Source organism: Cognatishimia coralii (assembly GCF_037478305.1).
GTDB classification, from domain to species: Bacteria; Pseudomonadota; Alphaproteobacteria; order Rhodobacterales; family Rhodobacteraceae; genus Cognatishimia; species Cognatishimia coralii.
In genome coordinates, this window is record NZ_JBBGAZ010000004.1 from 55,705 (window position 1) to 110,996 (window position 55,292).

At 57.6% G+C, this 55,292-nt stretch carries 58 protein-coding genes (2 of these 58 only partly in view); 35 read left to right on the plus strand and 23 right to left on the minus strand.

The genetic code is table 11. The features are described from left to right. From dacB to queF, 5 genes are all read left to right on the plus strand, one after another. Positions 1–663, plus strand: the 3' end of a protein-coding gene (gene dacB, locus WG622_RS09085) for a D-alanyl-D-alanine carboxypeptidase/D-alanyl-D-alanine endopeptidase (RefSeq protein WP_339403483.1). It extends 789 nt beyond the left edge of the window; the window shows 663 of its 1,452 coding nt (coding positions 790–1,452); its start codon lies off the left edge, out of view; its stop codon occupies positions 661–663. A 142-nt stretch (positions 664–805) separates the two neighbouring features. Next, entirely contained in the window at positions 806–1,498 is a 693-nt protein-coding gene (gene queC, locus WG622_RS09090; protein ID WP_339403315.1) for a 7-cyano-7-deazaguanine synthase QueC, read from the plus strand. Continuing rightward, positions 1,498–1,854: a 6-carboxytetrahydropterin synthase QueD gene (queD, locus tag WG622_RS09095; RefSeq protein ID WP_339403316.1), complete on the plus strand. Its 357-nt coding sequence runs from the start codon at positions 1,498–1,500 to the stop codon at positions 1,852–1,854. The genes queC and queD overlap by 1 nt, the downstream gene beginning before the upstream one ends. Beyond that, positions 1,854–2,567, plus strand: coding sequence for a 7-carboxy-7-deazaguanine synthase QueE (gene queE / locus WG622_RS09100; protein WP_339403317.1), 714 nt, complete (start codon positions 1,854–1,856; stop codon positions 2,565–2,567). Before queD ends, queE begins: the two co-directional genes overlap by 1 nt. A gap of 11 nt (positions 2,568–2,578) precedes the next feature. Further along, complete coding sequence (gene queF, locus WG622_RS09105; protein ID WP_209357241.1) at positions 2,579–3,046, plus strand: preQ(1) synthase; 468 nt, start codon at positions 2,579–2,581, stop codon at positions 3,044–3,046. 59 nt (positions 3,047–3,105) lie between these two features. Here the strand turns inward: queF and WG622_RS09110 are convergent, their stop codons facing one another. Next, positions 3,106–3,543, minus strand: a complete 438-nt coding sequence (locus WG622_RS09110; protein WP_339403318.1) for a tellurite resistance TerB family protein — start codon at positions 3,541–3,543, stop codon at positions 3,106–3,108. Between the two features lie 219 nt (positions 3,544–3,762). Between WG622_RS09110 and WG622_RS09115 the strand changes: the two genes are divergently transcribed. Further along, a complete protein-coding gene (locus WG622_RS09115; RefSeq protein ID WP_339403319.1) occupies positions 3,763–5,406 on the plus strand; it encodes a lysine--tRNA ligase in 1,644 nt (547 codons plus the stop codon). Between the two features lie 25 nt (positions 5,407–5,431). On the opposite strand, the gene WG622_RS09120 is transcribed toward WG622_RS09115, so the two are convergent. Beyond that, a complete protein-coding gene (locus WG622_RS09120; protein ID WP_339403320.1) occupies positions 5,432–5,887 on the minus strand; it encodes a DUF6428 family protein in 456 nt (151 codons plus the stop codon). 73 nt (positions 5,888–5,960) lie between these two features. On the opposite strand from WG622_RS09120, the gene WG622_RS09125 reads away from it, so the two are divergent. From WG622_RS09125 to WG622_RS09135, 3 genes are all read left to right on the plus strand, one after another. Further along, entirely contained in the window at positions 5,961–6,275 is a 315-nt protein-coding gene (locus WG622_RS09125) for an ArsR/SmtB family transcription factor (RefSeq protein ID WP_339403321.1), read from the plus strand. A gap of 49 nt (positions 6,276–6,324) precedes the next feature. Beyond that, positions 6,325–6,720 (plus strand): DUF4864 domain-containing protein, encoded by a 396-nt coding sequence (locus WG622_RS09130; RefSeq protein ID WP_339403322.1) that lies wholly within the window; start codon positions 6,325–6,327, stop codon positions 6,718–6,720. Positions 6,721–6,822: 102 nt separating this feature from the next. Further along, complete coding sequence (locus WG622_RS09135; RefSeq protein WP_339403323.1) at positions 6,823–9,105, plus strand: glycosyl hydrolase family 28-related protein; 2,283 nt, start codon at positions 6,823–6,825, stop codon at positions 9,103–9,105. A 4-nt stretch (positions 9,106–9,109) separates the two neighbouring features. Here the strand turns inward: WG622_RS09135 and WG622_RS09140 are convergent, their stop codons facing one another. The 4 genes from WG622_RS09140 to WG622_RS09155 form a co-directional block, all read right to left on the minus strand. After that, positions 9,110–9,253: a hypothetical protein gene (locus tag WG622_RS09140; protein WP_209357234.1), complete on the minus strand. Its 144-nt coding sequence runs from the start codon at positions 9,251–9,253 to the stop codon at positions 9,110–9,112. An 84-nt stretch (positions 9,254–9,337) separates the two neighbouring features. Then, positions 9,338–10,339, minus strand: coding sequence for a type I glyceraldehyde-3-phosphate dehydrogenase (gene gap, locus WG622_RS09145; protein WP_339403324.1), 1,002 nt, complete (start codon positions 10,337–10,339; stop codon positions 9,338–9,340). A gap of 331 nt (positions 10,340–10,670) precedes the next feature. Continuing rightward, positions 10,671–13,175 carry an ATP-binding protein gene (locus tag WG622_RS09150; RefSeq protein ID WP_339403325.1) on the minus strand — a complete coding sequence of 835 codons (2,505 nt, stop codon included), beginning with the start codon at positions 13,173–13,175 and terminating at the stop codon, positions 10,671–10,673. Between the two features lie 36 nt (positions 13,176–13,211). Continuing rightward, positions 13,212–13,721, minus strand: coding sequence for a putative pterin-binding protein (locus tag WG622_RS09155; protein ID WP_339403326.1), 510 nt, complete (start codon positions 13,719–13,721; stop codon positions 13,212–13,214). A gap of 248 nt (positions 13,722–13,969) precedes the next feature. On the opposite strand from WG622_RS09155, the gene WG622_RS09160 reads away from it, so the two are divergent. The 3 genes from WG622_RS09160 (at position 13,970) to rpsD (ending at position 16,536) form a co-directional block, all read left to right on the plus strand. Further along, positions 13,970–14,578: a response regulator transcription factor gene (locus WG622_RS09160; RefSeq protein ID WP_339403327.1), complete on the plus strand. Its 609-nt coding sequence runs from the start codon at positions 13,970–13,972 to the stop codon at positions 14,576–14,578. Positions 14,579–14,701: 123 nt separating this feature from the next. Then, the gene (locus WG622_RS09165; RefSeq protein WP_339403329.1) at positions 14,702–15,763 is read left to right on the plus strand and encodes a Hint domain-containing protein; all 1,062 of its coding nucleotides are present in this window, start codon (positions 14,702–14,704) and stop codon (positions 15,761–15,763) included. 152 nt (positions 15,764–15,915) lie between these two features. Continuing rightward, the gene (gene rpsD / locus WG622_RS09170; protein WP_209357228.1) at positions 15,916–16,536 is read left to right on the plus strand and encodes a 30S ribosomal protein S4; all 621 of its coding nucleotides are present in this window, start codon (positions 15,916–15,918) and stop codon (positions 16,534–16,536) included. A 74-nt stretch (positions 16,537–16,610) separates the two neighbouring features. Here the strand turns inward: rpsD and nhaA are convergent, their stop codons facing one another. Continuing rightward, positions 16,611–17,795, minus strand: coding sequence for a Na+/H+ antiporter NhaA (gene nhaA, locus WG622_RS09175; RefSeq protein WP_339403330.1), 1,185 nt, complete (start codon positions 17,793–17,795; stop codon positions 16,611–16,613). Positions 17,796–18,093: 298 nt separating this feature from the next. On the opposite strand from nhaA, the gene hisC reads away from it, so the two are divergent. The 3 genes from hisC to WG622_RS09190 are packed head-to-tail and all read left to right on the plus strand — an operon-like array spanning position 18,094 to position 20,851. Further along, entirely contained in the window at positions 18,094–19,179 is a 1,086-nt protein-coding gene (hisC, locus tag WG622_RS09180) for a histidinol-phosphate transaminase (RefSeq protein WP_339403331.1), read from the plus strand. Continuing rightward, complete coding sequence (locus WG622_RS09185) at positions 19,176–20,093, plus strand: prephenate/arogenate dehydrogenase family protein (RefSeq protein WP_339403332.1); 918 nt, start codon at positions 19,176–19,178, stop codon at positions 20,091–20,093. The genes hisC and WG622_RS09185 overlap by 4 nt, the downstream gene beginning before the upstream one ends. Further along, positions 20,093–20,851 (plus strand): extensin-like domain-containing protein, encoded by a 759-nt coding sequence (locus tag WG622_RS09190; protein ID WP_339403333.1) that lies wholly within the window; start codon positions 20,093–20,095, stop codon positions 20,849–20,851. Before WG622_RS09185 ends, WG622_RS09190 begins: the two co-directional genes overlap by 1 nt. A gap of 175 nt (positions 20,852–21,026) precedes the next feature. Here the strand turns inward: WG622_RS09190 and WG622_RS09195 are convergent, their stop codons facing one another. Continuing rightward, positions 21,027–22,013, minus strand: a complete 987-nt coding sequence (locus WG622_RS09195) for a DUF2125 domain-containing protein (RefSeq protein WP_339403334.1) — start codon at positions 22,011–22,013, stop codon at positions 21,027–21,029. Between the two features lie 73 nt (positions 22,014–22,086). Here WG622_RS09195 and WG622_RS09200 point away from each other — a divergent pair, with 73 nt between their 5' ends. The 3 genes from WG622_RS09200 to WG622_RS09210 all read left to right on the plus strand — a co-directional run bounded on the left by WG622_RS09200 (position 22,087) and on the right by WG622_RS09210 (position 26,598). Beyond that, on the plus strand, positions 22,087–22,614 hold the full coding sequence (locus WG622_RS09200; RefSeq protein ID WP_339403335.1) for a gamma-glutamylcyclotransferase: 528 nt from the start codon (positions 22,087–22,089) through the stop codon (positions 22,612–22,614). Between the two features lie 87 nt (positions 22,615–22,701). Further along, on the plus strand, positions 22,702–23,901 hold the full coding sequence (locus WG622_RS09205) for a biopolymer transporter ExbB (protein WP_339403336.1): 1,200 nt from the start codon (positions 22,702–22,704) through the stop codon (positions 23,899–23,901). Between the two features lie 3 nt (positions 23,902–23,904). Next, positions 23,905–26,598: a peptidoglycan -binding protein gene (locus WG622_RS09210; RefSeq protein WP_339403337.1), complete on the plus strand. Its 2,694-nt coding sequence runs from the start codon at positions 23,905–23,907 to the stop codon at positions 26,596–26,598. Here WG622_RS09210 and WG622_RS09215 read toward each other — a convergent pair whose 3' ends face one another. The 3 genes from WG622_RS09215 to gloB form a co-directional block, all read right to left on the minus strand. Then, positions 26,599–27,069 (minus strand): DM13 domain-containing protein, encoded by a 471-nt coding sequence (locus tag WG622_RS09215; RefSeq protein ID WP_209357219.1) that lies wholly within the window; start codon positions 27,067–27,069, stop codon positions 26,599–26,601. 144 nt (positions 27,070–27,213) lie between these two features. After that, positions 27,214–29,547 (minus strand): ATP-dependent Clp protease ATP-binding subunit ClpA, encoded by a 2,334-nt coding sequence (gene clpA / locus WG622_RS09220; protein ID WP_209357218.1) that lies wholly within the window; start codon positions 29,545–29,547, stop codon positions 27,214–27,216. A 304-nt stretch (positions 29,548–29,851) separates the two neighbouring features. Then, complete coding sequence (gene gloB, locus WG622_RS09225) at positions 29,852–30,628, minus strand: hydroxyacylglutathione hydrolase (RefSeq protein WP_339403338.1); 777 nt, start codon at positions 30,626–30,628, stop codon at positions 29,852–29,854. A gap of 99 nt (positions 30,629–30,727) precedes the next feature. On the opposite strand from gloB, the gene WG622_RS09230 reads away from it, so the two are divergent. The 7 genes from WG622_RS09230 (at position 30,728) to WG622_RS09260 (ending at position 37,108) form a co-directional block, all read left to right on the plus strand. After that, positions 30,728–31,480, plus strand: a complete 753-nt coding sequence (locus WG622_RS09230) for a methyltransferase domain-containing protein (RefSeq protein ID WP_339403484.1) — start codon at positions 30,728–30,730, stop codon at positions 31,478–31,480. Between the two features lie 292 nt (positions 31,481–31,772). Then, the gene (locus WG622_RS09235; protein WP_339403339.1) at positions 31,773–32,333 is read left to right on the plus strand and encodes a F0F1 ATP synthase subunit delta; all 561 of its coding nucleotides are present in this window, start codon (positions 31,773–31,775) and stop codon (positions 32,331–32,333) included. Further along, the gene (gene atpA, locus WG622_RS09240) at positions 32,333–33,871 is read left to right on the plus strand and encodes a F0F1 ATP synthase subunit alpha (protein WP_209357215.1); all 1,539 of its coding nucleotides are present in this window, start codon (positions 32,333–32,335) and stop codon (positions 33,869–33,871) included. The genes WG622_RS09235 and atpA overlap by 1 nt, the downstream gene beginning before the upstream one ends. A gap of 12 nt (positions 33,872–33,883) precedes the next feature. After that, positions 33,884–34,759 carry a F0F1 ATP synthase subunit gamma gene (locus tag WG622_RS09245; protein WP_339403340.1) on the plus strand — a complete coding sequence of 292 codons (876 nt, stop codon included), beginning with the start codon at positions 33,884–33,886 and terminating at the stop codon, positions 34,757–34,759. A 16-nt stretch (positions 34,760–34,775) separates the two neighbouring features. After that, the gene (atpD, locus tag WG622_RS09250; protein WP_339403341.1) at positions 34,776–36,200 is read left to right on the plus strand and encodes a F0F1 ATP synthase subunit beta; all 1,425 of its coding nucleotides are present in this window, start codon (positions 34,776–34,778) and stop codon (positions 36,198–36,200) included. 55 nt (positions 36,201–36,255) lie between these two features. Further along, positions 36,256–36,654 (plus strand): F0F1 ATP synthase subunit epsilon, encoded by a 399-nt coding sequence (locus WG622_RS09255; protein WP_209357212.1) that lies wholly within the window; start codon positions 36,256–36,258, stop codon positions 36,652–36,654. Between the two features lie 106 nt (positions 36,655–36,760). Beyond that, positions 36,761–37,108 (plus strand): H-type lectin domain-containing protein, encoded by a 348-nt coding sequence (locus WG622_RS09260; protein WP_209357211.1) that lies wholly within the window; start codon positions 36,761–36,763, stop codon positions 37,106–37,108. Positions 37,109–37,194: 86 nt separating this feature from the next. On the opposite strand, the gene WG622_RS09265 is transcribed toward WG622_RS09260, so the two are convergent. Continuing rightward, complete coding sequence (locus tag WG622_RS09265; protein WP_209357210.1) at positions 37,195–38,202, minus strand: ribose-phosphate pyrophosphokinase; 1,008 nt, start codon at positions 38,200–38,202, stop codon at positions 37,195–37,197. Positions 38,203–38,304: 102 nt separating this feature from the next. Here WG622_RS09265 and WG622_RS09270 point away from each other — a divergent pair, with 102 nt between their 5' ends. Both WG622_RS09270 and WG622_RS09275 read left to right on the plus strand, forming a co-directional pair. Then, positions 38,305–38,904, plus strand: coding sequence for a 2-hydroxychromene-2-carboxylate isomerase (locus WG622_RS09270; RefSeq protein ID WP_209357209.1), 600 nt, complete (start codon positions 38,305–38,307; stop codon positions 38,902–38,904). Between the two features lie 12 nt (positions 38,905–38,916). Next, positions 38,917–39,699 (plus strand): alpha/beta fold hydrolase, encoded by a 783-nt coding sequence (locus WG622_RS09275; RefSeq protein ID WP_339403342.1) that lies wholly within the window; start codon positions 38,917–38,919, stop codon positions 39,697–39,699. 56 nt (positions 39,700–39,755) lie between these two features. On the opposite strand, the gene WG622_RS09280 is transcribed toward WG622_RS09275, so the two are convergent. Then, the gene (locus WG622_RS09280; RefSeq protein WP_339403343.1) at positions 39,756–40,187 is read right to left on the minus strand and encodes a DUF1489 family protein; all 432 of its coding nucleotides are present in this window, start codon (positions 40,185–40,187) and stop codon (positions 39,756–39,758) included. Between the two features lie 224 nt (positions 40,188–40,411). Between WG622_RS09280 and WG622_RS09285 the strand changes: the two genes are divergently transcribed. The 4 genes from WG622_RS09285 to WG622_RS09300 all read left to right on the plus strand — a co-directional run bounded on the left by WG622_RS09285 (position 40,412) and on the right by WG622_RS09300 (position 45,545). Further along, a complete protein-coding gene (locus tag WG622_RS09285; protein WP_339403344.1) occupies positions 40,412–42,694 on the plus strand; it encodes an adenosylcobalamin-dependent ribonucleoside-diphosphate reductase in 2,283 nt (760 codons plus the stop codon). Between the two features lie 9 nt (positions 42,695–42,703). Next, the gene (locus WG622_RS09290) at positions 42,704–43,621 is read left to right on the plus strand and encodes a formylglycine-generating enzyme family protein (RefSeq protein ID WP_339403345.1); all 918 of its coding nucleotides are present in this window, start codon (positions 42,704–42,706) and stop codon (positions 43,619–43,621) included. Between the two features lie 67 nt (positions 43,622–43,688). Next, positions 43,689–44,381 carry an alpha/beta hydrolase gene (locus WG622_RS09295; protein WP_339403346.1) on the plus strand — a complete coding sequence of 231 codons (693 nt, stop codon included), beginning with the start codon at positions 43,689–43,691 and terminating at the stop codon, positions 44,379–44,381. 15 nt (positions 44,382–44,396) lie between these two features. Continuing rightward, positions 44,397–45,545, plus strand: coding sequence for an alpha-D-ribose 1-methylphosphonate 5-triphosphate diphosphatase (locus tag WG622_RS09300; RefSeq protein WP_339403347.1), 1,149 nt, complete (start codon positions 44,397–44,399; stop codon positions 45,543–45,545). A gap of 9 nt (positions 45,546–45,554) precedes the next feature. Here WG622_RS09300 and WG622_RS09305 read toward each other — a convergent pair whose 3' ends face one another. From WG622_RS09305 to WG622_RS09320, 4 genes are read right to left on the minus strand one after another with little or no spacing between them, the layout of a single operon-like run. Next, entirely contained in the window at positions 45,555–46,628 is a 1,074-nt protein-coding gene (locus WG622_RS09305) for a 5-(carboxyamino)imidazole ribonucleotide synthase (protein ID WP_339403348.1), read from the minus strand. Beyond that, the gene (locus WG622_RS09310) at positions 46,625–47,380 is read right to left on the minus strand and encodes an NAD(P)-binding domain-containing protein (protein WP_339403349.1); all 756 of its coding nucleotides are present in this window, start codon (positions 47,378–47,380) and stop codon (positions 46,625–46,627) included. Before WG622_RS09310 ends, WG622_RS09305 begins: the two co-directional genes overlap by 4 nt. Further along, positions 47,377–47,862, minus strand: coding sequence for a 5-(carboxyamino)imidazole ribonucleotide mutase (purE, locus tag WG622_RS09315; protein WP_339403350.1), 486 nt, complete (start codon positions 47,860–47,862; stop codon positions 47,377–47,379). Before purE ends, WG622_RS09310 begins: the two co-directional genes overlap by 4 nt. 49 nt (positions 47,863–47,911) lie before the next feature. After that, positions 47,912–48,136 (minus strand): YdcH family protein, encoded by a 225-nt coding sequence (locus WG622_RS09320; protein ID WP_209357193.1) that lies wholly within the window; start codon positions 48,134–48,136, stop codon positions 47,912–47,914. A 157-nt stretch (positions 48,137–48,293) separates the two neighbouring features. Here WG622_RS09320 and WG622_RS09325 point away from each other — a divergent pair, with 157 nt between their 5' ends. Beyond that, positions 48,294–48,707: an Hsp20 family protein gene (locus WG622_RS09325; protein ID WP_209357192.1), complete on the plus strand. Its 414-nt coding sequence runs from the start codon at positions 48,294–48,296 to the stop codon at positions 48,705–48,707. A 5-nt stretch (positions 48,708–48,712) separates the two neighbouring features. Further along, complete coding sequence (locus WG622_RS09330) at positions 48,713–48,940, plus strand: DUF1150 family protein (RefSeq protein ID WP_339403351.1); 228 nt, start codon at positions 48,713–48,715, stop codon at positions 48,938–48,940. 99 nt (positions 48,941–49,039) lie between these two features. Here the strand turns inward: WG622_RS09330 and WG622_RS09335 are convergent, their stop codons facing one another. Both WG622_RS09335 and trxB read right to left on the minus strand, forming a co-directional pair. Then, positions 49,040–51,112 (minus strand): bifunctional sulfate adenylyltransferase/adenylylsulfate kinase, encoded by a 2,073-nt coding sequence (locus WG622_RS09335; protein ID WP_339403352.1) that lies wholly within the window; start codon positions 51,110–51,112, stop codon positions 49,040–49,042. 146 nt (positions 51,113–51,258) lie between these two features. Then, positions 51,259–52,200 carry a thioredoxin-disulfide reductase gene (gene trxB, locus WG622_RS09340; RefSeq protein WP_339403353.1) on the minus strand — a complete coding sequence of 314 codons (942 nt, stop codon included), beginning with the start codon at positions 52,198–52,200 and terminating at the stop codon, positions 51,259–51,261. 192 nt (positions 52,201–52,392) lie between these two features. Here trxB and WG622_RS09345 point away from each other — a divergent pair, with 192 nt between their 5' ends. After that, positions 52,393–52,893 (plus strand): Lrp/AsnC family transcriptional regulator, encoded by a 501-nt coding sequence (locus WG622_RS09345; RefSeq protein WP_209357188.1) that lies wholly within the window; start codon positions 52,393–52,395, stop codon positions 52,891–52,893. On the opposite strand, the gene WG622_RS09350 is transcribed toward WG622_RS09345, so the two are convergent. Beyond that, positions 52,877–53,455 carry a TetR/AcrR family transcriptional regulator gene (locus WG622_RS09350; protein WP_339403354.1) on the minus strand — a complete coding sequence of 193 codons (579 nt, stop codon included), beginning with the start codon at positions 53,453–53,455 and terminating at the stop codon, positions 52,877–52,879. The two genes, WG622_RS09345 and WG622_RS09350, sit on opposite strands and share 17 nt — an antisense overlap. A 107-nt stretch (positions 53,456–53,562) precedes the next feature. Between WG622_RS09350 and WG622_RS09355 the strand changes: the two genes are divergently transcribed. Continuing rightward, a complete protein-coding gene (locus tag WG622_RS09355; protein ID WP_339403355.1) occupies positions 53,563–54,144 on the plus strand; it encodes an NAD(P)H-dependent oxidoreductase in 582 nt (193 codons plus the stop codon). 86 nt (positions 54,145–54,230) lie between these two features. Here the strand turns inward: WG622_RS09355 and WG622_RS09360 are convergent, their stop codons facing one another. The 3 genes from WG622_RS09360 to WG622_RS09370 form a co-directional block, all read right to left on the minus strand. After that, positions 54,231–54,356, minus strand: coding sequence for a hypothetical protein (locus WG622_RS09360; RefSeq protein WP_339403356.1), 126 nt, complete (start codon positions 54,354–54,356; stop codon positions 54,231–54,233). A 136-nt stretch (positions 54,357–54,492) separates the two neighbouring features. Next, on the minus strand, positions 54,493–55,245 hold the full coding sequence (gene pgeF / locus WG622_RS09365; protein WP_339403357.1) for a peptidoglycan editing factor PgeF: 753 nt from the start codon (positions 55,243–55,245) through the stop codon (positions 54,493–54,495). After that, positions 55,242–55,292: the 3' portion of a class I SAM-dependent methyltransferase gene (locus WG622_RS09370; RefSeq protein WP_339403358.1), read on the minus strand. 1,002 nt of this gene lie beyond the right edge of the window; only the last 51 of its 1,053 coding nucleotides appear in the window; its start codon lies off the right edge, out of view; it ends in the stop codon at positions 55,242–55,244. Before WG622_RS09370 ends, pgeF begins: the two co-directional genes overlap by 4 nt.

A 55,292-nucleotide genomic window follows, 5' to 3' on the forward strand; every position in this document is an offset into this window, starting at 1 on the left:
TTTCGGTGGTTGGCCGCTCAGCATGGGCTTTATTTGCCAGCGGCCAAGAAGACCTCTTCGCGTCCCAAAGGGACGGTGCTTGCGCAACATCAGAGTGCACCTCTGTCGGTGATGCTGCAACGGATGCTGAAGTTTTCGACCAATTTGACGGCTGAGACGATTGGTCTGACGGCGACGGCAAAACGCGGGGTCTTTGCCGCGAACCTGCGTGCCTCGGGGCGCGAGATGGAGAAATGGGCGCGTAAGTCTCTGGGCATCAAGAGTGCGAAATTTGTGGATCACTCTGGACTTGGGGATGCGTCGCGGATGCTCGCGGGGGAAACCGCTTTGGGGCTGGCGCGGGCGGCGAGTTCAGATCGGCTGCGGCCTTTGCTCAAGGAGATCATTCTGAAAGACGCCAAAGGCAAGCCTGACAAAGCCCACCCGATCAAAGTGCATGCAAAAACTGGCACGCTGAACTTTGTAAGCGGTCTGGCGGGATATATGCAGGCGTCAGATGGCCGCGTTATGGCTTTTGCGGTGTTTTCTGCCAACGAGGGCGTAAGGCGCAAGCTGTCACGCGCGCAGCGTGAGCGGCCCGAGGGGGCGCGGGGCTGGAACCGCCGAGCGCGGCAGCTCCAACAGGTGATGATCGAGCGTTGGGGGCGGATTTATTCCGGTTAAGGGATTGTTCGGTTTTTTCAGCAAAACTCTTAAGCGAAATTGATCCTTTGCAAGGGGCGCGGGCTTTGGTAAACCCCGCCCGTTCGGGATGGTCCCGGATACCGGTCGCAGCCTACCCGGTTTGCTAAAACAAGGATCAGTCATGAAGACACTTGTTATCTGCTCTGGCGGATTGGATTCAGTCACGCTCGCCTACAAAGTCGCGAAAGAACGCGAACTCGTGGGGCTCTTGTCGTTTGACTATGGCCAACGTCACAAGAAAGAAACCGACTATGCCGCCCGCGCCGGTGAAGCGCTTGGCGTGCCGCATGATTTGATTGATATGCGCGCGATTGGCGGTTTTTTGTCGGGCTCGGCGCTGACCGATGATGTGGATGTGCCCGACGGGCACTACGCCGAAGAGAATATGAAGGTCACTGTGGTCCCGAACCGCAATGCGATCATGCTGGCTGTGGCCTTTGGCGTGGCGGCGGCAAAGGGCGCGGATGCTGTCGCGACCGCTGTGCATGGTGGCGACCACTTTATTTATCCGGATTGCCGGCCGGGCTTTATTGATGCGTTCCAAACCATGCAGAACGCGGCGCTTGAGGGCTATGCGGATGTGACGCTTTACACGCCGTTTGTGAACATCTCGAAGGCCGATATCGTCACTGAGGGTGTCAAGGCTGGCGCGCCGTTTGCGGATACTTGGTCGTGCTACAAAGGCGGAGAACAACATTGCGGGCGCTGCGGTACCTGCGTTGAACGTCGCGAGGCCTTTCATTTGGCAGGGGTCGAGGATCCAACGGTCTATGCCGACCCGGACTATTGGAAATCTGTTGTGGAGGCTCACTGATGTACCGCATTGGCAAAGAGTTTCATTTCTCGGCCTCGCATAATCTGCGGGACCTGCCAGAGGGGCACCCCTGCACACGCGTTCACGGGCACAACTATGTTGTGACGCTGGAGCTGGCGTCTGAGGAATTGGACGCGACCGGCTTCATTGTGGATTTCAAAGAGTTGAATGCGCTGCGGGATTGGATCGATGACACTCTTGATCACCGGCATCTGAATGACGTGTTTGATCATCCGAATGTCACGACCGAGTGGCTCAGCAAGGTGATCTATGACTGGTGCAAAGAGCGTTGGCATCAGACCAGCGCGGTCAAGATCCAGGAAACGCCAAAGCTCTGGGCCGAGTATCGCCCGTAATGCTGCGGATCTCCGAGATCTTTGGCCCCACCATTCAAGGTGAAGGCGCGGTGATCGGCCAGCCGACGGTCTTTGTGCGCGCTGGTGGCTGTGATTATCGCTGCGCGTGGTGCGATACGCTGCATGCGGTGGATACGGAATACCGCCACACTTGGGCAAAGATGACGTCCGAAGAGGTCATGGCCGAGATTGAGCGATTGTCGGGGGGCGTGCCTCTGACGGTGAGCCTGTCGGGGGGCAATCCGGCGATCCAGCAATTCGGGGAGCTCATTGAGATGGGCAAGACCAAGGGCTATCGCTTTGCCTGCGAAACGCAGGGATCGGTGGCGAAGGATTGGTTTGCTGAATTAGATCCTCTTATCCTGTCGCCCAAGCCGCCGTCGTCGAAACATGTGGTGGATTGGGATCAATTTGACGCTTGTATTGCGGCAGCAGGCGATGCGCCGCGTGTGCTGAAAATGGTGATCTTTGATGATCGCGATTATGATTGGGCACGGGATGTGGCGCGGCGTTATCCCGATATGCCGCTCTATATTCAGCCCGGCAATCACACGCCACCGCCACCCGATGATGACGACGCAGAGGTCGATATCGACGGTATCATGACCCGCTATGAGTGGCTGATAGACAAGGCCCTCGCCGACCACTGGTACACACCTACAATCCTGCCGCAGCTGCATGTCCTCATTTGGGGCAACAAGCGCGGCGTATGACGGAGACGCAGATGTCTGATAAATCCATCTATGAAAACCTGACGCAACTGGGCAGCAAGACCGAGCTGCCCCAAACCCCCGAAGAAGCGGTAATGGAGCGGGTGCCGAACCCTCAGAAGGGCACGGATTACGCGGTGCGCTTTACGGCGCCTGAGTTCACGTCGCTCTGCCCGCTGACGGCAGCGCCGGATTTTGCGCATATCGTGATTGACTATGTGCCGGGGGATTGGCTGGTTGAGAGCAAGTCTCTGAAGCTCTTCCTCGGGTCGTTCCGTAACCATGGTGCGTTTCACGAAGATTGCTCTGTTACCATCGGCAAACGCATCGAAGAACTGCTGGAACCCAAATGGCTGCGTGTCGGGGCCTATTGGTACCCACGCGGTGGCATTCCGATTGATGTCTTCTATCAAACCGGCCCCGAGCTGCCGGGTGTCTGGATCCCAGACCAAGGCGTGCCGACCTATCGCGGACGCGGCTAGGTCTTTCTCTTGCTCTAAATATCCCGGGGGAATTGGCGCAGCCAAGGGGGCAAAGCCCCTTAGCTCACATGCGCGAGCGTCATGTGGCGCGCGCGGGAGCCGCGCTCGATGGCTGCTGCGTGCAGGCGGTCGATTTGCAGCTCATAGCGCATTTCTTCCAGTAGACGCAGTTCGCCCTCATAGATATGGCCGTCCGACGCCGCGACGTCGCAGGCCAGCGCATAAGCGGTTTCGTTGAGCCCGTCAGGCAGGTTGTCGCGGATCAGCCCAAAGAGCGCGGCGATACCGTCCTCTTGTTCAAAGAGATCATAGACCGTCTGGCTGACCGTGGTGATGCGGTCGATGTCGTAATCGGCGAAGATCGGCAGGTTGTTCACCGCGTTCTGAATGTTGATGAGTTCAGCCGTGCGGATCGTCGCATCCGAGGCAGAGACCGCCACCATCATGGCGACAAGGCTGTCTTGTGGGGTCAATGGATGTGGGGTCTCTTCGGTCATGGTCCGGCCTTTGGATGTCTTTGTTACATTTGAGAATAGGGAGCGGGTTAGCCAAGAGCAAGATGGGAAAGCCCTCGATTTCGACCGTCGGATTTTGAGTATTTTTGGCAAGATGAATGCGAGCGGGCCGTGTTTTCGTTGACCTTCGCGGCGCTAAGACCTAGGAAGCCGCGTCGCCCTTTTCTGAGTCTTGGGCGCTTTAGATTTTCGGAGAAACACATGTCTGATCTGCGCGATGCTGCGATGAGTTCAAAAGCCTGGCCCTTTGAAGAAGCGCGCCGCTTGCTCAAACGCTATCAAAAGGGCGCGCCGGAGAAGGGATATGTGTTGTTTCAGACGGGTTATGGTCCCTCGGGTCTGCCGCATATTGGCACTTTTGGCGAGGTGGCGCGCACGACGATGGTGCGTCGTGCGTTTGAGCAGATTTCTGACATTCCGACCAAGCTGATCTGTTTTTCTGATGATATGGATGGGTTCCGCAAGGTGCCGAGCAATTTGCCAAACCAAGAGGGTCTGGCGGAGGATCTGCATTTGCCTCTGACCCAAGTGCGCGATCCATTTGGCACGCATGAAGGCTTTGCTCAGCACAACAATGCGCGGCTTTGTGCGTTTTTGGACAGCTTTGGGTTTGAGTATGAGTTCGCGAGCGCGACGGATTACTACAAGAGCGGTAAGTTTGACGAGATGCTGCTGACGGCGCTGGCGCGGTTTGACAAGATCCAAGAGATCATGCTGCCCACCTTGGGGGCGGAGCGTCAAGCGACCTATTCGTGTTTCCTGCCCGTCAGCCCAAAGACCGGTCACGTCCTGCAGGTGCCGACGCTTGAGCGCAATGTCGAGAAGGGCACCATTGTCTATCAGGAACCTGATGGCGAGAAGGTCGAGATCCCTGTGACCGGCGGCAACGTCAAGATGCAGTGGAAGCCTGATTGGGCGATGCGCTGGGCGGCTTTGGAAGTCGACTACGAGATGTCGGGTAAAGACCTGATCGACTCGGTCACGCAGTCGTCCAAGATTTGTCGCGCGCTGGGCGTACGGCCGCCGGAATCCCTAAGCTATGAGCTGTTCAATGACGAGCAGGGACAGAAGATTTCGAAGTCCAAGGGCAATGGTCTTTCGATGGAAGAATGGCTGACCTATGCGGCGCCTGAGTCCTTGCAGTACTTCATGTATCAAAAGCCAAAGACGGCAAAGCGGCTCTATTTTGATGTGATCCCGAAGGCTGTGGATGAGTATCATCAGCAGTTGCGGGCCTATCCGGGGCAGGATTTGAAGGGGCAGCTCAATAACCCTGTGTATCACATCCATGGAGCGGATGTGCCGGCGTCCGATATGATCGTGCCTTTTGCGATGCTGTTGAACATTGCGTCGGTGTCCTCGGCTGAGGACAAAGAGACGCTTTGGGGGTTCATCAACAAATATGCGCCGGATGCGACGCCTGAGACCCATCCGAATATGGATGATGCGGCGGGCTTTGCGGTGCGCTACTTCAATGATTTCGTGAAGCCGACCAAGACCTATCGCGCGCCGACCGATAAAGAGCGGGCAGCGCTTGAGGCCTTGGCCGATGCGCTCCGGTCTGAAGAGGCTGCGCTGGCGGCGATTGCCGCTAAGAACGAGAAAATGGGGCGGGATGATCCTCTGCCAGAGGTCGATTTTGGCGATGATGAGTTCCTGCAGTCCGTGGTTTTTGCCATCGGCAAGCTGCATGATTTCGAGCCGCTGCGGGATTGGTTCACCGCGATCTATGAAGTCCTACTGGGCGCGAGCCAGGGGCCACGCTTTGGTGGGTTCATCGCGCTTTATGGCGTTGAAGAGACGATTGCTTTGATCGACAGCGCCTTGAAGGGCGAGTTGGTTTAGAGGGGCTTTTGGCCCCTCTTTTTCCTTAACAGCAGCGGGCGCTTGCGCCGCAACAGCCGGCCGTTGTTCCACTGAAGGCAGCGGCTTTGCATTGCGCGCCATCCTCAGCCAGGCGCATTTCGACGTGGCCTTCGGCCCAGATCGGTTGGGTCGGGATGTAGCGGCGTAACCCGTTGTTGCCGGGCGCGTATTCAAAGGACAATTCGCCCTCGGCCAGGTCTGGAATGGCTTTGAGGCTATGTTCCAGAATCTTGGCGCTTTTGCCTGCGGACAGATGCGACCGGCCTGCGCCGTCGAGCAGTTGGATCTGCACCTCGGTCCAGTCCGAGGTGCGGCCGCCGCAGTCTATGCTCTTGATATCAAGCGATTTCAGCTCGGTGATGTGATAGCCCGCGCCGATGGGGCCCTCAGAGGTGGTAAAGACCAAAGGGGCCTCGGCGGGTTGGTCGTGTAAGGCGTCGAGGAAGTCATTCAGGGTCATGGCTCTCTTCCATTTCAATGATTCTTGAAATATATAAGGTGAAAGCGATCTATATTTCAAGAGGTGTTGAAATATGAAAGAGGAACAGGTGATCGAGGCCTTTGGGGCTTTGTCCAATCAGACCCGTTTGCAGGTCTTGCGCAAGCTCGTGGAGGCGGGGCCTGAGGGTATGTTGGCGGGCGATGTGGCGGAGGCTTTGGGGGCGAGCCCGTCGCGGATGTCGTTTCATTTGTCGACTTTGCAGGCAGCGGGGATCGTGACGTCGGAACGCCAAAGCCGTCAGATGATCTATCGTGTGAACTTTCAGGCCATCGGCGAGGTGATGCGGTTTTTGCTGCAGGATTGCTGCAAGGGGAATGCGACGGTGCAGAGCTGTTGCGGGCCTTAGGCTGGTCGTGACCTCATAACGCGCTAGGTTTGAGGCAGGAGGATACGTCATGCGGATAGTCTATGCTTTGCTGTTGAGCCTTTGGGCCAGCGTTTCTGTGGCGCAGGAGCGCGATATTCAGGCGGTGATCACGCAACAGATCGAAGCCTTTCAGGTGGATGATTTTGCGCAGGCTTTCACCTATGCCAGCCCGAATATTCAGGGCTTTTTCGGCACGTCCGAGCGCTTTGGTCAGATGGTCATGAGTGGCTATCCGATGGTACATCGGCCCGATGCGGTGCGCTATCTGGAGCTGCGCGAGATTGCCGGGAACCTGTGGCAGCGGGTGATGATCACGGATCCTGCGGGCGTCATCCATATGCTTGATTATCAAATGAAAATGATTGACGGCATGTGGCGCATTAACGGCGTTCAGATCCTGCCAGCGCCGGGCGATACCGCCTAGGGTGCAACATCTGCGCGCGCTGGTTTGAGCGCGCTTTAACCTTGAGCGACGAGCTTTCCAGTCAACGGGCCGCGGCCCACTGGCTTTGGGAAAGGGACGTCGATGAACAAGGCAATCACCGAGGGTTTGCAATTGATGCCGCCGCCATTTGCGGATGGGCTAGGAGTATGGTCGAGCGGCGATGGGACGCCGGGATCGGACACCTATGACGGCGCAGCCAATGCTGCTTTTGTGCCTGCAGATGCGGATTTTGCGGGCTGTCTAGAGATGCAAAAGACCTCTGGTACGCAGCAGTTGAGATACATGGGGCAGACTCCGTTGCAGGCGGGGTGTTACCTGCAGATCAAGGCGCGGGTGAAGGCGATTTCGGGGAACTTGCCGACTGTGCGGATGGCCGCTTGGGCCGGGGCTTCGGGTGGAACGCATGTGACGGGGCTGACGGAGTTTGGGGCCTCGGTGACGCTGACGAACTATGGCGAAGTTGTCGAGGTTACGGCCATTGTCGGTGCGGGGCAGCGCGGTGGTGTGGATATGGTTTGGGGTACGGCGCCCACCTATGCGCATGTGGGGCTGGATCTGACGGGGCCGAGTGGGGGTGTTGTTCGGATTGATGACCTTGAGGTCGTCGACATCACCTCGGCCTTTCTGCGCGACATGATGTCGATGGTGGATGTGCGCGATTTCGGGGCGATTGGTGATGGGATCACGGATGACACAGCGGCTTTTCAGGCGGCCAATGCGGCCGCCGATGGGCGCACTGTGTTGGTGCCTGCGGGGACCTATTTGCTGAGCGGCGGCATGACTTTCACCGAGAAGGTGCAGTTTGAGGGCAGGGTGACCATGCCGCAGGCGGCGATCTTTTCGCTAACCAAGAATTTTGATCTGCCGAATTACATCGAAGCCTTTGGCAACGAACAACTGGCCTTTGAGAAGGCGTTTCAGGCTCTGTTTAACAATTCCGATCACGAGTCGCTCGATCTGGGCGGCCGCCGGATCACAATTTCCGAGCCGATCGATTTGCAGGCGATCGTCCCCAATATCACGAGCTTTGCGCAGCGGCGGCATATTTTGAATGGGCAGTTTCAGGTCACGGGCGATACGGCCTGGGAGAGCGATGTGGTGACCTCGTATGCGACCTATTCGGCGAGCAATTCGAGGACCCTGACAGCCGTTGGGAATATCGCCAATATCGAACCCGGTGCGCGGGTGACAGGCAATGGGGTGGGTCGTGAGATCTATGTCCAAAGCGTCAATCTGGCGACGCAGGAGATCACCTTGTCAAAGCCCTTGTATGATGCGGAGGGCACGCAGGTCTTTACCTTTACGCGGCACAAATATGTGTTGGATTTCTCGGGCTTTACCAAGCTGACGCGCTTTGTGATGACCAATATCGAGATCATCTGTTCGGCGGTTGGGAGCGGGGTTTTGTTGCCGCCATCGGGCCTCATCTTTCATATGAAGGATTGCTGGATCAATCGGCCTCGGGACAAGGGGATCACCAGCCACGGCACGGGCTGTCAGGGCATGCTCATCGACCGCTGCAATTTTATCAGCGATGAGGGTCAGAGCTTGGCGCAGGACCGGATAGGGATCGTTGTGAATGCCAACGCCAATGACGTGAAGCTGCGCAACAATCGCGCGACGCAGTTTCGGCATTTCGCGGTGCTGGGTGGGTCGAATTCTACCATTATCGGCAATCACTTCTTTCATGGGGATACCGCGACGGCGGGACTGCGGACGGCAGGGATCCTGATCACGACGAGCTATTGTTCGACCACGATCACGGGGAATTACGTGGACAATTGCTCGATTGAGTGGAGCAACGAGCATTCGGCCACGCCGGATTTCACGACGGGCTTTTCCTTTGCGGCGATGAATATTACGGACAATGTGTTCCTGTGCGACAATGTGGCTCCGTGGTTTGGGTTTATCTCGATCAAACCCTTCGGGACGGGGCATTTCATTGGCGGGTTGTCTGTGACGGGCAATAAGTTCCGCGCGTTGGAAAGCAATATCGATCAGGTGGATGTGGTCGACACGACGTTTGCGCCGCTGGACATGACGCGGGGCAAGGATGTGATTTTTGAGGGCAATACGTTCCACCGGATCAATGTGCCGAGCTATAACCCTCTGGTGCTGGAGCATGATCAGAACACGGCGGCGAGCACCTGGGTTGTGGAAACGGGTGGGCAATTGCCTTTCGGGGGCCGTGCGCGCGTCTGTTCCTCTGTGGTTGCGACCTCGCGCTTGCGCACGGGCGCGAATGTGACGCGTTGGGCGACGCCCTATGTGGATCTGGAGCAGGGCAGCAGCGGCGATCAGTTGCATCTGAACTGGGAAGAGCCGCTCTATGGGGATGTGACGGTGAAAGTCTCGATGACGTAAGGCGTCAGCGCCAGAAGGCGACCCATTCGATCAGTTGGGTGAACTCTCGGGCGAGAAACAGCGTTGTTGCGCCACCAAGCCAGATTTGATCGGCGATCAGCAAAAGAGTTATGATCACGCCCAGCACCAGTGCAATCGTATTGGTCATGAAACGAAAACGCCCTCAGGTTTGCCTGCATCTTGTCTATGCAATAGCGAACCCGAGGGCGCAAGTTTTCTAATCGGGGTGGCCTTAGCCCAGCTGACCCATTTTCGCAGCCACATCTGCCATACGTGCAGAGAAGCCCCATTCGTTGTCGTACCACGCCAGAACGCGCACGGTGCGGCCGCCGACGACTTTGGTCTGGTCAGGCGCGTAGATCGAGCTTTCGGTGGTGTGGTTGAAGTCGATGGAAACCTTTGGTTCTGGATCATATGCCAGAACGCCTTTCATCGCGCCTTCGGCGGCTTCGCGGACGACTTCGTTCACGTCATCGACGGTGACGTCTTTGGAGGCGACGAAGGTCAGGTCGACGGCAGAGACGTTTGGCGTTGGAACGCGCATTGCGGTGCCGTCCAGTTTGCCTTTCAGATCCGGCAGCACTTCGCCCAGAGCTTTCGCTGCGCCGGTGGAGGTTGGGATCATCGCCATCGCTGCGGAACGTGCGCGGTAGAGGTCAGAGTGGCGACGGTCGAGCGTTGGCTGGTCGCCGGTGTAGCTGTGGATCGTGGTCATCAGGCCGTTTTCGATGCCGATGCCTTGGTGCAGAGCCTTCGCCAGCGGCGCAAGACAGTTGGTTGTGCAAGAGCCGTTGGAGATGACGTTGTCGTTCGCCTCAAGCAGATTGTCGTTCACGCCGAAGACGATGGTTTTCTGAACGTTCTTGGCAGGTGCCGAAATCAGGACTTTCTTTGCGCCGCGCTCGCGGTGTTTTACTGCTTTGTTGCCGTCGTTGAATTTGCCGGTGCATTCCAGAACAACGTCAACGCCGGTCCAGTCCAACTCGTCCATGTCGTAGGTCGAGAACATACGGATCGGGCCCTGACCGACGTCCATGGTGCCGTTCTGGACCACAACGTCATTTGCAAAGCGTCCGTGGACCGAGTCATAGCGGATCAAATGCGCCGCGGTTTCGATGGGGCCGGTTGCGTTGATCTTGACCACTTGCACGTCGTCGCGCGCAGCTTCTGCGATGTGCATCAATGTGCAGCGCCCGATACGGCCAAATCCGTTGATACCTACGGTGACGGTCATGCCTAGTCCTCTCGAAATTTTAGCAGCTTGGGGCCGGATATAAGCCCAGCATGCCATAGGGGAAAGTTAAATAGCGTTGAAATTCTGGATGTTAGCGATAAATATCGGTTGCCCTTGGCTGGTGGCGCTAACGTTAACCCTAACGGTTCCGCTAACCTGCGCGGACTTAGGTGCCTGCATCGCAATGGGGTGAAACGATTCCATTTTTCTCGGCCTACTGTTTGACGTGAGGCGTGGATATCAAACAGAGGGCATGACGCGAGTGGAGCGAGCGGATATAAGGTTGCCCTTTGGGAGTAGTGGGCTGTCCGAAGGGTCGCGGTTCTTGGAACTAGGCGCCCTTGAGAAAAGATAAGTAAGCCGCGTGGGTGTCGTCCCACAGTGTCTGGGTCGCCTGGATCCAAAGCTGCAGGTCCTGCGGGTCTCCGAGTTCCATGGCTTCGGCGCGGATCAGGTGTTTGCGCAGTTTCGCCATGCCCATGACGCCGGTGGATCCGGTGAGCCTGTGGATTTCTTCGAGATCAAGGTCTTCGGCAGAGGAGCAGCTCGACAAACGGCTTAGAAGTGCCTGCATGTCCCGTTCGAGTTCTTTCAGGTTCGCCTCGGCCTGAATATGGCCCAATCCTCGCGTCACGCTTTCAGCGACCTCTTCGTCCAAAAGGGCCGCGCTGGTCGAGGACACGATGTGGCTCGAGGTCTTGAGGAACATATCCCCCATGACTTTCAAAATCATCGCCTCAAGCGCACTTTCAGAGGTGGGCTTTGTGAGGATATGGTGGATGCCTGCGGCTTTCACGCGCCCTAGGTCTTCGTCTCGGGAATAGGCGGTGAGGGCGACAATCGGGGCCGCGCTGGATAGACCATTGTCGGCCCGGATCTTTTGCGCGGTTTCGATGCCATCCATTCCAGGCATGCTGATGTCCATCAGGATCAAGTCATAGGCGGTTTGCGCGGCCATTTGCGCTCCGACAGTGCCATCCTCGGCAAGGTCGACAAAATGTCCGGCGTCAAAAAGCATTTGTTGTGTGATCATCCGGTTGATCGCGTTGTCTTCGACCAAAAGGATTGACAGAGACTTGTCCTTTTCTTCTGCGCAGACAGTGCCTTCGATCTCTCCTGTCTCGGTCGGCAGGGGCAGCCGCACCCAGAACAGGCTACCTTCGCCCAACACGCTTTCCGCTCCAACATCTCCGCCCATCGCCTCGACAATACGTTTCACAATGCCAAGACCCAAGCCGCTGCCTTCGCGGCGGCGGGCATAGGTGCTGTCGGCGGTGAAGAAATCCTCGAAGATGTTCTCAAGCTGGCGGGATTCGATCCCGGCGCCTGTGTCCATGATGCGAAATTCAACGATTGGGCCGTCGCCGATTAGTTCGACTTCGACGATCACAGAGCCTTCGTCGGTGAATTTGATGGCATTTCCGACAAGGTTCAGCAAAATCTGTCGGATCTTCTGTGCGTCGCCCAGAACCGAGGGTGGCAGATCTTCGGCGATATCGGCCAAAAGTGTGAGGTCACTTTGCGTGGCGCGTGCTTGCTGGCTGTCGATCACGTCTCGGATCAATTGCCTAAGGTCGACCTGAGCCATGCGCAGATCGTCTTGGCCAGCATCCATGCGCGAGACGTCGAGAACGTTGTTCACATGGTGCAGCAGCAATTTGGCAGAGGTTTCAATCGCAGCCACAAGGCGCAATTGCTTTTCACTGCGCATGGACTTTTTCAAAAGCTCCGATGCGCCGAGGATGCCGTTTAGCGGCGTGCGGTTTTCATGGCTCATGACCGCAAGTAGGTCGGATTTCGCCTTTTCGTTGGCTTTCGCTTCGTCATGCGCTTCGCGCAGCGCGCGTTGCGAGTCTACGCGACGCGTAATGTCGCGGACATGGGCCACATAGAGCGCTGTGTCCATGTCGGTCTTGACCTGCGTGAGGGACACGGCAACGGGGAAACGGGTGCCATCCGCGCGCGTAGCCTGTGTTTCGACACGCTCCTTGTGCAAAAAGCCTGAATCGCGGGGGTCAGAGAAGTCTTTTGCAGGCGAGGTGGCTTGCAAAAGGTCGTGCAGATCAAGGCCCTCTTCGGCAGTTTCGGGAATGCCAAACATGGCATGGCCCGGTGCATTCATTTCCTGAACCTTGCCATTGTGAGAGCAAACGATGACCGCATCGGTGTTGCTTTTGAGGATCGCTTCGATGCGGGCTTTGGTGCGAGACACTTCCTGCAACGCACGTCGTCGCGCAGAATCCTGCCGGTAAAATCCAGCGGCCATCAATAACAGCAGCAGGAAAAGTAACCCGGTTTGTGCGGAGTTCCAGAAGATCAGCCGGCGGGCGTCCATCTCGCGCGCGTCTGCCTGCGCCCAGTTGATCTGAAACCCCATGAGAGCAACTTTGCGAACGTCTGGACCGACCGCCTGAGTTCGCCGTGCCAATTTGGGAAGGTCCTTACGCAGTCCGTCATCGCCATTCGCAAAATACCTAACTGTGTCGCCGAGATAGGCTTCTATATTTTCAAGGGGTGTCAAAAACCGGGGGTCGTCTCGGTGGCTGGCAAAGGATTTGCTTTCGACGAGTACGGTGACCCGGCTATGAAAAATGTCATAGAGAAGGCGGATTTGGGCGGTGTCGAGCGGGGCGCCAAAATCTGACCGGAGGCTCGCGTTGAGGTGATGATATTCCGCTTCGAGCTGACCAAGTGCCCAAGGTGCCTGATCCAGACGCGGCCCGGTCAGGGTCGAAATACGGTTGGTCATATTATGGGCAAAAAGGCCGACCTGGAACAGGCACACAATCGCAGCCGCAGCCAACAAGAGTGCTTTTGCGAAGCGACTTTTGAACATGTCCCAGCTTTCCGGCCTATTTACGCCGCTGGTAGGTTATCCGCCGCTGTTGGAAACAGCAATTCGATTCAATTGCCAGATGCTGCGTGAATAAATTGTTTCGCTTTGGAAGTCTGACGAAGAGTCGAATGGATAGACGATCCAAAGCGGCCCCTTGTCGCGCAGCGGCATCGGGTTTCCGTTGCGCAGGTAGGCGATCATGGCCCGACCGGGTGCGGCGTCCGTAATTGGGATTTCAATTGTGTAGTCATTCACGGCACTCGCACTAAGCGTGTCTCCCTCAAAGCCGACAAGGTCCGCGATGACGCTGAGTTCGACTCCCTCGAAAGATTGGGCACCATCAGTCCAAATTGTTGATGTCACGAAAGAATGCGACGGTAGGGCTTGCAGCATCTCGAGATCAAACTGCGCGGTCTCAGCAACGTTTTTGCTCGAGATTTCTCCTGAAATTTCCAAGATAACTTCACCTTTGGGTTGCGAGATTTCCGCGACGGAAGCTGCTGCTGAACAAACGATCAGAAGGGCGATTGCGAAGAGATTTTTCAATTGTTTGGTGCTCCGGAATAAATGGGCTCTACGATATTGAAGTCTCGGGCGATAAACGATTTTTGTCCATATTTTATGTGGGAAATTAAACACAAAATTAAAGCGAGGTAGAAACTTATACTTCTCAAGTTGCTGTGCAATCGTTTAATTCTGAATGCGGGAGCGAGACCGTGTCAAAAATCTGGTTCTCTGCTAGCGTTTAAGCGGTGATCTATGCTCGACACGGTCAGGGGAAAGAGAAAACGCGTATGCGAATACTAATTGCCGATGACCATGATTTGGTCCGGGATACGATTAGTGAGTACCTTGTGAAAGAAGGTGCCACTGAAGTGAAAAGTGCCAGTTCATTGGACGAAGCCTTGACGATCTGCGAAGAAGATAAGGCCTTCGACCTCTTGGTGTTGGATTACAATATGCCGGGGATGGAGGGCCTTTCAGGCCTGTCCAAGGCCATCGAAAATAATCAGGGCACTCCGGTTGCGATCCTATCAGGAAATGCACCGCACTCTGTGGCGCAAGAGGCGATCGATCGCGGGGCGATCGGGTTTCTGCCCAAGACCATGACCGCTCAAAGCCTGGTGCATGCCGTGCGCTTTATGATGGCGGGCGAGACGTTTTTTCCGGTGTCGCATTTTGCGGACCAGAAAAAGGACAATCCGGTTTCCAAACAGCTGAGCAAGCGTGAGGTCGAGGTTCTGAATGGGTTGTGCAAGGGGCAATCCAACAAGGAAATCGCGTCTGAACTCGGTTTGCAGGAAGTGACCATCAAGCTGCATGTGCGCACGTTGTGCCGCAAGTTGGATGCGAAAAACCGCACCCATGCGGCGATGATCGCCAAGGAAGCGGGCCTCTACTGATCCGTCGCCTAAAGTTGTTGAGCTGACCTATACACCCATAGGCTGTTGAATCCGCGACGGTTTCTGCTTTGCAGGCTGATTCGTTTCTGGTATCCTGCCAAAAAATGAGGCAGGAAACGAGCAATGGGAACGGGCTTTTTGGGCACGTTCGTCATCTCCTGGTCGCAAACAGAGCTGGATGGTCTTCGGGCTGCACCCATAAGTGCCGTGCAAAAAGGCGCAGTGTGGTCCTGGAATGGAGAGACGGTCCGCGTTGATGGTCCATCGGGCCTATTGCGCTTGGAGCAAGGCGAAGGCGAGGCGATGTTGCGCCGCAGGGCCGCGCGCATGGTGCGCAAGATGGTCGGTGCGGCTTTGACGCATACCTCTGATCTGAACAAGGTTGATATCGAAGAGCCGATGCTGGACGACAGTTTCGTCGTCACCGATGGGGCTGAGACCTATACGGTCACTTTGATTGAGGTCGCAGGCAAGCAACCGCTTTTGATGTTCATCGACGAGATCCCGCCGAAGGGCCGTGATCTTTGGGTGGTCTATCACGCTTTGAACCGTGGCCGCGATGCGCAGCCCGGCGATGATCCCTCCCAGATGATTTGTTTCGCGCCGGGCACTTTGATCTCGACGCCCTATGGCGCCCGCCCGATTGAAAGCCTGCATGAAGGCGATCTGGTGCATACCAAGGACAATGGGACACAAGAAGTGCAGTGGATCGGCTCGCGCCGCATGACCGGTGCGCGTCTGTTCACATTTCCCAAGCTGCGCCCGATCCGTGTGAAGTCAGGCGCCTTGGGGTCTGGTGAACCGCAGGGCGATCTTATTGTGTCTCCGGACCACAAATTTGTAGTGCGCGGGGACGTGGCCCGCGATCTGTTCAATACGCCCGAGGTTCTGGTATCCGCCAGTGAATTGGTGAATGGCACGAGCATCGCGACAGATTTCGCGATGCGCGAGGTCACTTATATGCACCTGATGCTGGAACGCCATGAGATCATCTTTGCCAATGGCGTGGAAACCGAGAGCTTCCATCCGGCGGATGCGAATATGAGCGTTCTGGATGAAACGGATCGTCAGCGTTTAGAGGCTCTGGATCCGGCCCTTGTGGATCAGCCTTATGCCTTTGGGGATCACGCGCGGCGTCAGCTTTCTGCAAGTGAAGCTGCAATACTGCGTCACGACGTGGCATAAAGCCCGCTTACCCCTGTTGACTCCCCATAAATCAGGCGTATAAGCCGCCATTCATTGGTGTTGGTGGCCCTCGCAAGAGGATCCCTGTCATCCCGGCAAAATCCGGGAAGAGGACAACGCCCTTCGAAAACCTGAACGAAGGAGATCAGCAGATGACAAAAAGAACTGCTGCCAAGTACAAAATTGACCGCCGGATGGGCGAAAACATCTGGGGTCGTCCAAAATCCCCAGTTAACCGTCGTGAATACGGCCCAGGCCAGCACGGTCAGCGCCGCAAAGGCAAAATGTCTGACTTCGGCCTGCAACTGCGCGCAAAGCAGAAGCTGAAAGGCTACTACGGCGACCTGACCGAAAAGCAATTCCGTCGCATCTACGGCGAAGCTGAGCGTGTAAAAGGCGATACCGGTGAAAACCTGATCGGCCTGCTCGAGCGCCGTCTGGACGCGGTTGTGTACCGCGCGAAATTCGTACCTACCGTTTTCGCAGCACGTCAGTTCGTGAACCACGGCCACGTCGAAGTAAACGGCAAGAAAGTGAACATCGCGTCTTACCGTGTCAAAGAAGGCGACGTGATCTCTGTGCGTGACAAGTCCAAGCAACTCGCAGTTCTGCTGGAAGCGGTTCAGCTGCCAGAGCGCGACGTGCCTGACTACATCGACGCAGATCACTCCAAAATGACCGCGACCTTCGTACGCGCGCCAGGCCTGTCTGACGTTCCATACCCAGTGATGATGGAACCAAACCTGGTTGTTGAATATTACGCGAAGAACTAATCCTTCGCCGATATCCGAAAAAGAAACCGCGCTGGAATTCCAGCGCGGTTTTTTCGTTTTTAGGTGCCTGTGTCTTACGCGGCGGCTTTGACCTGCTTCGGGGCCATGCTGCGCAGAACCACAAAGCCAAGGATGCCCGAGAGTACAGAGCCAAAGATTACGCCCAGACGCACAGCGTTCATCGCGTCATCTGCGCCAAAGGCGAGCGAGCCGACAAAGAGGCTCATGGTAAAGCCGATACCGGTCAGGCAGGCGACGCCGTAAAGATGCAGCCAGTTGATGCCTTCGGGCAGTTTCGCAATGCCGCTTTTCACAGCGATCCATGTCGCGGCCACAACGCCGATCTGCTTACCAAGGAAGAGGCCAGCCGCGATGCCGAAGGTTAGAGGCTGTGTGAGGTCGCTGACGGACAAACCCGTCAGGCTCACGCCCGCGTTGGCAAAGGCAAAGATCGGCAGGATCATGTATGCCACCCAAGGGTGCAGCGCGTGCTCGACTTTATAAAGCAGCGCCTTGTCGCCGTTCTTTTCCTTGAGCGGAATGGTGAGGGCGATCAAAACGCCTGCCAAGGTCGCATGGACGCCTGATTTCAGCACAAAGACCCACATGATCACGCCTATGATTATGTATGGGGCGATCCGCTGGATCCCCATGCGGTTCAGGGCAACCGCTGCCGCAAAGCCCAGCATCGAGAAGGTTAGCGCGTTGGTCGAGAGTTCCGACGTGTAAAAGATCGCGATGATGATGATTGCGCCAAGGTCGTCGATGATCGCTACTGCCAGCAGGAACACCTTGAGTGCAACCGGCGCGCGGGTGCCCAGAAGGGCCAAAACACCCAGTGCAAAGGCAATGTCTGTCGCCGCAGGGATCGCCCAGCCCACAAGGTTCTCTGGTGTGCCCCAGTTGATCGCCACATAGACCAAGCCGGGCACGGCCATACCACCGATGGCGGCAAAGATCGGCAGAATAGCTTTGTCAAAACTCGAGAGCTCGCCAAGCAAAACCTCTCGTTTGATTTCAAGACCAATGAGGAAGAAGAAGATCGCCATAAGGCCATCGTTGATCCACAGAAGGGCGGGTTTTGAGATCTCAAACGACCCGATTCCAACGCGGATATTGGTGTCCAGCACCGAGGTATAAAGCCCCGCCAAACCGGTGTTTGCAAAAATCATCGCAAGCACCGCGACGCCCATCAATACCAGTCCCGCACTGGCCTCCATCTGCATGAATTTTTGAATACGAGAGAGTGCCTTTTCCATGTCTATCCCAAGTTAAATTTCCTAAGGGTGATATGGGTCAAAAAGGCAAGTTTTCAAAAGAAATCGGGGTAAAAACCGCAGTTTCCGACAGTTTTTGTCATAAACGGGGCTGTTTCATCATCTCAGAGCCTAAGGAACGGGCACTTGCGGGCGAAATCTTTCAATATGTGTCATTCAGTTGACCGGCGGGTGTATTAAGTTTGCCGCAAAAAATGTCGCAGAGCTTCTCTTCACGCCGAATTGGCATTTCCTATGTCTCGGCTGCGCTCTACAACAAGGGCGAATGTGAGGACGTGTTATGACACAGATCAACGTGCAGCCTGGGATCATGGAAATCGCGCTTTATCAGGGCGGTCAGTCGGCGCTTGCCGGCGTCACCGAGGTGGTTAAGCTCTCCAGCAACGAAAACCCATATGGACCCAGCGAGGCGACTAAAGCCGCCTTCGCGCAGTCCGGTCTTGCGTTGCATCGATATCCGGGCACGGATCACGCGGGGTTAAGGGCTGCGATTGCCGAGGTGCATGGGCTGGATGCCGAGCGGATCGTCTGTGGCGTGGGCTCGGATGAGGTGCTGCAATTCGTGGCGCAGAGTTTTGCGGGCCCCGGTGATGAGATCATCTACACCGAGCATGGGTTTTCCATGTATCCGATCCTGGCGCACGCCTGCGGCGCGACCCCTGTGAAGGTGGCCGAGAAAGAGCGCGTTGTGGATGTGGATGCGATCCTCGCGGCCTGTAACGCTAAGACGCGGATCGTCTTTATCGCGAACCCCGGCAACCCGACGGCGACGATGCTGGCGGCGGATGAAGTCGCGCGGTTGGCGGATGGGCTGCCTGCGAGCGCCCTGTTGGTGCTGGACGGCGCCTATGCCGAGTTCGTCGAAGGCTATGATGGTGGGGCGGCTTTGGTTGAAGCGCGCAGTAACGTGATCATGACGCGGACGTTCTCCAAGATCTACGGGCTTGGCGGTTTGCGCATTGGTTGGGGCTATGCGCCCAAAGAGGTCATCGATGTGCTCAATCGTGTGCGCCAGCCGTTCAACCTATCTGACGTGCAATTGCAAACCGCCGAAGCGGCCGTGCGCGACCAAGAGTTCATGCGCTGGTGCCGAAGCGAAAACACGCGTCTTGGCGCGTGGCTGAGCGAGGCTTTGCGTGCCGCGGGTGTCGAGGTCGACGAAAGCTTCACGAACTTTATCCTCGCGCGCTTTGCGTCACCTGAAGAGGCGGACAGCTGCGATGAGGCATTGAAAGCTGAGGGTATTCTGGTGCGCAAAGTGGGCGGCTATGGCTTGCCGAATTGCCTGCGCATCACCATTGGCGATGAGCGGGCCTGTCGCCGTGTGGCCCATACGGTCAAGCAATTCAAAAGGGTGGAGGCATGACCAAGATTTACAATCGCGTTGCCCTGATTGGATTGGGTTTGATTGCGTCCTCCATGGCTTGGGGGATCAAACGCGGCGGTCTGGCGGCTGAGGTCACAGGCTATGCGCGCTCTGCGGAAACGCGTGAGACGGCGCGTGAGATCGGCCTCTGTGACCAGGTTTTTGACTCTGCTGCCGAGGCGGTCAAAGACGCCGATCTGGTGGTGCTCTGTGTGCCTGTGGGTGTCATGGGACAAGTCGCTGCGGAAATCGCGCCGGATCTTAAGGCCGGAGCAACCGTTTCCGACGTAGGGTCTGTCAAACGGCAGGTGATCGCGGATGTCGCACCGCATTTACCCGACAACGTGCATTTCGTCCCCGCACACCCGCTGGCAGGCACAGAGCATTCGGGCCCGACGTCTGGGTTTGCCGAGCTCTTTGACAATCGCTGGTCGCTGATCGTGCCGCCTGCGGACGCAGATCGTGTCGCGGTCGACAAGGTGATCTCCTTTTGGGAAGGGCTTGGGTCAAATGTCGAGGAAATGGATCCCGATCACCATGATCTGGTGCTCGCCGTAACCTCGCATACGCCGCACCTTATTGCGTACACGATGGTCGGCGTTGCCGATGACCTGCGTCGAGTAAGCGAAAGCGAAGTCATCAAATACTCAGCCTCTGGTTTTCGGGATTTCACGCGGATTGCGGCCTCTGACCCGACGATGTGGCGGGATGTGTTCCTGAACAACAAGGACGCGACGCTTGAGATCCTTGGGCGCTTTACCGAAGAGCTCTTTGCCTTGCAGCGGGCGATCCGTCGGGGCGACGGGGATCACCTTCACGACTATTTTACGCGGACGCGGTCCATTCGCCGTGGTATTATCGAAGCAGGGCAAGACACCGATGCGCCAGATTTTGGGCGCGGAAAGGCAACTTAATGCGTTTAAAAACAGGGCTTTTGGCCTTGTTGGTGACAGTGACAATGGCGCAGGCGAATGCGCCATATACGTCTCTGCGTCCTGTCGCGCGAGAGGATGTTTTTCCGGTGGCTTTGCCGACTTTCGCGCCGGATCGCTCGTTAAGGCCGATGCTTCGGCCGGGGTCCGCCTATGCGAGCGCGCGTCCCGCTCCCAAACAGCCCGAAACTGTGCGACGCGCGACCTCGACGCGGGTTGGGCGTGTCTGTGGGGATCGCAAGATCCAGGGACTAGAGATCGGCAACGTGCCGGGGAAGCTGCCGGGCTGTGGCATTCGCAATGCGGTGAAGGTCTATGAGGTTGCAGGGGTGAAGCTCAGCACACCAGCCTCGATGAATTGCGATACGGCCAAGACGTTTAAGTCCTGGGTCGAAGGCGGTATGGCGCGGGCGGTGCGGCCGATGCGGTCGGAGGTCGAGGAACTTAAGATCGTCGCGGGCTATTCCTGCCGGACGCGGAACCATAAGCCGGGGGCGAAGATTTCCGAGCATGGCAAGGGCAAGGCGATTGATATCGCGGAGTTCAGGTTCGAGAACGGAGAGGTGATCTCGCTGATTGACCACTGGGGATCTGGGCGCAAAGGGCGCGTTCTGCGGGATCTGCATAAATCGGCTTGCGGGCCCTTTGGGACGGTTCTGGGGCCAGAGTCAGATCGCCATCACCGCGATCATTTCCATTTTGACACGGCGAACCATCGGGGTGGGGCGTATTGTCGGTAAGCCCATGGCACGGAATCAAGGGCCCAAGGCCCGCCGTGCCCTGCGCCGGACCGGCCCCATGGGCCGGCGCAATTTCCAGCGTTTACGTGATCAACTGATGTCTCGCGGATTTGGCCGGATAAAGTGGCATACTGAAAATGCAGAGCGCCGCCCCCGGACCGGCGCAGGGCACGGCTTAGCGTAATGTCAGCTTTGGGGCCGTTCCAATTGGGATGATGCCAACCAAGGCCGCGCCATTGGCAAACCTCAGCGTCACATCGATATCGTCGCGCGATCCCGAGAGGCTCGCGAGCAGCGCCATGACCGGCTCGGCCGTGTCCAAAGATGCCGAGGCCACCTGACCGCTCTCGCGCAGCATCGCCATCATGTCGCGCCAGTTGTTCAGCCGAAGCGTGGCCTCTCCGGTCGGCGAGCCGACCTCATCCATTGTCAGGTCTGCGGCCATCTGGAAGGACAGGTCTCCCCATGCGGCCTTCGCAGTGCGGATCGTGAGGGTGGTTGGTTGTGGGCGACGGTCCTCCAGGGCGCGCAGGTCCCATGGGCGGTCAAACCCGACCTGCATGTCCAGATCCATGGCGCTCATCTTGGCAGGCAGAACCGAGGTTTTCAGAAAGCTCGGCGGGGCGACGCCCTCGGCCTGATAGGCGAAGTCATAGAGGTTTTCAGCCCCTTCGACCGCGCGCACAGCCATGCGCAGACTATCGGCTTGCATGCTCCAACCGGCATCGGACGAGATCGCCAATGTCCCGCTTGCAAAGTTGCTGCGTTCTACGGGCAATGAGACCTCGGGCGCGACCACCAAGGATGCCTGCATCTTGGCAGAGGTCACGGTCAGCTTTTCGTCAGGCGTCGAGATCACCTGCTCGTTCGGCCAGACTGCGATCACATGATTGGGTCGATAGCTGAGCGCCAAAAGTTGAAAGAACGGCGCGGACCAGGCCAGACCCGTATCTGGATCGGCCAAGGCGATCTCGGTGAAGCTGGCATCAACGCGGTTGGGGAAGCCCCCGACGGACAGATCGCTGTACTCTGCCTGCCAGCCCTCAATCTCGCGCGCCTGAAACCAGGCCTCAAGCCCTGCCTTCGTCCCTGAAGAGGCCACGAACCAATAGCCCGACCACGCCAGTGTCAGGGTCACGATCAGGTAAAGCAATGGTCTCATGTCGGCGGCCTTTTCTCTTCGTCGCTTTGGTGTTTAAACACGCAGATAGGAATAGGCCAGTGATGGGGCAAGAATGACGCTTTGGGTTTTCGGATATGGATCGCTTTTGTGGAACCCGGGCATTGATGTGTCCGAGCAGGTCGTGGCGACGTTACCCGATTGGCACCGCAGCTTTTGCATGTCCTCGATCCACCATCGTGGCACCGATGAGCATCCGGGGCTGGTCCTGGCGCTGGATGCCGCTGAGGGCGCGGTCTGTCACGGGGTGGCGTTTCGGGTGACCCCCGGGAGCGAGGAGGCCGCGCTGGCGGAATTGCGGGAGCGGGAGCTTGTGTCTTCGGCCTATCTGGAAGCCAATCTGATGATTGATCTCGCCGATGGGCGGCGCGTGCAGGCCGTGACCTATGTGATCGACCCAAACCATGTGCAATATGTGCATCTGGATCTGGAAGAACAGGCGCAGATTATCTCGACCGCTGTCGGGGGGCGTGGGCCCAACACGGAATATCTATACAATACCGCCGCGCATTTGACCAATTTGGGCATTGAGGACGCAGATTTGAACTGGTTGTCGACCCGTGTGCGTCAGTTGGCTAGTTAATTGCGCAATAAACCAATAATCCTTGGCAGGATGCTGCGCGCGCAGTAGGGTGTCGGCAGAAAAGAAACAGTGTCAGGAGCCGCCTCTATGGAGCTGCCAGACCGCGAGGCCGAGCCACAATTCTCGCAACCGATTAGCCAGATCTTCTCGATGCTGGCCGTTTTGGCGTTAACTGCTGTCGGCAGCTACATCGCCCTGCCGCGGGTGTTGCCGGTCTTTATCGCCAATCCCTGGTTTAACGGGGTCATCGTCTTTGTATTTCTGATCGGGGTATTCGCTTGTTTTTGGCAAGTGATTTCAATGATTTCCTCGGTGCGCTGGATCGAAGGCTTTGCGGCGCAGATCCCCGGACACGATATGTTCCAACCGCCGCGTCTGCTCGCGCCTTTGGCGTCTTTGCTGCGGGCCCGTGGGGCGCAGAGCCAGATCTCTACGGCCTCGACACGGTCCATTCTGGACTCGGTCGGCACGCGGGTTGATGAAGCACGGGAAATCACGCGCTATATCACGGGCTTGCTGATTTTCTTGGGGCTTTTGGGCACGTTTTATGGTCTAGCGACCTCGGTTCCGGCGATTGTGGAAACCATCCGCAGCCTGACGCCCAAGGATGGCGAGACCGGTGCGGATGTCTTTGTGCGCCTGCAAAGTGGCCTTGAAGAGCAAATGGGCGGCATGGGGATTGCCTTTGCCTCGTCCTTGCTGGGTCTTGCGGGGTCGCTGATTGTTGGTCTGCTCGAACTCTTCGCGGGCCACGCACAGAACCGCTTTTACCAAGAGATGGAAGAGTGGCTTTCAACGATCACCCGCGTTGGCTTTTCTTCGGGCGATATGGATGGTTCGGGTGAGGCGTCGATTTTTGGCGAAGCGCTTGAGCATATGATCCTGCAGATGGATCGCCTTCAGACGACATTTGCGGAATCCGAGGAGCGGCGCACCGTCATCGAAAATCAGATCGGAGACCTCGCGAATTCGCTCAACCAACTGACCGCGCAGATGAGCCGTGACGGTGGTGCGGGCACGGCGATGATCCGGGTGGCCGAGGGGCAGGAACGCTTGATCGCAACCTTGTCCGAGATGCATCAAGGCGAAGGTGTGGATGCGGAAAGCCGTATGCGTTTGCGGTCGATCGACGTTCAAATGTTGCGTATTCTGGAAGAAATCAGCGCGGGCCGTCAGGAAAGCATGTCCGAGATCCGTCAGGACCTGAATGCTTTGACACAGGCCATCGGTGTCTTGTCGCAATCTGGCAAGGGCCGACGCCGGATCCACCCGGGGCAGGACGACTAAGTCATGGCTCTGTCGCGGCGCACTGGTCAACGTTTTCAGGCTCAGATCTGGCCCGGCTTTGTGGATGCGATGACGGGGCTTTTGCTGGTCCTGATGTTCGTTCTAACGATCTTCATGGTGCTTCAATATGTGCTGCGGGAAACCATCACAGGGCAGGAAAACCAGCTTGGAGAGCTTTCGGCGGAACTCTCGGCCTTAGCGCAGCAATTGGGTCTGGCGCGGGATCGCAATCGTGATTTGGAAGCGCAGATTGGAACGCTGGAATCCACGCTGTCAGATGCTCAAGCCGAGGCCGAGACCAACGCATTGCTCATTGCGTCCCTGATTTCGGAACGCAACGACGCGCGCGATCAACTGGTGGCCTATGAGGCGCAGATCACAGCCTTTGAGGCGCAGGTCGCGGCGCTGATTGCGCAGCAGAATGAAGCCAATATCGCGATTGAAACGCTTGAGGGCGAAAAGGCAGAATTGCTGACCCAGCAAGAGGCGATGAACCTGGCTTTGGCGCAGGCGCGCGATGAGATCGACGCGCAAACGGAAGCCGCGCGGCTGGCGGCGGCACAGCGCGAGGCGCTCGAGACAATGATCGCGCAGCTTGAGGCCGAAGCCGCGCAGGATGCGGACGCAAGTGCGGCATTGGCTGCGCGGATCGAGGAATTGCAGGCCGAGCTAAGCCAAGAGGAAATTGCGAAGCTGGCTGAGGCTGCGGCGGCAGAGGAATTGCGAAAACGGCTGGAGGAGGCGGATGCCGAGCTGACCTCGCTGACGCTCGCCTTGGAAGAACAACGTAAGGCGGCGGAAGAAACTCTGACGCTTTTGGCAGCGGCCGAGAAGGCGCGCGAGGATCTGGATCTGAAACTGGCGGCGGCGCTGGTGAAGGAAGAGGATCTGGAGAGCCAGTTGACCAAGGCACTGCTGGCGCTTGAGACGACGCAAGGGGAATCCGAGAAGACGCTTGAGGAACTGGCGGCGACTTTGCTGCGCCTTGAGCAAGCTGATCAGACGGGCGAGACCCTAACGCAGGATGTGGCGCGGTTGCAGACGGATTTGACGGCAGCTCTGGCCAATCTGGAGCAGGCGCGGAATGACCGGCTATCGACGGAAAATGAGCTGGCTTCCGCGACGGCGCAATTGACGGCGGCCCTGCTGCAGGTGGATCAGAACGCGGTCACGATAGAGGATCTTGAGGCGCGGTTGGCGGCGGTGACGGCGAGCCTTGCGGCATCCGAGGCCAATGAAAGCGTCAGCCAAGAGCAACTGGCCGCGACCCGTCAGGCTTTGGCAGAGACACAGGCGCAATTGGCTCGCACCGAGACGCAATCCACAGACACGCGCACGGAATTGGAGGGTCGGCTCTCGGATTTGAACGCGCGCTTGGCGGCGCTTGAGGCATCCGCTGCGGCCCGCGATGCGGAACTGACGGCGGTGAACGCGGATCTGGAAACGCGGCTGCAAGAGGCTTTGGCCGCGCAATTGGCCGCGGAAAACCGCGCGACGGCGGCGGAGCGAAGTGGCGAGACTTTGGCGGGGCAGGTGGCCTCTCTGGAAGAGCAACTCACGGCGGCTTTGGTGGCGCAGCAATCGGCGCAGCAGGCGGGGCAGACCTCGGATGATTTGCGCAAGGCTTTGGAAGAGGCGATTGCGCAGAGGCTGGCCTCTCAGAACACGGTCGAGAACCTTGAGGACCGTCTGGCGGCAGCTTTGGCGGAACGGATTGCGATTGAGCAGAACATAGAGCTATTGACCAATGAGCAGGCGGATCTGAAGGAACAGCTCGCGCGCGCCTTGGCGGCGCAGGAAGCGGCTGAACAAGCGGCTTTGGATCAGGAAGAAATCCAGCGTCAGCTCGCAGCGGCGATTGCAGCGCGCGAAGCCGCGGAGAGTGCGGCGGATACCACGCTGACGGCAGCTGAAGAGCGTGAGCGTTTGTTGGCGCTGGCGAACCAAGCGTTGGAGGATGAGCGCGCGCGGGCCACTGAGGGCGAGAAGCAGGTGGCCTTGTTGAACCAGCAGGTTCTGGAGCTGCGCCGTCAGTTGAACCAGTTGCAGGGGCTGTTGGATGAAAGCCTAGAGCGCGATGCTGAGGCTCAGGTGCAACTCGATACCCTGGGGCGCGATTTGAACGCAGCGCTGGCGCGTGCGGCTGCCGAAGAGCGCCGTCGTCGTCAGCTTGAGGAAGCAGAGCGCAAACGTTTGGAAGAAGAGGCCGCGCGTCTGGCCGCCGAGGCCGAGGATCTGGAACGCTATCGCTCTGAGTTCTTTGGCCGGATGCGTGATCTTTTGGGCAACCGCCAAGGGGTTCAGATCGTGGGCGACCGCTTTGTGTTCTCGTCCGAGGTTCTGTTCCCGCCCGGTGGCGCGGAGATGAGTGGTGAGGGTGTGGCGCAGATTGCCCGCGTGGCGAGCCTGTTGCAGGATGTGGCGGATCAGATCCCGCCAGAAATCGACTGGGTTTTGCAGGTCGATGGTCATACCGACAATATTCCGATCCGCAATAACCCCGAGTTTGCGGACAACTGGGAGCTGTCTCAGGCGCGTGCTTTGTCTGTGGTGCGCCTGCTGTCCGAGCAAATGGGCTTGCCGCCGAGCCGCCTGTCGGCCAACGGGTTTGGGGAGTATCAGCCGATCGATACGGCCAATACACGTGAGGCGCGGGCCAAGAACCGCCGCATCGAGCTGAAGTTTACTGAGAAATAATCACTGGTATTTGGCGGATGTGATGAATTCGCCAAAGCTTTCGCACCAGACAACAACGGTGGTGTAGTCGCTGACGTTCACGCCCTGCGGAACGTCCACGAGAAAGCCGCCAAAGCTTTTGATGTCGCCAACGAGGGCCGCCTCGGATTTGATCGGATTGAACTCGTCTTCGTGTTCAACGAAATCCTTGGTGAGATAGAGCTTATAGTCCGGCCCCGGCGCCATTTTGCCTTCGTGAACGATGCTTTCCGCAGTCACGGATACTTTGCCTTCGCCCCAATGCAGGAAATCGCTGCCGCGCAAGTCGCGGGTGAATTCGGCTGAGAAGAGCGCTGCTTGGGCCTTTTCTTCGAGCATATCCGCGTCGGGCGAGGGCGGGGCAGTCAGGATGGGGAGCAGGTAGATGCCAAGTGCAAAGCCGACGGCCAAAGCGCCGGCGTGGGTGAATAGCAACAGTAGTCTTTTGAACATAGTGACCCCTCGTGACTGATATGAGGCGAGGGTGGGCGAGATGCTGCGATCTGTCCAGTGTTTTGCGTCGGGTATCGCGGGTCTCGCAAAGCAAAGCCGCGCAGCTCTTGCGAGCTGCGCGGCGGTTGCGTTTCGTATCTTACGCTACTCCGCCGTCAGAAGCGGTGGCTTGTCGCCTGCTATGCGTGGCTTTTCCGGGCCATCGAGTTTCAGGTGCAGCTCGCCTGCTTTGACCGTGACTTTGACCAGACCACCTTTGGCCAGCTTGCCAAAGAGCAACTCTTCGGCGAGTGGCTTTTTGATGTGTTCCTGGATCACGCGGCCTAGCGGACGCGCGCCCATCTTGTCGTCATAGCCTTTGTCGGCCAGCCATTCGGCGGCTTTTGGCGTCAGCTCGATATGGACGTTGCGGTCCATGAGCTGGGCTTCAAGCTGCAGCACGAATTTCTCGACCACCTGCAGGATCACCGACTTTGGCAACGGTGCAAAGCTGATGACGGCGTCCAGACGGTTGCGGAATTCCGGCGTGAAGGTGCGTTCGATGGCCGCCGTATCCTCGCCCTCGCGTCGGTCGCGGCCAAAGCCGATGGCGGCTTTCGCCTGCTCGGTTGCACCCGCGTTGGAGGTCATGATCAGGATCACATTGCGGAAATCCACCGTGCGCCCGTTGTGGTCGGTCAGCGTGCCGTGGTCCATCACCTGCAGCAGGATGTTGTAGACATCGGGGTGCGCTTTCTCGATCTCATCGAGCAACAAGACACAATGCGGATGCTGATCCACGCCGTCGGTCAACTGACCACCCTGATCGAAGCCAACATAGCCCGGAGGCGCGCCGATCAGGCGGGAGACCGCGTGTTTCTCCATATATTCGGACATGTCAAAGCGCAGCAGCTCCACACCCAGCGTGTCAGCGAGCTGTTTTGCGACCTCTGTTTTACCCACACCGGTAGGACCAGCGAAGAGGTAGTTGCCGATGGGTTTTTCAGGCTCGCGTAGACCCGCGCGCGCGAGTTTGATCGCGGAAGACAGCGCCTCGATGGCGGTGTCCTGACCAAAGACCACGCGTTTGAGCGTTTTCTCGAGATCTTTGAGAACCTCGGCATCGTCCTTGGACACATTCTTCGGCGGGATGCGGGCGATTTTCGCCACAACCGCTTCGATTTCCTTGGTGCCGATGGTTTTGCGCCGCTTGGAGGCCGGGACCAGATGCTGGGCCGCGCCTGCTTCGTCGATAACGTCGATGGCTTTGTCGGGCAGCTTGCGGTCGTTGATATAGCGATCAGATAGCTCGACAGCGGTTTTGATCGCGTCGGCTGTGTATTTCACCGCATGGTGATCCTCGAAGTATTCCTTCAGACCCTTCAGGATCTTGATGGTATCGGGCACAGAGGGCTCGTTCACGTCGATCTTTTGGAAACGACGGGACAGGGCGCGGTCTTTCTCAAAGTGCTGGCGGAACTCTTTATAGGTGGTGGAACCCATGGTGCGCAGCTTGCCGCCCTGCAGCGCAGGTTTCAGCAGGTTGGAGGCATCCATCGCGCCGCCAGAGGTCGCGCCCGCACCGATCACGGTGTGGATTTCGTCGATGAACAGAACGGAGTCTGGGTGATCCTCGAGCTCGGTCACAACGGCCTTCAGGCGTTCCTCAAAATCACCGCGATAGCGGGTGCCTGCCAAAAGCGCGCCCATGTCGAGCGAGAAGATCGTGGTCGAGGCGAGAACTTCGGGTGTTTCGCCGTTCACGATGCGATGGGCGAGGCCCTCGGCAATGGCGGTTTTGCCAACGCCCGGATCGCCCACCAAAAGCGGGTTGTTTTTGCGACGGCGGCAGAGGACTTGGATGCAGCGCTCGACCTCGTGGTCGCGGCCGATCAGAGGGTCCACGTCGCCTTTGCGGGATTTCGCGTTGAGATCGACGCAGTATTTTTCCAGCGCGCTCTCTTTCTTATCGGGCTCGGATTTGTGAGAGGTTTGCAGCCCCTCATCCTCGTCCTCTTCGTCAGAGCCGGTGATTGGGCGGCTTTCGCCGAAGGCCGGATCCTTGGCCACGCCATGGGCGATGTAGTTCACCGCGTCATAGCGCGTCATGTCCTGTTCCTGCAGGAAGTAGGCCGCGTTGCTTTCGCGCTCTGCAAAGATCGCGACCAGAACGTTGGCGCCGGTGACCTCGGTGCGGCCCGAGGACTGCACGTGGATCGCGGCGCGTTGGATGACACGCTGGAAGGCCGCGGTGGGCACGGCCTCGGATCCTTCGATGTCGGTCACGAGGTTGGACAGATCCTCATCGATGAACTCGATCAGCGTCTGGCGCAGTTCCGTGACATCGACGCTGCAGGCCTGCATCACGCGCAGGGCGTCCGGTTCGTCCAGAAGGGCGAAGAGAAGGTGTTCCAGGGTGGCAAACTCGTGCTTGCGCTCATTGGCTTGCGCCAGCGCTGCATGGATCGCCTTTTCCAAAGTGGTCGAAAATGAAGGCACTGCTCGAACTCCTTCCGCTAGGTGCTTTGGGCCGCGTGGGTCATTGGGCAACGGCCACGCAAAGTTTAAACCCGATACTCTTAAAGTTTGGTCGATCTAGGCCCGGCTTCAAGGCTTTTCTGGAATTTAGTGCTCACATTTTGCGTGAGGCGCGTGTGTTAGGCGACAAAATGACTAAAAACGCGCTTGCTCTAGGTTGCACTCAATAGGCGGCAGCCGGGGCAGGGTGCCGACGTTATTGTCTTATATATAAGGCTGACAGAGGTTTTGCAGAAAGGCAACAACTGCAGGGTTAAAGAATTGCTCAGAAATTGTCTTTTCTTTTTCGCACTTCGGTGAAGACAGCGACCGGATCTGCGCCTGTGAGGCCGACGGTGGCCTGCACTTCGGGACTGGTGCTTCGAAGGAAGGGGTTTGTTGCCAGTTCCTCGGATAATAGCGAGGGCACGGTGGGATTGTTTGCGGCGCGCGCCTGTTTGACGGCTTTGACACGATTCTGGAGCGCCTCATTGCCGGGTTCGATGGTCATCGCGAAGGCCGCATTGTCGGCGGTATATTCGTGGCCGGAATAGATCACGGTGTCCGCAGGCAAGCCCGAGAGTTTGGTCAGCGTGTCGTACATTTGGGCCGGTGTGCCTTCGAATAAACGACCACATCCGAGTGCCATAAGGCTGTCACCCGAAAACAGGGCGTTTTCGCTGGGCATGTAAAAGGCCACATGTCCGACCGTATGGCCGGGCACGTCAATGACTTGAACCTCGCGGCCAAAGAGGTCAAAGGACTCGCCCGGGCTGACCTCTTGCGCGAGGGGCGGCAAGCGATGCGCGTCTTGGGCGGCGCCTATGATCTTCGCGTCAAACTCAGAGGAAAGAGCGGCCGCCCCGTCGATATGGTCCCAATGATGGTGGGTCAGAAGGATCACGTCCAATCCCCAGCCGAGGCGTTTGAGTTCCGCTGCGATGCCGTCGTCTTCGGGGGCGTCCACTAGCGCGGTTTGGCCTGTTTTTGAGTCATGGATCAGGAAATTGTAGTTGTTCATCGACCCGGTCAACGTGGGCAGCGTTACGATTTCCAGCGGCATGGCGATCTCTTCTTTTGGAATTATTGGGTTTCACCGGTTCACACATGGCACAAACCCATTATGTTGAAGCCAGTTATTCAGATTGGGCGCTTTGGTGCAATGCATCTCGATGTGAAAGATCTGCGGAATTTCTATTATCGAAGCACCCTCGGGCGCGCGGCCCAAAAGGCTGTGCGGGACGAAGTTCTGAAACTCTGGCCGACCGCTAAAGGACAGACTGTCGTGGGCTTTGGGTTCGCAGTGCCTTTGCTTCGCCCGTATTTGCCAGAGGCACGCCGTGTGATTGGGTTGATGCCGGCCCCTCAGGGCGTGATGCCTTGGCCTGCGGGGATCCCGAATGTCTCGGTGCTGTGTGAAGAAACTGAGTGGCCGATTGATACGGGGCGGATCGACCGGCTTGTCATGATGCATGGGTTGGAGAACAGCGAAAGTCCAAGCGAATTATTGGAAGAAGCGTTCCGCGCTTTGGGGCCCGGCGGTCGTGCGCTCTTTATTGTGCCGCATCGGTCTGGGCTTTGGTCTCGGTCAGATCGCACGCCCTTTGGCTATGGGCGGCCCTATTCGACCAGCCAGCTTGAGGCGCAGCTTAAACGCCACGGGTTTACACCGGAACGTCACCGCACGACGCTGTATCAGCCGCCGAGCCACAAGAGGTTCTGGCGCAAGACCAGCCGACTTTGGGAAAACACCGGACAGGCTTTGTCGCCGGTGTTGGCCGGGGGCGTTTTGATGGTTGAGGCGAGCAAACGCATGAAAGCGCCCAGCGGTGGTGTCGCCGAAGCAGTGCGCAAGCCGCTTGAGATCCTGGCGCCCAAGCCAGAAGTCGCCGCGATCAGATCAAAGTGTAGGTGAGCGCAAACAAACGCGATCCAAATTGGAAAATTTCGCCCAGAGAATCGCCTTTTAAGCCGATTTTCGTGCGAAATTTTATTACCAAAAATCAGTCAAAGGGTCGCACCTGCGTCAACGCCTTAAAAACTTAGTGTTTTTCTCCCTCGCTGCGGATGCGAAACAATATTGCGAGCTTAGGACTCCTCTGATACACCCCGCCAAGATTTCAACGTTCTGATTTGCGTCGGAACGACAAACGTCCTCGGAGGCTGCATGCAGCGGTATACCGAGGCCAAATATCGGAAGGGTGGACGTGTCCGAACCAGCTTCGATTTCACAAGGCATTGCCGCGCGCTATGCCACTGCGGTTTTCGAGATCGCAAAAGAGTCCAAAGGTGTTGCTAAGCTCGAAAAAGGCATTGATGCCTTGAGCACAGCCCTGGAAGACAGCGCAGACCTGCGCGAGTTGATCAATTCCCCGGTGTATTCCCGTGACGTACAGGGCAAGGCCATTGCAGCGGTTGCTGCGAAAATGGGCTTGGACGATGTGCTCACCAACACCCTGAGCTTGATGGCGGAGAACCGTCGTCTGTTCGTTCTGCCTCAGCTGGTTGCGCGTCTGCGTGATCTGGTGGCAGAGGACAAAGGCGAAGTGACCGCAGATGTCACCTCAGCCAAGGCTCTGACGAAGACTCAATCTGACAAACTGGCCAAGACGCTCAAAGAGCGCGTTGGCAAGGATGTCAAAATTAATGCGACCGTTGATGAATCTCTCATCGGCGGTCTCGTCGTTAAGGTGGGCTCGAAGATGATCGATACGTCGATCCGCTCCAAGCTCAATTCCCTTCAGAATGCAATGAAAGAGGTCGGATAATGGGTATCCAAGCAGCCGAAATCTCGGCAATCCTGAAAGACCAGATCAAGAACTTTGGTCAGGAAGCCGAAGTTGCCGAGGTTGGCCGTGTGCTTTCCGTCGGTGACGGTATCGCCCGCGTTTATGGTCTGGACAATGTTCAGGCCGGTGAGATGGTCGAATTCCCTGGTGGTATCATGGGGATGGCTCTGAACCTGGAAAGCGACAACGTTGGTGTTGTTATCTTTGGTTCCGACCGTGACATTAAAGAAGGTGACACTGTTAAGCGCACCAACTCCATCGTTGACGTTCCAGTTGGCCCAGAGCTGCTGGGTCGCGTTGTCGACGGTCTGGGCAACCCGCTGGACGGTAAGGGCCCAATCGACGCCAAAGCACGTAACGTTGCAGACGTGAAAGCGCCTGGCATTATCCCACGGAAATCAGTGCACGAGCCAATGGCGACCGGCCTGAAATCCGTTGACGCGATGATCCCAATCGGCCGTGGCCAGCGTGAACTTATCATTGGTGACCGTCAGACCGGTAAAACTGCGATCGCTCTGGACACCATCCTGAACCAGAAATCCTACAACGACGCAGCCGGCGACGACGACAGCAAGAAACTGTTCTGCGTCTATGTTGCGGTTGGCCAAAAGCGCTCCACTGTTGCGCAACTGGTGAAGAAGCTGGAAGAGTCCGGCGCGATTGAATATTCGATCGTTGTGGCTGCGACCGCATCTGACCCTGCACCAATGCAGTTCCTCGCACCTTACGCGGCAACTGCGATGGCGGAATACTTCCGTGACAACGGCAAGCACGCTCTGATCATCTATGATGACCTGTCCAAACAAGCGGTTGCATATCGTCAGATGTCCCTGCTTCTGCGTCGCCCACCGGGCCGTGAAGCGTATCCTGGTGACGTTTTCTATCTGCACTCCCGTCTGCTGGAGCGCTCCGCGAAGCTGAACGAAGACTTCGGCGCAGGCTCTCTGACAGCGCTGCCAGTCATCGAAACCCAAGGTGGTGACGTTTCCGCGTTTATTCCAACCAACGTGATCTCGATCACCGACGGTCAGATCTTCTTGGAAACTGAACTCTTCTACCAAGGTATCCGCCCAGCGGTGAACACCGGTCTGTCGGTTTCCCGTGTTGGTTCCTCGGCACAAACCAAAGCGATGTCTTCTGTTGCAGGTCCAGTTAAACTGTCCCTCGCTCAGTATCGTGAGATGGCTGCGTTCGCGCAGTTTGGTTCCGACCTTGACGCCGCAACTCAGCAGCTGCTGAACCGTGGTGCGCGTCTGACCGAGCTGATGAAACAGCCTCAGTACTCGCCACTGACCAACTCTGAAATCGTCTGCCTGATTTTCGCAGGTACCAACGGTTACCTCGACACTGTCGACGTGAAAGACGTTGGCCGGTACGAGCAAGGCCTGCTGGCGCACCTGCGTGGCAAGCATGCTGACCTGCTCGCATGGATCACTGAAGAAGATCAGAAGATCAAAGGCGACGCCGCAGACAAGATCAAAGCAGCGCTCGACGAATTCGCCGCAGACTTCGCATAAGGAGTTCAGACCATGCCTAGTCTGAAGGACCTTAAAAACCGGATCGACAGCGTGAAAAACACGCGGAAGATCACAAAAGCCATGCAGATGGTTGCCGCGGCGAAACTTCGCCGCGCGCAGGAAGCTGCCGAGGCGTCGCGTCCCTACACAGAACGGTTCAACGCCGTTCTGGGTGGTCTCGCGGCCTCTGTTGGCGGTTCCGACTCTGCACCAAAGCTGCTTTCGGGCACCGGTTCTGATCAGACCCACCTTCTGGTGGTGATGACTGCAGAACGTGGCCTCTGCGGCGGCTTTAACTCAAACATCGCCAAACTGGCGCGTGCGAAAGCCGAAGAGCTTCAAGCTGCGGGCAAGACCGTCAAGATCTTGACCGTTGGCAAAAAAGGCCGTGACGCAATCAAACGCGATCTGGGCGACAGCTTTGTTGGCCATGTGGACCTGACCGAAGTTAAAAACGTCGGCTATGACAACGCACAAGACATCGCGCGGGACATTCTGGCACGCTTTGACGGCGGCGAGTTCGACGTTGCGACAATCTTCTACGCGAAGTTCGTGAACGTTGTCTCTCAGATCCCAACCGCTCAGCAAATCATCCCTGCGGCCTTTGAGGCGGCAGAGGATGAAGGCGCAAGCACTCTGTATGACTACGAGCCAAGTGAGGAAGCCATTCTGGCCGACTTGCTGCCGCGCGGCGTCGCAACACAGATCTTTGCGGCTCTGCTGGAAAATGGCGCGTCAGAGCAGGGTGCTCGGATGTCCGCAATGGACAACGCGACCCGCAACGCTGGCGACATGATCGACAAGCTGACCATCGAGTTCAACCGCTCGCGTCAGGCTGTGATCACCAACGAGCTTATTGAAATTATCTCGGGCGCTGAAGCGCTCTAAGAACCGGAGACGTAACATGGCAAATGCAAAAGGTAAGGTGACACAGGTCATCGGCGCCGTTGTCGACGTTCAGTTCGAAGATTCCCTGCCGGAAATCCTGAACGCTCTGAACACAGACAACAATGGAAAGAACCTGGTTCTGGAAGTATCCCAGCACCTGGGCGAAAACACTGTTCGCTGCATCGCGATGGACGCGACCGAAGGTCTTGTCCGCGGCGCAGAGGTCACCGACACCGGCGGCCCAATCACCGTTCCAGTTGGTAACGCGACCCTGGGTCGTATTCTGAACGTTGTTGGCGAGCCTGTGGACGAAGGTGAGCCAATCAACGCAACCGAATCCCGCGCGATCCACCAGCCGGCGCCTGCTTTCGAAGAGCAGTCCACCGCGTCTGAAATCCTCGTGACCGGCATCAAAGTTATCGACCTTCTCGCGCCTTACGCGAAGGGTGGTAAAATTGGCCTCTTCGGTGGTGCGGGTGTTGGTAAAACCGTTCTCATCATGGAACTGATCAACAACATCGCGAAAGTGCACTCTGGCTTCTCCGTATTCGCGGGTGTGGGCGAGCGTACGCGTGAAGGTAACGACCTTTACCACGAGATGATCGAATCCAACGTTATTAAGCCTGATAACCTTGAGGAATCTCAGGTTGCGCTGGTTTACGGCCAGATGAACGAGCCTCCCGGTGCGCGTGCACGTGTTGCTCTGACAGGTCTGACCCTGGCGGAACAGTTCCGTGACCAATCCGGTACCGACGTTCTGTTCTTCGTCGACAACATCTTCCGCTTTACCCAAGCGGGTTCCGAGGTGTCTGCGCTTCTGGGTCGTATTCCTTCCGCGGTGGGCTACCAGCCAACCCTCGCAACCGACATGGGTGCGATGCAGGAACGGATTACCTCCACCAAGAACGGTTCGATCACCTCGATCCAAGCGGTTTACGTTCCAGCGGACGACTTGACCGACCCTGCACCAGCAACCACCTTTGCGCACTTGGATGCGACCACGGTTCTTAACCGTGCGATCTCCGAGCTGGGCATCTACCCTGCGGTTGACCCATTGGACAGCTCCAGCCGTCTGATGGACCCAGCCGTTGTGGGCGAAGAGCACTACAACGTGGCCTTTGAGGTTCAAGGTATCCTGCAGCGCTACAAATCCCTGCAAGACATCATCGCGATCCTCGGCATGGACGAACTCTCTGAGGAAGACAAGCTGACCGTTGCGCGTGCGCGTAAGATCCAGCGTTTCCTGTCTCAGCCGTTCGACGTTGCGAAGGTCTTCACCGGTTCCGACGGTGTTCAGGTTCCTCTGGAAGACACCATCGCGTCGTTCAAAGCGGTTGTTGCCGGCGAATACGATCACCTGCCAGAAGGCGCCTTCTACATGGTTGGCGGCATCGACGAAGTGATCGCAAAAGCCGAGAAAATGGCTGCGGAAGCTGCTTAATCAAGAGATCCGGCTCTGCGCCCCGTGTGCAGAGCCTCTCTGAAAGGAGGCCTCAATGGCAAACACCATGCAATTTGATCTGGTCAGCCCGGAACGCGCGCTTGCATCCCTGCAAGCCTCTGCCGTGCAGATCCCAGGTGCAGATGGTGACATGACCGCGATGCCTGATCACGCACCAACCATCACCACCCTGCGCCCGGGCATCCTGAGCGTAGAAGCAGAGGGCGGAACTCAGTCCTATGCCGTGACCGGTGGTTTTGCGGAAATCAACGCAGAAGGCACGTCCGTTCTGGCCGAGCAAGCCATCCCAACTGGCGATGTCACAGCCGAGCTGATCGACGGTCTGATCGCAACAGCAGCAGCAGCGGCGGAAAGCGCTTCTGCGGAAACCAAAGACGCGGCGGCTAAAAACCTCGCCGACATGGAAGCGCTGAAAGCGGCTCTAAGCATCTGATTTTGCTAAACTTCAAGAGCGGGCCTCGTGAGCAATCACGGGGCCCGTTTCTATTTACACGGGTGTGGAAAACAGGCTAAATCTCCCCTAGTTTGTGGGGACGAACATGAAAAAACTTCGAGGCAAGACCCTAGGTATTGATCAGGGCGAAGAGCAGCTGTTTTCCGACTATGACACCGGCGGCGACATGTGGGTCAGCTCTGGTCCACGCGAACGTCGCAAGCGTGTCAAATTTTCCGAAAATTACCTTAGCACACCTGCGGTCCATGTGTCCCTGTCACTCTGGGACGTCAGCAACGGCGCGAACCTGCGCGCGGATCTGACAGCGGATAGTGTCGATGAAACAGGCTTTGATCTGGTCTTTAAGACCTGGCAAGATACGCAAGTCGCCCGCGTCCGCATGAGCTGGATTGCCTTTGGCGAGGTCGAAGACGAGGACAATTGGGACGTCTAGCGCCCGCGTTTTTCTCTTGCCAGAAGTATCCCGGGGGGGCGGAAATCACGGATTTCCGTGGGGGGCAGAGCCCCCCGTGAAAGGCTTTAGGTGAAAAGCCCTTCGTAAGAGGCTTCTAGCGTCTCTGTTTCAAACAACGAGCTGACGGATGCGCCGTTCCAGATGTTCAGGATCGCATGCGCAAAGATCGGGGCGGTCGGCAGAACGCGGATATTGCTGCAAGCTTTGACAGGCTCGGTTGGCTGGATGGTGTCCGTGATCACGAGGCTTTTCATCACGGATTTGGTGACGCGGTCGACAGCTGGCCCGGACAGAACGCCGTGCGTGATATAGGCATGCACTTCGGTTGCGCCGTGCTCCAGAATAACTTCAGCCGCTTTGCACAATGTGCCTGCCGTGTCGCAGATGTCGTCCACGATGATACATTTCTTGCCGGTCACATCACCGATCACGGTCATTTCCGCAATCTCGCCGGGCTTTTCGCGACGTTTGTCGACGATCGACAGCGGCGCGTTGATCCGCTTCGCCAGCTCACGTGCGCGCGCCACGCCGCCCACGTCAGGCGAGACAATCATGATGTCGTCCATATTGCCTTTGAACTGATGCATGATGTCTAAAGCAAACACAGGTGACGCATAAAGGTTGTCCACCGGAATATCAAAGAACCCCTGAATCTGCGCCGCGTGCAGGTCCATGGTCAGAACCCGCTCCACACCGGCTTCGACCAGCATATTGGCGACCAGTTTCGCAGAGATCGGCGTCCGCGCCTTGGCGCGACGATCCTGACGGGCGTAGCCAAAGTAAGGGATCACGGCGGTGATGCGTTTGGCTGATGACCGGCGCAGCGCGTCGGACATGATTAAAAGCTCCATCAAGTTGTCATTGGCCGGGTTTGATGTCGGCTGAATGATGAACATATCCTCGCCGCGCACGTTCTCGAAGACTTCGACGAAAATCTCGCCGTCGTTGAACCGTTCGACCCGCGCGTCCACCAGTCCCAAATTGCGATGAATGGACATGCGACGCGCGATGGATTTGGCCAAAGGCTGGTTCGCATTTCCGGTGATGAGTTTGGGTTCCATGGTGGTGGGCATAGAGGCAGTTCCCCGAGGTCAGATGACAGATTCGTGACGTTGCGCACGCCTTAACATGTGGTTAGCTTTTGGCAAAGATGACTGCGCTAACAGGAGGGTCAAATGCCACATATCGACTACTATTTCGCGACGATCTCGCCCTATACTTACCTTGCCGGGACACGGCTTGAGGAAATTGCCGCCAAACACGGGGCGACGATCACGTATAAGCCCGTCGATATTCTGCAGCAATTTGCTCGTACCGGTGGACAGCCTCCCAAAGATCGCCATATCTCGCGGCAGGAATACCGTGCGCAGGAACTGCCGCGTCAGGCTAGAAAGCTGGGTATGACCTTTAACCTCAAGCCCGCGCATTGGCCGACCAATATGGCGCCGTCCTCTTATGCTTTGATCGCGGCGCAGAATGCGGGCGGAGGCGACCTTGGTGCGCTCACCCATGCCTTTACCCGCGCGGTGTGGGCCGAAGAAAAGAACATCGCCGAGGATGATGTGATCCGTGAATGTCTGGCGGCGGCTGGGTTTGATCCTGCCTTGGCAGAAAGCGGCCTTCTGGAAGGCGCAGAAACCTATGCGCAGAACCTTGAGGATGCCGTGAACGCAGGTGCCTTTGGCGCGCCGTTTTATGTGGTGGATGATGGCGCGCGCTTCTGGGGGCAAGATCGCCTTGAGGATCTCGATCTGCATCTGTCAGGCAAGCTTTAAAGGCCTCGCGACATGACGACGCCCTTTGTCCGGACCTTCGGAGACGGTCCGGTCCCTGTCTTTGCGCTGCATTGCTCACTGGCCCATTCCGGGTCGTGGGGTGGGGTCGCGAAGGCCTGTGATCCCTATGTGACGATGCAGGCCATGGACCTGCCTGGGCATGGCAAAAGCCCTAAACCTGCGCGGCCAGAAGAAGCCGCTGAACTGGCGGTGGCCTGGGCGGCAGAGGTGATTGAGACGCCGATGCATCTCTTTGGACATAGTTTCGGGGCCTATGTCGCCTTGCGCCTTGCGGTGGAGCATCCTGAAAAGGTGCTGAGCCTGTCGCTTTACGAACCGGTCTTCTTTGCCGCCGCGCGTGAGTTTGATCCAGAGGTTTATGCAGCGCGGTTTTCTGAAATGGCAGAACTGGATGGTCTTATGGCCGCGCAGGACCATGAGGGTGCGGCCAAGCGGTTTGTGCAGGATTGGGGCGGAGGCATGCCTTGGGAGATGTTGCCTGAGGAGATGCGCAACATGATGGCCGCCGGAATGCCTCTGGTGGTCGGGGCCAATGAGACTTTGATTGAGGACAGCGCTGATATCTTGTCCCGCGTGTCAGAGATCTCGGTGCCGACCCTGTTGATGGATGGGGCCGAGAGCCATCCGATTGTGAAACCTATTCAGGATTCACTCGCGGAAAAGATTGCTGGTGCGCAAAGGCAGACCTTGGCGGGTGTCGGGCATATGGGGTTAATTTCGCATCCCAAGGATGTGGCCGCCGCCTATCTGGCGCATATTGGGATGGGGGCGTAGGGGCGCTGCCCCTCGACCTGCGGTCTCACCCCGGGATATTGTCGGCGAGAGAACGATCAGAGGATCCCGATTTCGGCCAAGGCGCTGGCGAGTTCGGCAGGGAGCGGCTCTTCCTGATCGCGCCCTTTCGGGAGATCCATGGGGGAGTCCTCGGGCTTGAGGTAGCGCCAGCCTTGGAAGGGGCGTTTGAGAGTGGATTGCGTGCGGATGAGTTCGGGGTCCAGCACGATGGCGCAGCGGCGGATGCCGTCTGATCCGATGACCTCATCAAAGCGCAGGATCTTTTGGCGGGCTTGAATGGAACCTTTGATGACCCAATAGATCGAGCCGCCGTTTAGAACCTCTGCCTTGCGCTTGGGCCACATGCGGGTGACGTGGCGGGGCAGGCTGTCGGGGCGCTCAGCGGCGCGCATAGTTTGCCAGATTGCGAGTGAGTCGACTGACTCGGTACCGACCGAGAGCTTGACGAGGTTCACGAATTTAGTCACAGGTTTTCCCCAGATTCTTCCACGACAAATTAACGCAAAGGCCGCGAAGGTCAAATGGTCAGGGTGATGCATTTCGCCTGCATTTTGTTGGTGGGTGAAAAATAAACACCACATGTTGTGTTTTTGCTTGTCGCGGTACGCTCGGGCTGCTAGTTTCGTTGACCTAGTAAAAAGCCCCTGATCGGGCTATTCTGTAGCCCTTCTGCCAAACAAGGATATCGCTGATGAGCCGTTTTGCCGCCCCTATCGCTGAGAGCATTTGGGATATGAAATATCGCTTTAAAGAAGCGGACGGCACGCCGATTGATCAGACCGTTGAGGACAGCTGGCGCAGGATTGCGCGCGATCTGGCGAAGGTGGAAAAAGATCCAAGCGCCTGGGAAGACAAGTTCTATGCTGCTCTGGAGGATTTCAAATATCTGCCGGCAGGTCGCATCACAGCGGGGGCTGGGACGGCACGGCAGGTGACGCTGTTTAACTGCTTCGTCATGGGTACGGTGCCAGACAGCATGTCGGGTATTTTCGATATGCTTAAAGAAGCCGCGCTCACGATGCAGCAGGGCGGTGGCATTGGCTATGATTTCTCGACCATTCGTCCGCGCGGCGCGGATGTGAAAGGCGTTGCGGCGGATGCCTCGGGGCCTTTGTCCTTCATGGATGTCTGGGACGCCATGTGCCGTACCATCATGTCGGCCGGTAGCCGTCGTGGCGCGATGATGGCGACCATTCGCTGCGACCACCCGGACGTGGAGCAATTCATCACCGCGAAATCAGATCCCGCACGCCTGCGTATGTTCAATATGTCGGTGCTGGTTACGGATGCCTTTATGGAAGCGGTCAAGGCGGATGGCCCTTGGGAGTTGAAGTTCGGCGGCAAGGTGTATCAAACCGTCAATGCGCGCGATCTTTGGAATAAGATCATGCAGAACACCTATGATCAGGCCGAGCCGGGCGTGATCTTTATCGACCGTATCAATCAGGCCAACAACCTGAACTATTGCGAGACGATTGCGGCGACCAACCCGTGTGGCGAACAGCCTCTGCCGCCTTATGGCGCGTGTTTGTTGGGGTCAATCAACCTCGCGCGGTTGGTCTATTACCCGTTCGAAGAAGGGGCGCATCTGTGTGAGACCGCTCTGACAGAGCTGGTGACGACTGCTGTGCGGATGATGGACAACGTGGTCGATGCCTCGAAATTCCCGCTGGATGCGCAGGCTCAGGAAGCGCAGGCCAAGCGGCGGATTGGTCTGGGTGTGACCGGCCTTGCGGATGCTCTGCTGATGTTGGGTCTTGAGTACGGCACCGAAGAGGCCGCCTCGCAGACCGAGGCCTGGATGAAGGCGATTGCCCATGCGTCCTACAAAGCCTCTGTGGATCTGGCGAAAGAGAAGGGGGCCTTCCCGCTTTTCGACAAGGACAAATACGTCAACGGCGGTTTGGTGCAGCATCTGGATGAGGATCTGAAAGCCGAGATCGCGGAGCATGGCATCCGCAACGCGCTGCTGACCTCAATCGCGCCGACGGGCACGATTAGCCTTTATGCAGGCAACGTGAGTTCCGGCATTGAGCCGGTCTTTGCCTATGCCTATACGCGCAAAGTGCTGCAGAAGGACGGGTCCCGGACCGAAGAAGAGGTCGTGGACTATGCGGTCAAACTCTGGCGCGACAAGTTTGGCGATAAGGAACTGCCGAGCTATTTCGTGAACGCCCAGACGCTGGCGCCCGAAGCCCATGTGCGTATGCAGGCGGCTGCGCAGAAGTGGATCGATTCATCCATTTCCAAGACCATCAACTGCCCTGAAGACATCAGCTTTGACGCTTTCAAAGACGTCTACATGCAGGCGTGGGATACGGGCTGTAAGGGCTGTACCACCTACCGTCCAAATGACATCACCGGATCTGTCCTGACGGTCAGCGAAAGCGAAGAGAAAGCGCCAGGCGAAAGCCCCGCCGATCAGGTCGCAGACACAGGCGAAGTCATCTATATGTCCGAGCCGCTGGAACGTCCGCAAAGCCTTGAGGGCGCGACCTATAAGCTCAAGTGGCATGACAGCGAACACGCGATTTACCTGACCATCAATGATGTGGTCATGGGCGGGCATCGTCGTCCGTTTGAGATCTTTATCAACTCCAAGAACATGGAGCATTACGCCTGGACGCTGGCGCTGACCCGGATGATCTCGGCCGTGTTCCGGCGTGGTGGCGACGTGTCTTTCGTGGTTGAGGAACTCAAGGCCGTATTTGACCCGCGTGGTGGGTCCTGGATGGAAGGGAAATATATCCCGTCCATTTTGGCGGCCATCGGGGGCGTGATTGAAAAGCACATGGTGGCCACAGGCTTTATCGAAGGCGAGGGCATGGGGCTGAAGACGGACCCAAAGGCAGAAGTCGTCGCCGTGGGTGAAACGCCGCGTGGCAAGGCCTGCCCGAGCTGTGGTGACTATAGCCTCAACATGGTCGAAGGCTGCATGACCTGCACGAGCTGCGGCTATAGCAAGTGCGGCTAAGCGCGGCTGATGTCTTGTTGTCCGTTCTCCGGGCGTGAACCCAGCGACGCGCCTTCGGTTCCCATCGAAGGCGCGCGACGTGTCGCCGAGGATGCGGTGAAAATCCTGGGGGGTAAGGCTCTGGTCGGGACCCGCGAGGCCTTTATTCCACTGGATTGTGAGAGCCCTCTGCGCCAGCAGCGGCTGGCCCCGTTTTTAATGGGGGCGACCACGGTCACGAATGCGCAGTTTGCAGAGTTCATCGCGGCCACGGGCTATGTCACCGAGGCCGAGCGTTTTGGGTGGTCTTATGTATTCTGGGCGCAGGTACCCGAGAGCGTGGGCGCGACGCGGGCTGTTGTGAATGTACAATGGTGGCGGCGTGTCGAGGGCGCGGTTTGGAACGCACCTAACGGGCCGGGCACCGAAGACGCGGCTTTGCCGGACCATCCTGTTGTGCAAATATCCTGGAATGACGCCAAGGCCTATGCCGACTGGGTCGGAGGCCGATTGCCCTCGGAAGCCGAGTGGGAACATGCGGCGCGCGGAGGGCTGGGGGATGTGCGCTTCCCCTGGGGCGATCAGGATCCCAATGACAGCGACTTCACGCCTTGCAATATCTGGCAGGGGCAGTTTCCTGACATGAACACAGCGCGAGATGGCTATCGCGCCACGGCCCCCGCGCGGTCGTTTGAACCCAATGGCTATGGGCTTTTCAATATGGCGGGAAATGTCTGGGAATGGACATCAGAACCGTTTCGCCTGCGCTCGATGAAGAAAGAGGTCAAAGCGCGGCAGGCCGAGATCAAAGGGTATAAACTCCTGAAGGGCGGCTCTTTTCTGTGCCACAAGAGCTATTGCTACCGGTATAGGATCGCGGCGCGCTCTGGGAATTCGCCTGATAGCACGACTACGCATCAAGGGTTGCGCGTGGTCTGGGATCTCTGACGCTGGATTCGCTGTGGCTTGTACTTAAATAGACGCCATGAGGATTTTGATCGCCAGTTTGTTTTGGATGACGACAAGCGCTGCGGCCCTGGCCCAGGACTGCGTCGTGCTATTGCATGGATTGGCGCGGACGGATGCGTCCTTTGCGGTCATGGAGCTGGCGCTTGAGGCCGAGGGCTATCGGGTTGTGAACCAGCCCTATCCCTCGACCTCTGCCTCGATCAAAACACTCGCCAATGCGACCTTACCCAGGGCATTTACAGCCTGTGGCGGCGCGAAAACTCATGTGGTCACCCATTCCATGGGTGGCATCCTTCTGAGGGCCTGGCTGAGCGAGAACGATGAGGCCACCCTAGGCCATGTGGTGATGCTCGGCCCGCCCAATCACGGGTCTGAAATCGTGGACACTTTCAGCGACTGGGCCCTGTTTGAGTGGATCAACGGGCCTGCAGGCATGGAATTGGGCACAGATGGCGTGACCGGAGATCTGCCGGATGTGGCCTTTCCCTTGGGCGTGATCGCGGGGGATATCTCGCTTAACCCGGTCTATTCAGCGCTGGTTGAAGGCGATGACGACGGTAAGGTCTCGGTCAGTTCGACCAAAGTTGCGGGGATGACGGATCACATCGTCGTCCACACAAGCCATACGTTCATGATGAACAACCCGCTGGTGATTGCGCAGGTCAAGGCCTTTCTAAACAACGGACGGTTTGATCATTCCAAAACACTGGGCGAGGCGTTATTAGGCGCTCTTGATTAGAGTTGAGAGGCCGACATGAGTGTGAAACTTCGCCTGACCGGTGCCGAGGTTCTGGGGGCTAATGGCCTTGAAGCGCGGGATCTTGGCATCTGCGACGGTCTCTTGCAGAGCGATACGGATGCGCGTGAGATCGACCTAAGCGACTATATGATTTGTCCGGCCTTTGTGGATATTCACGGCGACGGGTTTGAACGTCATCTCGCGCCGCGTCGCGGCGTGCTGAAGGATTTGGGGCAGGGGCTGGCCTCGAGTGATGCAGAGCTTGCGTCCAATGGCATCGGGACCGCTGTTTTGGCGCAGTTTTTTAGTTGGGAAGGCGGCATGCGCGGCACGGAGTTTGCGGCGCGGTTTCTGGCGGCGCATCATGCGGCACAGATGCTGACAGATACGCGCGTGCAACTGCGTTTTGAGACGCATCTACTGGCGCAATACGCAGAGTTTGAAGCGTTGGTGGCCGAATACGACGTGCCCTATGTGGTCTTTAACGATCATCTACCGCATGCGGCCTTGGCTAAGGGGAAAAAGCCGCCTCGGTTGACGGGGCAGGCGTTGAAAAGCGGGCGTTCACCTGAAGCGCATCTGGCGTTGCTTCAAAAGTTGCATGCGCAATCGGATGCAGTAACTGCCGCTCTGCCTGAGCTCGCCGCACGTCTTTCTGCGCGCGGGGTGCGCTTGGGTGCACATGACAATGAGACAGCGGAACAGGTGCAAGGTTTCCACGAGTTGGGGGCGAGCATCGGTGAGTTTCCGGTCACGCGCGAAGCTGCAGAGGCGCATCGCGCGGTGGGGGCTCCGGTTATTCTGGGGTCACCGAATGTCGTGCGGGGCGGGTCTCATTCCGGGCGTTTGTCGGCGGCTGAGTTGATCGCAGATGGGCTCTGTAACGCTTTGGCGAGCGACTATCATTATCCGGCAATGAAACAGGCGGTGTTTCGTCTGGTGGATGAGGGCGTGGCGTCGCTGGCGCAGGCCTGGGCTTTGGTGAGTTCGGGGCCGGCGGGGATTTTGGGCCTCACAGATCGCGGAGAGATCGCCGCGGGGCTGCGCGCCGATCTGGTGATCCTGCGCAAGGAGACACGACAGATTGAGGCGACCGTGGTCGGGGGTAACATCACCTATATGTCTGGTGGTGCAGCGCAGAGATTTCTGGCCCCGCCGCTTTGAAATGTTGCGTTAGCCTGCAGGGGTGACGCGGTTCACGTGGCCCATCTTTCGGCCCGCTTTCACATCGGCTTTGCCATAAAGATGCACGGCCACATGCGGCTCTTTCAACAGGTGCGGCACGCGGTCCATGTCTTCGCCGATCAGGTTCTCCATCACCACGTCATTGTGGCGTTTGCCATCGCCTAAAGGCAGGCCAACGACAGCGCGGATATGTTGTTCGAACTGATCGACGGCGCAGCCGTTCTGCGTCCAGTGGCCTGAGTTATGCACTCGTGGCGCGATCTCGTTTACGATAAGGCCTTCGAGCGTGACGAATAGTTCGACCCCCATGACTCCTACGTAATCCAGCGCGTTCAGGATCTGGCTGGCGATCAGAACTGCATCCATCCGCATGGAGCCGGGCAGGCGAGCCGGGACTGTGGTGGTGCGCAGGATGCCGCCTTCGTGGACGTTCTCGCCGGGATCATAACAGGCGACTTCGCCTGTGGTGCCGCGCGCGGCGATCACCGAGACTTCGTGGCTGAAATTGACGAACCCTTCCAGAACGGACGCCGCACCCGCGACCTCTTCCATTGCGACCGCGGGATCGCTGTCCTCTGACAGGCGCACCTGACCTTTGCCGTCATAGCCGAAACGGCGGGTTTTCAGGATCGAGGGCGTGCCGATCTCTGTCATCGCCTTGGCCAGATCCTCGGCGGTATCGATCTGAGCGTAGGGCGCGGTTTTCAGGCCCAGGCCGGTCAGGAAATCCTTTTCCGTGATGCGGTCCTGGCTGACACGCAGAGCCTCACGACCCGGGCGGATCGGGCGATGGGCCTCGAGGATATCCAGAGCAGAGGTCGGGATGTTTTCAAATTCATATGTGATGACATCGACCGCATCGGCAAAAGCCTTGAGTGCCGCTTCGTCCTCATAGGCGGCCGTCGTCACCTGATCCGCGACCTGACCCGCGGGCGGGTTCGCGCCGGGTTCAAAGATGTGGCTTTTGTAGCCGAGCCGAGATGCCGCGACCGAGAGCATACGACCGAGTTGCCCTCCGCCCAGAATGCCAATGGTGCTGCCGATCGGAAGGGGGGTGCTCATTTTGAGGTCAGCCTTTCATACACATCATCAAGGGCACGGGTGAGGGTTGCATGGGTGCCCGCCTCTTGCAGAGCCTCCATCACCTGTCGGTTCAGAGACCCCGGCAGCGTCAGCCCATCCCGTTCCGCTTCAAGGCTGCCCGTATCACGCGGCATCGCCATGAGGAACCCCGAAACGAGCGTGCGGATATAGGCCTCGGAGACATCGGCGTCACCGATCTGGGATTTGGTCCAGTTGGCCACGGTGTTCAGAAGGTTCAATTGGCTCGCCATAAAGGCAGACGCGGTGAGGATCGCGTTCAAGCCATCCTCTTGGGGCATCGGTAGGATCGTGTTGTCGGATCCGAAAAGCGCGGTGATGAGGCCCGCGTCGCCCCAAACAGGCAGAGGGCAGTCGCCTTTTTCGACAAAACCAAGAGGGATCGTGCGGGTGATGCTCGTGGCGGGGTTGCACAGTTCTAGAAGAGTGGCCTCGCTGTGCTCTGCCATCACCGAAATGATTTGCTGCTCGGGGCGGAAAATGAGTTGGGACAATATGTCCGGCGCGACGGCTGGGCGAAGACAGATGAATACGATCTCGCTTGCGTTCAGAACCTCTTGCGGCTCAAACGCTTTAACGCCGTGGCTGGCCACAAGGTCTGCCGAGACCTCTGCATTGCGCGTCGTGACGGTAACTTCATGGCCCAAAGCCACCATCCGCCGCACCATAGGGGCTGCGATGTGACCCGTACCTATGAAGCCGATACGGCTCACTTTTCTGGCTCATCCGCGATGGAGGCAGAAAGGTCCGCGCGCCACTGGTCTAAACGAGCCGCTAAAGCCTCGTCTTGCAGGGCCAGAATGCCCGCTGCCATCAGGCCACCGTTTTTCGCGCCAGCTGCGCCGATGGCCATAGTTGCAACAGGAAAGCCGCGTGGCATTTGCAGGATGGAATAAAGGCTGTCCACGCCAGACAGCGCTTTGGTCTGCACCGGAATGCCGACTACGGGAACGCGGGTTTTGGACGCCATCATGCCCGGCAAATGCGCGGCCCCTCCGGCGCCTGCGATAATCACCTGCAAGCCACGATCCACGGCCGATTTGCCATAGTCCCACAGGCGATCCGGCGTGCGGTGGGCCGAGACGATCTTGGTTTCATAGGCCACGCCGAGTTCATCCAGAACATCCGCTGCTTCTTTCATGGTTGGCCAGTCTGATTGGCTGCCCATGATGATGCCCACTTTGATATCGGCCATTTGTGCCTCCGGTGATCAATGGAGCGCGCACTATACTCAGATGCGGCCTCTAGGCAATGATATCCGGGGTCAAACGGTCTTCGATATAGGCGATTTTGTCTTTCAAAAGCAGTTTCTTCTTTTTCAGACGCTTGATCGTCAGAACATCGCTGGTGCCGCGTTCGATCAGGGCCTCGATGGCCTCGTCCAGATCGCGGTGTTCCTGTTTGAAAACCTGGAGCTCGACGCGCAGAACCTCGTCTGTCTTCATCTCCAGTTTGTCTAGTCCGGTCATAAGGGGCTCATGTTATTGGCTTATCCCAAAGATACGCCTTTAGGCTGCATAAGCAAAGCCCTTGCACTTGGCGATTTTGATGCCCATATTTCTTAACGAAGGGCTGCCTGAGAGGGGCCCGCAACCTAAGATCGTCGCTTCGCGTAAGGACATCACGATGAGCAAACTGACTTTGGGGTCCTATCCCCATATGCTGGGATTTGAACAGCTGGAGCGCCTTGTAGAGCGCACGGCAAAGGCCGAAAACGGCGGCTATCCCCCTTTTAACATTGAACAAACTTCGGATCATTCCTACCGGATCACACTGGCGGTGGCCGGTTTTGCCGAGGAAGATCTGAGCATCACGGTGGAGGATCGCCAACTGGTGATCCGTGGGCGGCAGCATGATGACGGGGCAAATCGCGTGTTCCTGCACCGAGGAATCGCTGCGCGTCAGTTCCAGCGTTCTTTCGTTTTGGCAGATGGTGTCGAAGTGGGCGAGGCGATCATGGAGAACGGGCTATTGCACGTCGATCTGACGCAGGCGCGGCCGGAAACCGTGGTTCAGACCATCAACATTAAGAAAGGGTGAGCAGTATGATCAGCAAATATGATTTTGAAACCCCAAACGAACACCGCATGGTGTATGTGCGCGAGGTCGCGGTGGCTGACCTACCTGCCGACATGCAAGAGCAAGTCGAAGGTATCGAGACGCTCTATGCGGTGCATGGGGCGGATGGCGAGCGTCTGGCTGTTGTGAAAGAGCGCAACCTGGCCTTTGCCTTGGCGCGCCAGAATGATTATGCGCCTGTGACGGTGCATTGATCGGAGCCACGATTTCTTTGAAAGAAATCGACGTCGGATCCTTTTAAAGGATCCGAGATATTGAAAAAGCGCGGCCTTTTGAGCCGCGCTTTATTGTTTTTAGGCTTTGATCAGGCCCATGCTTTCCAGCTTGAGCAGCACTTGGTGGGCGCAGTTGTCGACCTCGACATTCTCGGTCTCAACGCTCAGCTCTGGGTCCACTGGGACATCGTAAGGGTCCGAAATCCCGGTGAACTCTTTGATCTTGCCCTCGCGCGCAAGCTTATAGAGCCCCTTGCGGTCGCGGCGTTCGCATTCCTCGATGCTGGTCGCGACATGCACCTCAACGAAAGCACCGAATTGCTCGATCTCTTCGCGCACATGGCGGCGGGTGGTCGCGTAGGGTGCGATGGGCGCGCAGATCGCGATGCCACCGTTCTTGGTGATTTCAGACGCTACATAGCCGATGCGCTTGATGTTGAGGTCACGGTGTTCCTTGGAGAAACCCAGCTCGGAGGACAGGTTTTTCCGCACGATATCGCCATCCAGCAGCGTCACTGGGCGGCCACCCATTTCCATCAGTTTCACCATCAAGGCGTTCGCAATCGTGGACTTGCCTGATCCAGAGAAGCCGGTGAAGAAGACGGTGAAGCCCTGTTTGGAACGCGGCGGCTTGGTCTTGCGCAGTTCCTTGACAACCTCTGGGAATGAGAACCATTCGGGGATCTCAAGACCCTCTGCCAGACGGCGGCGCAGTTCTGTGCCCGAGATGTTCAGGATAGTCACATCATCCTTGTCTTTGATCTCGTCATTTGGCTCGTATTGGGCGCGTTCCTGGACATAGACCATATGTTTGAAGTCGACCATTTCGATGCCGATTTCGTCCTGGTGTTCGCGGAACAGATCCTGCGCATCGTATGGGCCATAGAAATCTTCGCCTGCGGAATTCTTGCCAGGGCCTGCATGGTCGCGACCGACGATAAAGTGGGTGCAGCCGTGGTTTTTACGGATCAGACCGTGCCAAACCGCTTCGCGTGGGCCCGCCATACGCATCGCCAGGTTCAAGAGCGACATAGTGGTGGTGGCCGCTGGGTATTTGTCCAGCACTGCCTCATAGCAACGCACGCGGGTGAAGTGATCGACGTCGCCCGGTTTGGTCATGCCGACAACAGGGTGGATCAGCAGGTTCGCCTGCGCTTCGCGGGCGGCTCGGAAGGTCAGTTCTTGGTGCGCACGGTGCAGCGGGTTGCGGGTCTGGAAGGCAACGACTTTGCGCCAGCCCAGCTTGCGGAAATAGGCGCGCAGTTCGTTTGGCGTGTCGCGACGGCCGCGGAAATCGTAATGCACAGGCTGTTGGATGCCGGTGATCGGTCCGCCAAGATAGATTTTGCCCGCTTGGTTGTGCAGATAGTTCACGGCAGGGTGTGCGTCGTCATCCGCACCGAAAACCTTCTCGGCTTCGCGAGATTTGTTTGGCTCCCACCGGTCTGTGACCGTCATGGTCGCAAGGATCACGCCCTCTTGGTCACGCAGAGCGATGTCCTGGCCGATTTCAATGCTCTCGGCGAAGTCCTCAGAGACATCCAGAGTGATCGGCATTGGCCAGAGCTGGCCATCCGCCAGACGCATGTTTTCCACGACGCCGTTGTAGTCTTCTTCGCTCAGGAAGCCCTTCAGCGGGTTAAAGCCACCGTTCATCAACAGCTCCAAATCGCAGATCTGGCGCGGGGTCAGGTCGTGGCTGGTCAGATCAGCCGCCTCGACTTTCAGCTTTTGCGCTGAGTCATAGGACACATAAAGCTCTGGGATAGGAGCGAGGTTGTTTTGCATGGGTTCCGTCCTGGATTTAAGCGGCACAAGGCCGATTTTCGTGCCGGTCAGCTCTGCGTGCAGGGCTTCGTAATCGGCGAGTTTCTGGGCGAGGAAAAGATCCGTCAGGCGGTTCTTTTCGCCAGCGCCTTTGGTGGTCAGCGCATAGGAATTGCGCTGGCGTTTGTCAGAGCCCGGGCGCTGGGCGATGCGCACGAGGCCTTGGTCGATGGCGTCGCGCAGCAAAGCGTTCAGGCGGCCAAGCGACAGGCCAACCGCCTCAGCAGTCGCACGTTGCGGCGCATCAGGGGCGATATCCAGCTGCCGCAAAAGGCGGAAAAGCTGGTCCTCTTCGCTGCTGATATGTGCCTCAGTTTCGGCCACGACACGGCTCTCATTGTTTGTTCACGGGTGAACGTATCTCATAAAAGCGTTTTTGAGCCAAGTCTTGTGTGAAAATAAGAGGGAAATCACACGCCTGCGGTCAAACGTGGAATTCTGACCGCAGGTGTATCAATTTGTTGGAACGCTTATTCCTGTTCCGCCAGGAATTTCTCAGCATCCAGTGCCGCCATACAGCCCATGCCCGCCGAGGTCACCGCTTGGCGATAGACGTGGTCGGTCAGGTCACCGGCGGCGAAAATGCCGGGGATCGAAGTGCGGGTGCTGCCCGCTTCGACTTTGACATAGCCGCCGTTGTGGGTTTCCAACACGTCTTTCACGAGCTCCGTCGCTGGCGCGTGGCCGATTGCGACGAAGACACCGGCGCAAGGGATCTCGGTGATCTCGCCTGTGTTGACGTTTTTGGTTTTCACGCCGGTCACGCCCAGAGGCATGTCGGTGCCGACGACTTCTTCCAAAGTGTTGAACCACAGCGTTTCGATCTTTTCGTGCTTCAGCAAGCGTTCTTGCAGGATCTTTTCAGCGCGCAGCTCATCGCGGCGGTGGATAAGGGTCACTTTAGAAGCGAAGTTCGTCAGGAACAGCGCTTCTTCAACGGCTGTGTTGCCGCCGCCGATCACCACGATCTCTTGGCCGCGATAGAAGAAGCCGTCACAGGTCGCACAGGCGGAAACACCAAATCCTTTGAATTTCTCTTCGCTTTCCATGCCCAGCCATTTTGCGCGCGCGCCAGTCGCGAGGATCACCGCGTCTGCGGTATAGGTCGTGCCGCTGTCGCCTTTGGCCACGAAGGGGCGCACGGACGTGTCGAGTTCGTTGATAATGTCGCCGATGATCTCTGTGCCCATGGCGCGGGCATGCGCCTCCATGTTGACCATCAGGTCAGGGCCCTGGATTTCTGTGTGACCGGGCCAGTTTTCGACCTCGGTGGTTGTGGTCAACTGACCGCCGGGCTCAATGCCCTGCACGAGAATCGGGTTCAGCATCGCGCGGCTTGCGTAGACGCCTGCGGTGTAACCCGCTGGGCCTGATCCGATAATCAGAACTTTGGTATGTTTGCTCTCTGCCATGGGCCACCCGATTGCCTAAAATTTCGCGTCACAGGGATATAGACATAAGGGACGCGGGCGAAAACCCCCAAGCGGCAGAGCGCGCGATATCAAGGCTCACTTTCCAGTCATCGTGGAAATCGCGAAATATTATTGCGCGCGCATCGGCGGGTGCTATAAGAATTGCAAAGTTGCAGAGGGGTAACGAGGCACATGACGGGATATCGTTTGGATCCGATTGACCGCAAGATTCTGGCAGAGCTTCAGGCGGATGGTCGTATGACCAACGTAGAGCTGGCCAAGCGCGTGGGGATCTCTGCGCCGCCTTGCTTGCGCCGTGTGCGCACCCTTGAGGAATCAGGCTATATTCGCGGCTATCACGCCGAGGTCGATGCGCGCGAGTTGGGCTTTGAGGTTCAGGTTTTCGCGATGGTTGGGCTGATCAGTCAGGCCGAAGCGGATCTAAGCGCCTTTGAAGACCGCTGCCGCGATTGGTCTTTGGTGCGCGAGTGTCACATGCTGAATGGCGAAGTGGACTTTATCCTGAAATGCTGCGCGCCGGATCTGTCGACGTTTCAGACCTTCCTAACTGAGGATCTGCTGAAGGCCGAGAATGTTGCGAGCGTGAAAACATCGCTGGTCATTCGTGGTGCCAAGGATGAACCGGGCGTGCCGTTTGACGTACTAGAAGAACGGATCAGCCGGACGGCTTAGGCAAAAGCCAGGCGTTCAAGTAAGTCTCCATCCGATCTCTGATCGAAATACCGTTATGCGCTGTGCAAAAGTGTAGGGCGAGGGCTTGGATTTGGAAGGCTCCGACGCCATCGGCCATCAGCGCCGGGTCGATGTCCTTGCGAAATGGTCCATGGGCCAGCCAATGCGCCATGACGGTGCCGTGGCGGATGAAGGTCTGCGCGATCGCGCCGATCTCGCTGTTTTGTGCCGCGCCGGAATGCCTAAGAATCACGTCAAAGACAAAACGTTCCTGGGTCATGAACTCAAAGGACGGCATCAGAGCGTCTAGGATTTCATCGACGCTCTTTGGCGGCTCCATCAGCTCCACCTCGTCCAAAAACGCGTGGATTTCACCCCCAATCAGGTGATCCATCAGCGCGTCTTTGTCTTTGAAGTGGGCAAAGAACGTCCCCTTCGCGACGCCTGCATCCTTCACCACATCCTCAACGCGCAGCGCCTCATAGCCCGCATCTTTGATGCGGTTTTGCGCGGCTTCGATAAGTTTCGCGCGGGTTTTGAGGGTGCGTGTTTGGACGGCCATAGCCGTGGTGTGACAGAAAAAGTGACTTTGGTCAAATTTAGTTATTGACCATGGTCAATTTTGGAATCTATGAAAGTGACCACGGTCAATTTATGGAGAGTCGCGAGATGGCGAAGAAGATTTTTGTTTTGAATGGGCACCCGCGTGAGGCGTCCTTGTCGGCAACATTTGCCCAGACTTATGCCGATGCCGCACAGGGCGAAGGGCATGAGGTTCGAGTGATGAATGTCGGCGATTTGGAGTTTGATCCGGATTTCGGGCAGGCGCTTTATAAAGAGCCAAAGCCGCTGGAGCCGGATCTGGAGCAAGTGTTGCAGTCGATTGAATGGGCGGATCACGTGGTTCTGACCTCGCCGATGTGGTGGGGAGGTCTACCAGCCAAGCTCAAAGGGTTGATTGATCGCAGTTTCCTGCCCGGACGGACCTTTGACACCAAAAGCGGCAAGTTTCCGAAACCGATGCTCAAGGGGCGGACGGCGCGGGTCATTCTGACGTCCGACACGCCGGGCTGGTATTTCCGCCTGATCTATCGCAGCGCGCTGCATTCTCAGTTGAAACGGCAAATTCTGGGGTTCATCGGCCTCAGCCCCACGCGGTTCACCCATTTCGCGCAATCCAGCGATCCGAAACCGGGGGCGGTGGCGCGGTGGATCGACTCGGTTAAATCCTTGGGCGCTCAAGCTATTTGAAGCCCCCAAACCAAAAGAAGACGACCGTTGGCCGGGGGAACCAACGGTCGTTTTGCTTGGAAGGTAGGGGGTCCTCGAGAATTCTCTTACGCGGCTTTCGCGGCTGGTTTTACCAGAACGGTCTCGCCGATGCGCTTTTTCGCCCATGGCAGCACGACTGCCTCGGTTTTCGATGCTTTGACGATCGATTTTATAAAGCGTTGCTTTGCCATCTGTCTGCTCCTTCTTGCCTGATCCTTTGCGGACCGGATTGTTTGTCTGTTGAGAACAATCTGGTTCCGAAATGGGGCAGAGTTGCGGCGAGATTGGCGTGAATCCGAGGAGTTGCAGAGGTGAATTGGGGGCGATCTAGAGTTTGATGACCGCGATCAACCGACCATAGTCCGCTTCTTTGGCGTGGGTTGTGCGGCGATAGGAATAGAACCGGTCCGGATCGCTATAGGTGCAATGTCCGTTCCATTCAGCAAAGCCGACGCCTGCGGCTTGGAGGCGGTGGACGCCATAGCCCGGGAGGTCGAACATGAACCGATCCCCGTCGCCTTTCGCGAAAAAGCGGCTGTTGTCTGGATCGCCGTCGATAAATTGATCGCGCAGTTCCGGCCCGACCTCATAAGCCGCCTGACTGATCGAAGGCCCGACGACCGCGCGGATCGCCTCGCGTTTCGCACCAAGCGATTCCATCGCGTCCACGGTGGCTTCAAGAACGCCTGACACTGCGCCTTTCCATCCGGCGTGTGCAGCGCCAATGACACCCGACTTGGGATCTGCAAAGAGCACCGGCTGGCAATCGGCGGTCAGAATCGACAGGGCTTGGCCGGGGATATTGGTGACCAGAGCGTCGGCTTTGGGCTTCTCGCCAGTGATCGGCTCCGTCACAGTCACCACGTCGGCTGAATGGATTTGGTGAACGCCATTCAGTGCCTCAACACCCATGGCCTGCGCCACGCGGTCTCGGTTGATGCGTACGATGTCCGCGAGATCGCTGCTGCCGGTGCCGCAGTTAAGACCGTGGAAAATCCCCGAGGATGCGCCGCCCTTGCGGGTGAAGAACCCGTGTTGAATGGGCGCGAGGCTCTCGGACCTGAGGATTTCAAGGCTCATGCTTCTACTCCGGGGGGCGGGTTTTCGCCCTCTGGGTAAAGGGCGAC

Excerpts from the sequence above, each read along its gene's own strand:
- pgeF (WP_339403357.1), bottom strand. The coding sequence starts at position 55,245 with ATGAGCCTTGAAATCCTCAGGTCCGAGAGCCTCGCGCCCATTCAACAC.
- WG622_RS09255 (WP_209357212.1), top strand. The coding sequence starts at position 36,256 with ATGGCAAACACCATGCAATTTGATCTGGTCAGCCCGGAACGCGCGCTT.
- WG622_RS09110 (WP_339403318.1), bottom strand. The coding sequence starts at position 3,543 with ATGACCGAAGAGACCCCACATCCATTGACCCCACAAGACAGCCTTGTC.
- WG622_RS09165 (WP_339403329.1), top strand. The coding sequence starts at position 14,702 with ATGGGAACGGGCTTTTTGGGCACGTTCGTCATCTCCTGGTCGCAAACA.
- WG622_RS09350 (WP_339403354.1), bottom strand. The coding sequence starts at position 53,455 with ATGGCCGTCCAAACACGCACCCTCAAAACCCGCGCGAAACTTATCGAA.
- WG622_RS09355 (WP_339403355.1), top strand. The coding sequence starts at position 53,563 with ATGGCGAAGAAGATTTTTGTTTTGAATGGGCACCCGCGTGAGGCGTCC.
- purE (WP_339403350.1), bottom strand. The coding sequence starts at position 47,862 with ATGGCCGATATCAAAGTGGGCATCATCATGGGCAGCCAATCAGACTGG.
- nhaA (WP_339403330.1), bottom strand. The coding sequence starts at position 17,795 with ATGGAAAAGGCACTCTCTCGTATTCAAAAATTCATGCAGATGGAGGCC.
- gloB (WP_339403338.1), bottom strand. The coding sequence starts at position 30,628 with ATGCCGCTGGAAATCGTAACGCTGCCCACGTTGACCGGGTCGATGAAC.
- atpA (WP_209357215.1), top strand. The coding sequence starts at position 32,333 with ATGGGTATCCAAGCAGCCGAAATCTCGGCAATCCTGAAAGACCAGATC.
- WG622_RS09150 (WP_339403325.1), bottom strand. The coding sequence starts at position 13,175 with ATGTTCAAAAGTCGCTTCGCAAAAGCACTCTTGTTGGCTGCGGCTGCG.
- hisC (WP_339403331.1), top strand. The coding sequence starts at position 18,094 with ATGACACAGATCAACGTGCAGCCTGGGATCATGGAAATCGCGCTTTAT.
- atpD (WP_339403341.1), top strand. The coding sequence starts at position 34,776 with ATGGCAAATGCAAAAGGTAAGGTGACACAGGTCATCGGCGCCGTTGTC.
- queF (WP_209357241.1), top strand. The coding sequence starts at position 2,579 with ATGTCTGATAAATCCATCTATGAAAACCTGACGCAACTGGGCAGCAAG.
- WG622_RS09200 (WP_339403335.1), top strand. The coding sequence starts at position 22,087 with ATGACGCTTTGGGTTTTCGGATATGGATCGCTTTTGTGGAACCCGGGC.
- WG622_RS09245 (WP_339403340.1), top strand. The coding sequence starts at position 33,884 with ATGCCTAGTCTGAAGGACCTTAAAAACCGGATCGACAGCGTGAAAAAC.
- gap (WP_339403324.1), bottom strand. The coding sequence starts at position 10,339 with ATGACCGTCACCGTAGGTATCAACGGATTTGGCCGTATCGGGCGCTGC.
- WG622_RS09130 (WP_339403322.1), top strand. The coding sequence starts at position 6,325 with ATGCGGATAGTCTATGCTTTGCTGTTGAGCCTTTGGGCCAGCGTTTCT.
- WG622_RS09320 (WP_209357193.1), bottom strand. The coding sequence starts at position 48,136 with ATGACCGGACTAGACAAACTGGAGATGAAGACAGACGAGGTTCTGCGC.
- WG622_RS09210 (WP_339403337.1), top strand. The coding sequence starts at position 23,905 with ATGGCTCTGTCGCGGCGCACTGGTCAACGTTTTCAGGCTCAGATCTGG.
- queD (WP_339403316.1), top strand. The coding sequence starts at position 1,498 with ATGTACCGCATTGGCAAAGAGTTTCATTTCTCGGCCTCGCATAATCTG.
- queE (WP_339403317.1), top strand. The coding sequence starts at position 1,854 with ATGCTGCGGATCTCCGAGATCTTTGGCCCCACCATTCAAGGTGAAGGC.
- WG622_RS09125 (WP_339403321.1), top strand. The coding sequence starts at position 5,961 with ATGAAAGAGGAACAGGTGATCGAGGCCTTTGGGGCTTTGTCCAATCAG.
- WG622_RS09325 (WP_209357192.1), top strand. The coding sequence starts at position 48,294 with ATGAGCAAACTGACTTTGGGGTCCTATCCCCATATGCTGGGATTTGAA.
- WG622_RS09205 (WP_339403336.1), top strand. The coding sequence starts at position 22,702 with ATGGAGCTGCCAGACCGCGAGGCCGAGCCACAATTCTCGCAACCGATT.
- trxB (WP_339403353.1), bottom strand. The coding sequence starts at position 52,200 with ATGGCAGAGAGCAAACATACCAAAGTTCTGATTATCGGATCAGGCCCA.
- WG622_RS09290 (WP_339403345.1), top strand. The coding sequence starts at position 42,704 with ATGTCTTGTTGTCCGTTCTCCGGGCGTGAACCCAGCGACGCGCCTTCG.
- WG622_RS09265 (WP_209357210.1), bottom strand. The coding sequence starts at position 38,202 with ATGCCCACCACCATGGAACCCAAACTCATCACCGGAAATGCGAACCAG.
- WG622_RS09185 (WP_339403332.1), top strand. The coding sequence starts at position 19,176 with ATGACCAAGATTTACAATCGCGTTGCCCTGATTGGATTGGGTTTGATT.
- WG622_RS09230 (WP_339403484.1), top strand. The coding sequence starts at position 30,728 with ATGCATCTCGATGTGAAAGATCTGCGGAATTTCTATTATCGAAGCACC.
- WG622_RS09195 (WP_339403334.1), bottom strand. The coding sequence starts at position 22,013 with ATGAGACCATTGCTTTACCTGATCGTGACCCTGACACTGGCGTGGTCG.
- WG622_RS09345 (WP_209357188.1), top strand. The coding sequence starts at position 52,393 with ATGACGGGATATCGTTTGGATCCGATTGACCGCAAGATTCTGGCAGAG.
- WG622_RS09275 (WP_339403342.1), top strand. The coding sequence starts at position 38,917 with ATGACGACGCCCTTTGTCCGGACCTTCGGAGACGGTCCGGTCCCTGTC.
- WG622_RS09260 (WP_209357211.1), top strand. The coding sequence starts at position 36,761 with ATGAAAAAACTTCGAGGCAAGACCCTAGGTATTGATCAGGGCGAAGAG.
- WG622_RS09140 (WP_209357234.1), bottom strand. The coding sequence starts at position 9,253 with ATGACCAATACGATTGCACTGGTGCTGGGCGTGATCATAACTCTTTTG.
- WG622_RS09305 (WP_339403348.1), bottom strand. The coding sequence starts at position 46,628 with ATGAGCACCCCCCTTCCGATCGGCAGCACCATTGGCATTCTGGGCGGA.
- queC (WP_339403315.1), top strand. The coding sequence starts at position 806 with ATGAAGACACTTGTTATCTGCTCTGGCGGATTGGATTCAGTCACGCTC.
- WG622_RS09135 (WP_339403323.1), top strand. The coding sequence starts at position 6,823 with ATGAACAAGGCAATCACCGAGGGTTTGCAATTGATGCCGCCGCCATTT.
- WG622_RS09270 (WP_209357209.1), top strand. The coding sequence starts at position 38,305 with ATGCCACATATCGACTACTATTTCGCGACGATCTCGCCCTATACTTAC.
- WG622_RS09190 (WP_339403333.1), top strand. The coding sequence starts at position 20,093 with ATGCGTTTAAAAACAGGGCTTTTGGCCTTGTTGGTGACAGTGACAATG.
- WG622_RS09115 (WP_339403319.1), top strand. The coding sequence starts at position 3,763 with ATGTCTGATCTGCGCGATGCTGCGATGAGTTCAAAAGCCTGGCCCTTT.
- WG622_RS09285 (WP_339403344.1), top strand. The coding sequence starts at position 40,412 with ATGAGCCGTTTTGCCGCCCCTATCGCTGAGAGCATTTGGGATATGAAA.
- WG622_RS09160 (WP_339403327.1), top strand. The coding sequence starts at position 13,970 with ATGCGAATACTAATTGCCGATGACCATGATTTGGTCCGGGATACGATT.
- WG622_RS09215 (WP_209357219.1), bottom strand. The coding sequence starts at position 27,069 with ATGTTCAAAAGACTACTGTTGCTATTCACCCACGCCGGCGCTTTGGCC.
- WG622_RS09295 (WP_339403346.1), top strand. The coding sequence starts at position 43,689 with ATGACGACAAGCGCTGCGGCCCTGGCCCAGGACTGCGTCGTGCTATTG.
- rpsD (WP_209357228.1), top strand. The coding sequence starts at position 15,916 with ATGACAAAAAGAACTGCTGCCAAGTACAAAATTGACCGCCGGATGGGC.
- WG622_RS09120 (WP_339403320.1), bottom strand. The coding sequence starts at position 5,887 with ATGACCCTGAATGACTTCCTCGACGCCTTACACGACCAACCCGCCGAG.
- WG622_RS09330 (WP_339403351.1), top strand. The coding sequence starts at position 48,713 with ATGATCAGCAAATATGATTTTGAAACCCCAAACGAACACCGCATGGTG.
- WG622_RS09360 (WP_339403356.1), bottom strand. The coding sequence starts at position 54,356 with ATGGCAAAGCAACGCTTTATAAAATCGATCGTCAAAGCATCGAAAACC.
- WG622_RS09300 (WP_339403347.1), top strand. The coding sequence starts at position 44,397 with ATGAGTGTGAAACTTCGCCTGACCGGTGCCGAGGTTCTGGGGGCTAAT.